At 44.6% G+C, this 57,671-nt stretch carries 52 protein-coding genes and 1 tRNA gene (1 of these 53 running past the window's edge); 28 read left to right on the top strand and 25 right to left on the bottom strand.

Features of this window, described 5'->3' with window-relative positions; genetic code table 11:
- From tamA to EXA13_RS08025, 6 genes are all read left to right on the top strand, one after another.
- Nucleotides 1-963 carry the 3' portion of an autotransporter assembly complex protein TamA gene (tamA, locus tag EXA13_RS08050; RefSeq protein WP_238132728.1) on the top strand. Its footprint begins 756 nt before the window's first position, so only the last 963 of its 1,719 coding nucleotides appear in the window; the start codon falls outside the window, past its left edge; it ends in the stop codon at nucleotides 961-963.
- Nucleotides 960-4,718, top strand: coding sequence for an autotransporter assembly complex protein TamB (gene tamB, locus EXA13_RS08045; protein ID WP_238132727.1), 3,759 nt, complete (start codon nucleotides 960-962; stop codon nucleotides 4,716-4,718). The genes tamA and tamB overlap by 4 nt, the downstream gene beginning before the upstream one ends.
- Before the next feature lie 11 nt (nucleotides 4,719-4,729).
- Nucleotides 4,730-5,074: a gamma-glutamylcyclotransferase family protein gene (locus tag EXA13_RS08040; protein ID WP_238132726.1), complete on the top strand. Its 345-nt coding sequence runs from the start codon at nucleotides 4,730-4,732 to the stop codon at nucleotides 5,072-5,074.
- A 350-nt stretch (nucleotides 5,075-5,424) separates the two neighbouring features.
- Complete coding sequence (locus EXA13_RS08035; RefSeq protein WP_238132725.1) at nucleotides 5,425-6,819, top strand: MFS transporter; 1,395 nt, start codon at nucleotides 5,425-5,427, stop codon at nucleotides 6,817-6,819.
- A gap of 10 nt (nucleotides 6,820-6,829) precedes the next feature.
- Nucleotides 6,830-7,768 (top strand): glycoside hydrolase family 43 protein, encoded by a 939-nt coding sequence (locus EXA13_RS08030; RefSeq protein ID WP_238132724.1) that lies wholly within the window; start codon nucleotides 6,830-6,832, stop codon nucleotides 7,766-7,768.
- A 67-nt stretch (nucleotides 7,769-7,835) separates the two neighbouring features.
- Nucleotides 7,836-8,411, top strand: a complete 576-nt coding sequence (locus EXA13_RS08025; RefSeq protein ID WP_275949662.1) for a sugar O-acetyltransferase — start codon at nucleotides 7,836-7,838, stop codon at nucleotides 8,409-8,411.
- Nucleotides 8,412-8,512: 101 nt separating this feature from the next.
- On the opposite strand, the gene ppa is transcribed toward EXA13_RS08025, so the two are convergent.
- Entirely contained in the window at nucleotides 8,513-9,043 is a 531-nt protein-coding gene (gene ppa / locus EXA13_RS08020; protein WP_238132723.1) for an inorganic diphosphatase, read from the bottom strand.
- A gap of 255 nt (nucleotides 9,044-9,298) precedes the next feature.
- Nucleotides 9,299-10,312, bottom strand: coding sequence for a class 1 fructose-bisphosphatase (gene fbp, locus EXA13_RS08015; protein ID WP_238132722.1), 1,014 nt, complete (start codon nucleotides 10,310-10,312; stop codon nucleotides 9,299-9,301).
- A 262-nt stretch (nucleotides 10,313-10,574) separates the two neighbouring features.
- On the opposite strand from fbp, the gene mpl reads away from it, so the two are divergent.
- The 5 genes from mpl to thiQ all read left to right on the top strand — a co-directional run bounded on the left by mpl (nucleotide 10,575) and on the right by thiQ (nucleotide 16,112).
- The gene (mpl, locus tag EXA13_RS08010) at nucleotides 10,575-11,942 is read left to right on the top strand and encodes a UDP-N-acetylmuramate:L-alanyl-gamma-D-glutamyl-meso-diaminopimelate ligase (RefSeq protein WP_238132721.1); all 1,368 of its coding nucleotides are present in this window, start codon (nucleotides 10,575-10,577) and stop codon (nucleotides 11,940-11,942) included.
- Nucleotides 11,943-11,956: 14 nt separating this feature from the next.
- Nucleotides 11,957-12,589 (top strand): flavin prenyltransferase UbiX, encoded by a 633-nt coding sequence (locus EXA13_RS08005; RefSeq protein WP_238132720.1) that lies wholly within the window; start codon nucleotides 11,957-11,959, stop codon nucleotides 12,587-12,589.
- 239 nt (nucleotides 12,590-12,828) lie between these two features.
- Nucleotides 12,829-13,809, top strand: a complete 981-nt coding sequence (gene thiB / locus EXA13_RS08000) for a thiamine ABC transporter substrate binding subunit (protein WP_430794480.1) — start codon at nucleotides 12,829-12,831, stop codon at nucleotides 13,807-13,809.
- Nucleotides 13,810-13,815: 6 nt separating this feature from the next.
- Nucleotides 13,816-15,414 (top strand): thiamine/thiamine pyrophosphate ABC transporter permease ThiP, encoded by a 1,599-nt coding sequence (gene thiP / locus EXA13_RS07995; RefSeq protein ID WP_238132718.1) that lies wholly within the window; start codon nucleotides 13,816-13,818, stop codon nucleotides 15,412-15,414.
- Complete coding sequence (thiQ, locus tag EXA13_RS07990) at nucleotides 15,408-16,112, top strand: thiamine ABC transporter ATP-binding protein (RefSeq protein ID WP_238132717.1); 705 nt, start codon at nucleotides 15,408-15,410, stop codon at nucleotides 16,110-16,112. Before thiP ends, thiQ begins: the two co-directional genes overlap by 7 nt.
- A 104-nt stretch (nucleotides 16,113-16,216) precedes the next feature.
- On the opposite strand, the gene yjgA is transcribed toward thiQ, so the two are convergent.
- Complete coding sequence (yjgA, locus tag EXA13_RS07985) at nucleotides 16,217-16,744, bottom strand: ribosome biogenesis factor YjgA (RefSeq protein ID WP_238132716.1); 528 nt, start codon at nucleotides 16,742-16,744, stop codon at nucleotides 16,217-16,219.
- A gap of 109 nt (nucleotides 16,745-16,853) precedes the next feature.
- Here yjgA and pmbA point away from each other — a divergent pair, with 109 nt between their 5' ends.
- Nucleotides 16,854-18,197 carry a metalloprotease PmbA gene (gene pmbA, locus EXA13_RS07980; protein ID WP_238132715.1) on the top strand — a complete coding sequence of 448 codons (1,344 nt, stop codon included), beginning with the start codon at nucleotides 16,854-16,856 and terminating at the stop codon, nucleotides 18,195-18,197.
- Nucleotides 18,198-18,273: 76 nt separating this feature from the next.
- Here the strand turns inward: pmbA and mgtE are convergent, their stop codons facing one another.
- The 12 genes from mgtE to EXA13_RS07920 form a co-directional block, all read right to left on the bottom strand.
- On the bottom strand, nucleotides 18,274-19,629 hold the full coding sequence (gene mgtE / locus EXA13_RS07975) for a magnesium transporter (RefSeq protein WP_238132714.1): 1,356 nt from the start codon (nucleotides 19,627-19,629) through the stop codon (nucleotides 18,274-18,276).
- Between the two features lie 190 nt (nucleotides 19,630-19,819).
- Nucleotides 19,820-20,098: an HPr family phosphocarrier protein gene (locus EXA13_RS07970; protein WP_238132713.1), complete on the bottom strand. Its 279-nt coding sequence runs from the start codon at nucleotides 20,096-20,098 to the stop codon at nucleotides 19,820-19,822.
- A gap of 7 nt (nucleotides 20,099-20,105) precedes the next feature.
- Nucleotides 20,106-20,963: an RNase adapter RapZ gene (gene rapZ, locus EXA13_RS07965; RefSeq protein ID WP_238132712.1), complete on the bottom strand. Its 858-nt coding sequence runs from the start codon at nucleotides 20,961-20,963 to the stop codon at nucleotides 20,106-20,108.
- An 8-nt stretch (nucleotides 20,964-20,971) separates the two neighbouring features.
- Nucleotides 20,972-21,424, bottom strand: a complete 453-nt coding sequence (gene ptsN / locus EXA13_RS07960) for a PTS IIA-like nitrogen regulatory protein PtsN (RefSeq protein WP_238132711.1) — start codon at nucleotides 21,422-21,424, stop codon at nucleotides 20,972-20,974.
- Nucleotide 21,425: 1 nt separating this feature from the next.
- On the bottom strand, nucleotides 21,426-21,713 hold the full coding sequence (gene hpf / locus EXA13_RS07955) for a ribosome hibernation promoting factor (RefSeq protein WP_238132710.1): 288 nt from the start codon (nucleotides 21,711-21,713) through the stop codon (nucleotides 21,426-21,428).
- Between the two features lie 23 nt (nucleotides 21,714-21,736).
- Nucleotides 21,737-23,200 (bottom strand): RNA polymerase factor sigma-54, encoded by a 1,464-nt coding sequence (locus tag EXA13_RS07950; RefSeq protein WP_238132709.1) that lies wholly within the window; start codon nucleotides 23,198-23,200, stop codon nucleotides 21,737-21,739.
- 160 nt (nucleotides 23,201-23,360) lie between these two features.
- On the bottom strand, nucleotides 23,361-24,086 hold the full coding sequence (gene lptB, locus EXA13_RS07945; protein WP_238132708.1) for an LPS export ABC transporter ATP-binding protein: 726 nt from the start codon (nucleotides 24,084-24,086) through the stop codon (nucleotides 23,361-23,363).
- Nucleotides 24,087-24,088: 2 nt separating this feature from the next.
- Entirely contained in the window at nucleotides 24,089-24,586 is a 498-nt protein-coding gene (gene lptA, locus EXA13_RS07940) for a lipopolysaccharide transport periplasmic protein LptA (RefSeq protein ID WP_238132707.1), read from the bottom strand.
- The gene (gene lptC / locus EXA13_RS07935) at nucleotides 24,567-25,130 is read right to left on the bottom strand and encodes an LPS export ABC transporter periplasmic protein LptC (RefSeq protein WP_238132706.1); all 564 of its coding nucleotides are present in this window, start codon (nucleotides 25,128-25,130) and stop codon (nucleotides 24,567-24,569) included. Before lptC ends, lptA begins: the two co-directional genes overlap by 20 nt.
- A complete protein-coding gene (gene kdsC, locus EXA13_RS07930) occupies nucleotides 25,127-25,684 on the bottom strand; it encodes a 3-deoxy-manno-octulosonate-8-phosphatase KdsC (RefSeq protein ID WP_238132705.1) in 558 nt (185 codons plus the stop codon). Before kdsC ends, lptC begins: the two co-directional genes overlap by 4 nt.
- Nucleotides 25,684-26,658 carry an arabinose-5-phosphate isomerase KdsD gene (gene kdsD / locus EXA13_RS07925; protein WP_238132704.1) on the bottom strand — a complete coding sequence of 325 codons (975 nt, stop codon included), beginning with the start codon at nucleotides 26,656-26,658 and terminating at the stop codon, nucleotides 25,684-25,686. The genes kdsC and kdsD overlap by 1 nt, the downstream gene beginning before the upstream one ends.
- 17 nt (nucleotides 26,659-26,675) lie before the next feature.
- A complete protein-coding gene (locus EXA13_RS07920; RefSeq protein WP_238132703.1) occupies nucleotides 26,676-27,641 on the bottom strand; it encodes a calcium/sodium antiporter in 966 nt (321 codons plus the stop codon).
- A gap of 355 nt (nucleotides 27,642-27,996) precedes the next feature.
- Between EXA13_RS07920 and mlaF the strand changes: the two genes are divergently transcribed.
- The 8 genes from mlaF to EXA13_RS07880 all read left to right on the top strand — a co-directional run bounded on the left by mlaF (nucleotide 27,997) and on the right by EXA13_RS07880 (nucleotide 33,385).
- Complete coding sequence (gene mlaF, locus EXA13_RS07915; RefSeq protein ID WP_238132875.1) at nucleotides 27,997-28,800, top strand: phospholipid ABC transporter ATP-binding protein MlaF; 804 nt, start codon at nucleotides 27,997-27,999, stop codon at nucleotides 28,798-28,800.
- Complete coding sequence (gene mlaE, locus EXA13_RS07910; protein ID WP_238132702.1) at nucleotides 28,790-29,581, top strand: lipid asymmetry maintenance ABC transporter permease subunit MlaE; 792 nt, start codon at nucleotides 28,790-28,792, stop codon at nucleotides 29,579-29,581. Before mlaF ends, mlaE begins: the two co-directional genes overlap by 11 nt.
- Before the next feature lie 2 nt (nucleotides 29,582-29,583).
- Nucleotides 29,584-30,078, top strand: coding sequence for an outer membrane lipid asymmetry maintenance protein MlaD (mlaD, locus tag EXA13_RS07905; RefSeq protein ID WP_238132701.1), 495 nt, complete (start codon nucleotides 29,584-29,586; stop codon nucleotides 30,076-30,078).
- Nucleotides 30,079-30,080: 2 nt separating this feature from the next.
- Nucleotides 30,081-30,722, top strand: coding sequence for an MlaC/ttg2D family ABC transporter substrate-binding protein (locus EXA13_RS07900; RefSeq protein WP_238132700.1), 642 nt, complete (start codon nucleotides 30,081-30,083; stop codon nucleotides 30,720-30,722).
- Nucleotides 30,719-31,036: an STAS domain-containing protein gene (locus EXA13_RS07895; RefSeq protein ID WP_238132699.1), complete on the top strand. Its 318-nt coding sequence runs from the start codon at nucleotides 30,719-30,721 to the stop codon at nucleotides 31,034-31,036. The genes EXA13_RS07900 and EXA13_RS07895 overlap by 4 nt, the downstream gene beginning before the upstream one ends.
- Before the next feature lie 3 nt (nucleotides 31,037-31,039).
- The gene (ibaG, locus tag EXA13_RS07890) at nucleotides 31,040-31,294 is read left to right on the top strand and encodes a BolA family iron metabolism protein IbaG (protein ID WP_238132698.1); all 255 of its coding nucleotides are present in this window, start codon (nucleotides 31,040-31,042) and stop codon (nucleotides 31,292-31,294) included.
- A gap of 9 nt (nucleotides 31,295-31,303) precedes the next feature.
- Entirely contained in the window at nucleotides 31,304-32,569 is a 1,266-nt protein-coding gene (gene murA, locus EXA13_RS07885; RefSeq protein ID WP_238132697.1) for a UDP-N-acetylglucosamine 1-carboxyvinyltransferase, read from the top strand.
- A 72-nt stretch (nucleotides 32,570-32,641) separates the two neighbouring features.
- Nucleotides 32,642-33,385 (top strand): 1-acylglycerol-3-phosphate O-acyltransferase, encoded by a 744-nt coding sequence (locus EXA13_RS07880; protein ID WP_238132696.1) that lies wholly within the window; start codon nucleotides 32,642-32,644, stop codon nucleotides 33,383-33,385.
- Nucleotides 33,386-33,434: 49 nt separating this feature from the next.
- On the opposite strand, the gene EXA13_RS07875 is transcribed toward EXA13_RS07880, so the two are convergent.
- The 5 genes from EXA13_RS07875 to EXA13_RS07855 form a co-directional block, all read right to left on the bottom strand.
- Complete coding sequence (locus EXA13_RS07875) at nucleotides 33,435-33,824, bottom strand: RidA family protein (protein ID WP_238132695.1); 390 nt, start codon at nucleotides 33,822-33,824, stop codon at nucleotides 33,435-33,437.
- Nucleotides 33,825-33,961: 137 nt separating this feature from the next.
- Nucleotides 33,962-34,429, bottom strand: coding sequence for an aspartate carbamoyltransferase regulatory subunit (pyrI, locus tag EXA13_RS07870; RefSeq protein WP_238132874.1), 468 nt, complete (start codon nucleotides 34,427-34,429; stop codon nucleotides 33,962-33,964).
- A 12-nt stretch (nucleotides 34,430-34,441) separates the two neighbouring features.
- Nucleotides 34,442-35,371 carry an aspartate carbamoyltransferase gene (gene pyrB / locus EXA13_RS07865; protein WP_238132694.1) on the bottom strand — a complete coding sequence of 310 codons (930 nt, stop codon included), beginning with the start codon at nucleotides 35,369-35,371 and terminating at the stop codon, nucleotides 34,442-34,444.
- A 252-nt stretch (nucleotides 35,372-35,623) separates the two neighbouring features.
- Nucleotides 35,624-36,628 (bottom strand): ornithine carbamoyltransferase, encoded by a 1,005-nt coding sequence (locus EXA13_RS07860; RefSeq protein ID WP_238132693.1) that lies wholly within the window; start codon nucleotides 36,626-36,628, stop codon nucleotides 35,624-35,626.
- Between the two features lie 117 nt (nucleotides 36,629-36,745).
- Complete coding sequence (locus EXA13_RS07855) at nucleotides 36,746-38,122, bottom strand: PhoH family protein (protein ID WP_238132692.1); 1,377 nt, start codon at nucleotides 38,120-38,122, stop codon at nucleotides 36,746-36,748.
- Nucleotides 38,123-38,537: 415 nt separating this feature from the next.
- Between EXA13_RS07855 and rapA the strand changes: the two genes are divergently transcribed.
- A complete protein-coding gene (gene rapA, locus EXA13_RS07850; protein WP_238132691.1) occupies nucleotides 38,538-41,447 on the top strand; it encodes an RNA polymerase-associated protein RapA in 2,910 nt (969 codons plus the stop codon).
- 67 nt (nucleotides 41,448-41,514) lie between these two features.
- Here the strand turns inward: rapA and EXA13_RS07845 are convergent, their stop codons facing one another.
- A complete protein-coding gene (locus tag EXA13_RS07845) occupies nucleotides 41,515-42,786 on the bottom strand; it encodes an Nramp family divalent metal transporter (RefSeq protein WP_238115749.1) in 1,272 nt (423 codons plus the stop codon).
- 369 nt (nucleotides 42,787-43,155) lie between these two features.
- On the opposite strand from EXA13_RS07845, the gene rluA reads away from it, so the two are divergent.
- Nucleotides 43,156-43,893, top strand: a complete 738-nt coding sequence (gene rluA / locus EXA13_RS07840) for a bifunctional tRNA pseudouridine(32) synthase/23S rRNA pseudouridine(746) synthase RluA (RefSeq protein WP_238132690.1) — start codon at nucleotides 43,156-43,158, stop codon at nucleotides 43,891-43,893.
- 29 nt (nucleotides 43,894-43,922) lie between these two features.
- Nucleotides 43,923-44,885, top strand: a complete 963-nt coding sequence (locus EXA13_RS07835) for a D-2-hydroxyacid dehydrogenase (protein ID WP_238132689.1) — start codon at nucleotides 43,923-43,925, stop codon at nucleotides 44,883-44,885.
- Nucleotides 44,886-44,952: 67 nt separating this feature from the next.
- On the opposite strand, the gene EXA13_RS07830 is transcribed toward EXA13_RS07835, so the two are convergent.
- The 3 genes from EXA13_RS07830 to pepA form a co-directional block, all read right to left on the bottom strand.
- The gene (locus EXA13_RS07830) at nucleotides 44,953-47,814 is read right to left on the bottom strand and encodes a valine--tRNA ligase (protein ID WP_238132688.1); all 2,862 of its coding nucleotides are present in this window, start codon (nucleotides 47,812-47,814) and stop codon (nucleotides 44,953-44,955) included.
- A 95-nt stretch (nucleotides 47,815-47,909) separates the two neighbouring features.
- Nucleotides 47,910-48,359 (bottom strand): DNA polymerase III subunit chi, encoded by a 450-nt coding sequence (locus tag EXA13_RS07825; RefSeq protein WP_238132687.1) that lies wholly within the window; start codon nucleotides 48,357-48,359, stop codon nucleotides 47,910-47,912.
- Between the two features lie 55 nt (nucleotides 48,360-48,414).
- Nucleotides 48,415-49,923 (bottom strand): leucyl aminopeptidase, encoded by a 1,509-nt coding sequence (gene pepA / locus EXA13_RS07820; protein ID WP_238132686.1) that lies wholly within the window; start codon nucleotides 49,921-49,923, stop codon nucleotides 48,415-48,417.
- 191 nt (nucleotides 49,924-50,114) lie between these two features.
- Here pepA and lptF point away from each other — a divergent pair, with 191 nt between their 5' ends.
- Together lptF and lptG are read left to right on the top strand one after the other, a co-directional pair.
- Nucleotides 50,115-51,218, top strand: coding sequence for an LPS export ABC transporter permease LptF (lptF, locus tag EXA13_RS07815; protein ID WP_238132685.1), 1,104 nt, complete (start codon nucleotides 50,115-50,117; stop codon nucleotides 51,216-51,218).
- 3 nt (nucleotides 51,219-51,221) lie between these two features.
- On the top strand, nucleotides 51,222-52,292 hold the full coding sequence (gene lptG, locus EXA13_RS07810) for an LPS export ABC transporter permease LptG (protein WP_238132684.1): 1,071 nt from the start codon (nucleotides 51,222-51,224) through the stop codon (nucleotides 52,290-52,292).
- Between the two features lie 109 nt (nucleotides 52,293-52,401).
- On the opposite strand, the gene EXA13_RS07805 is transcribed toward lptG, so the two are convergent.
- The gene (locus EXA13_RS07805; RefSeq protein ID WP_238132683.1) at nucleotides 52,402-52,875 is read right to left on the bottom strand and encodes an RDD family protein; all 474 of its coding nucleotides are present in this window, start codon (nucleotides 52,873-52,875) and stop codon (nucleotides 52,402-52,404) included.
- 191 nt (nucleotides 52,876-53,066) lie between these two features.
- Between EXA13_RS07805 and EXA13_RS07800 the strand changes: the two genes are divergently transcribed.
- From EXA13_RS07800 to EXA13_RS07790, 3 genes are all read left to right on the top strand, one after another.
- Nucleotides 53,067-53,151 (top strand) — tRNA-Leu (locus EXA13_RS07800).
- A gap of 192 nt (nucleotides 53,152-53,343) precedes the next feature.
- Nucleotides 53,344-55,794: an EAL domain-containing protein gene (locus EXA13_RS07795; RefSeq protein WP_238132682.1), complete on the top strand. Its 2,451-nt coding sequence runs from the start codon at nucleotides 53,344-53,346 to the stop codon at nucleotides 55,792-55,794.
- Nucleotides 55,795-55,878: 84 nt separating this feature from the next.
- Complete coding sequence (locus tag EXA13_RS07790; RefSeq protein ID WP_238132681.1) at nucleotides 55,879-57,141, top strand: DUF3391 domain-containing protein; 1,263 nt, start codon at nucleotides 55,879-55,881, stop codon at nucleotides 57,139-57,141.
- The last annotated feature ends 530 nt before the right edge of the window (nucleotides 57,142-57,671 follow it).

Genomic DNA, 57,671 nt, shown 5'->3' with positions numbered 1-57,671 from the left:
ATGGTGGTGTCTTTAGCGCCTAAAGCGCGCAATCAGTTGGAAACGGGGATTGGTTATTCCACGGATGTGGGGGTACGAGGTTCCTTGAAGTGGAAAAAACCGTGGGTCAATGATTTAGGGCACAGTTTTGATAGTAGCTTTTCCATCTCTGAGCCGGAGCAAAGCATTACGGCGGGTTATAAAATTCCGTTAGAAGATGTTTTGCATCAGTATTATCGTATTCAGTATGGGATGAAGCATGTCGATAAACGAGATACGAAAAGTTTGGAATCGAATTTATCGTTAGAGCGACATTGGATGCTTGATAGCGGTTGGCATCGCACGTTATTTATCCGTTATCTGATTGAAAACTATGAGCAAGGTTTGCTCGATGATACCGCCCACTTTGTGTTACCCGGCGTGACCTATACACGAACCCGTACTCGAATGAACCGCTCTTTACTGACATGGGGAGACAAACAAACCATTACGATCGAATATGGTGATCCTGCGTTTGTTTCTGAAACCCGTGTGACACGGGTTCAAGCAGGAACGTCTTGGCTAAGAAGTTTAGGTAACAACCACCGTGGGCTCGTTCGGGTTGATGGGGGAGCTAACTTTGCCGAAGAGTTTTCTAAACTTTCGCCTTCTTTGCGATTCTTTGCCGGGGGGGATAATAACTTACGAGGTTATGGTTATCAGTCTATCTCTCCCCGTGATGCCAGTGATTCATTAACTGGGGCAAAGTATATGGCAACCAGTTCTCTCGAATATCAATATCGCCTGACAGGAAACTGGTGGGGAGCTTTATTTGTGGATTATGGTGATGCTTTCAACGACAGTCCTGATTGGAAAACCGGGACAGGGTTTGGTATTCGTTGGATTTCACCAGTGGGGCCGTTACGACTTGATTTTGCCTGGGGATTAGATTCCGAGCCGGGTGATCAATTTAAAATCCACTTCACATTAGGGCCTGAACTATGATTAAGCGGGCGATGAAATGGACCAAGTGGTTATCTGCCAGCTTGGTGGGCATGCTGGTTGTGCTCCTGTTATTCGTGGCTGGAATATTGTTTACTCATCCTGGTTTAAATATCGTGCTGTGGGGAGCGCACAAAGCGTTACCTGAACTGTCGGTAAGCGATAGTGAAGGGGCTTTATTTCCTCGCTTTACCTTACACGGGGTAACGTTCAGTGATGAGGCTTTGTCATTGGATGTTAAACTGGAACAGTTAACGTTGGCGATAAATGCCAACTGTTTGCTTGAGCCTATGGTGTGTATTAATGAGGTCATTATTTCTGGTTTAGCGGTCGATTTACCTCAATTACCCGCGATGACAGAAGAAGAGGCGGCCGTACAACCGTCTGAGCCCATGACTCAGTTTTCCAGCCCGATCCCAATCAAACTTGGCCGCTTAACCCTGAATGATATTGAATTGAATTTGTTGGGTAACCATCTTGCTTGGCAACATTTTTCCACAGGGGGAGCATTACAAAATAATCGGTTAAGGATCGATCCTACACAGTGGAATGGCGTTCGTCTCGCATTGGCTGAGGTGTCTTCAGAACCTCAAACCGAGGCCTCCTCTTCTACCGATAATGCACCGATGACCTTGCCTGAGGTCATCATTCCTTTGCAAATTAAGCTAAGCCGTTTTGAACTAAAAGATTTTTTGTTACAGCAGGCAAACCCAATACAAATTCATCGTTTGGCGCTACAAGCTCGGGCATCTCAGTCTGAGGTGGAAGTAGAAAGTTTTGAGTTAGACATGCCGGAGTTAGAAGCCAGTTTATCCGCCAAAACGACGTTAAGCGGCGATTACCCACTGGATTTGAGCTTGAGTTCATTGCTGAAACTGGAAGACCTCAAAGGTCAAACGCTGCAACTGCATGCCAACGGTAGTGTTGCTCATCTCTCATTATCTGCTCAATTGGCGGGACGGGCGAAAGCCCAATTAGAGGCACACTTACAACCACTACAAACCGACTTACCCTTTGATGTGCGGGTGGAACAATTGGATGCCCAGTGGCCATTTAACGGTAAAGGTGAGTATTTTATTGTTGCTCCGCACATTGCGGCTCAAGGCTCATTAGCGCATTACCAACTGGAGTTACAAAGTGATTTTTCGGGGCTGGATCTCCCAGACTTGGCCGTGGCATTACAAGGTGAGGGCTCGCTAACACAAGTAACATTGCATCAGCTGCAATTGAAGACTTTAGGCGGAGAGGTTCAAGGGGAGGTCACCGCAGATTGGGCAGATCTTGCCCATTGGCAGGCAAAACTGAATTTGACTGATATTCAGCCGGCCATTCAATGGCCGGAAGCGCAAGGTATCATTAATGGCCAGCTAGCTACCTCCGGACAGTTAACCGCTCAAGGTGGATGGAAGGTTGATTTACCTCTCTTGGATATTCAAGGGGAGGTGCGTGGTTATCCATTGGACATTGAGGGAGCACTGAGTGCAGATGATAGAGCGGGTCGTGGTGAATTTCGAGTTGCAACATCCGGCTTAACCATGGCACATGGCCCCAACTCCGTGACAGTAAAAGGTCAGATGGATAAAGAATGGCGAATGAATGTCGGATTGCATTTGCCTGAGTTAGAGAAAACGGTGCCGGATCTTTTTGGTCAAGTTCAGGGAAATATCGCTCTGCAAGGGGCCATTAATGAGCCGAATATTCGTGTCGCGTTACAAGCCCATCAATTGGCTTGGCAAGACCAAGCCACCGTCCAGCGGGTTAGCTTAGTCGGTGATGTGGTTCCTATGCCTGTTCCCAAGGCGGATCTTCGCTTGACAGTGAAAGGTATTGGTTACCAAGAGCAAACCATTGATAGTGTGATGCTCACGGTGGCGGGGGGGCAGCAAGAACATCAAGTGACTTTAGCGGTGGAATCAGAATTGGCATCAACTCACCTTGCAATTCAAGGGATGCTGCAAGATGCCCCTCACCTGATTTGGCAAGGGCAACTGGAACGTATGGATCTGGTTTCAAAACAAGGGCGTTGGGTGCTCAACCAAGCCACCGACATTTATGCCGATATTGATCACCAGGCTGTGACGATTGCTCCCCATTGTTGGCAACAAGGTGATTCATCATTATGTTTAACCCAACAAGCTACGGTGGGTGAACAAGGTGAAGTAGATCTGTCGATCACGCAGTTTGCCTTCCAACAGATCGCTGATTTCCTTCCTCAAACCACGCAACTGAAAGGGGAATTGAATGCTCACCTTTGGGCAAAATGGTCTCCAGAATCTTCACCGCAAGCGAATATCGCGCTACAACTTCCCGCGGGGCAAGTGCAGCAAACATTAGATCAACCGATCATATTGGCTTGGGATAATATCGAGATGAATGCTCAGTTGGCTGACAACAGGCTAAAGGCGGATTGGCAACTGAATATAACCGATAATGGCGATCTTTCTGGGCAAATAACCATTCCTGATGTGACGAAGGAAGAAAAACAATTAGATGCTGCGATTAAGTTGACTCCATTTAACATTGATTTTCTGGCTCCATTGATTGGGGAGTATAGCCAAGTAAAATCGAGCATTACCGCGGATTTAACCGTTCAAGGTGACCTATTGCATCCACAAGCAATGGGGCAGCTAGCGGTTCGAGATATGACACTAACTGGCGATATTTCTCCCCTGGAGGTGAGCTCGGGTCAGCTCACAATCGATTTCTCTGGGTATCAAGCAGTATTGAATGCCGGTATCGATACCGCAGAAGGCACATTAAAGATTACTGGGGATGCCGATTGGTCTGATTTAACGGATTGGCGCGTTAACAGCCATGTGGCCGCAGAATCTTTGTTGGTTGATCTCCCGCCAATGGTGAAGATAAGAGTCGTGCCAGATCTCACCTTGGCGATGCAGCCTGAGAAGGCCAATATCACTGGGTCTATTTCTCTACCATGGGGAAGAATCACAGTAGAGGAACTGCCACCAAGCGCGGTTGAAGTCTCTAAAGATCAGGTGTTATTAACTCAAGATTTGATGCCGATTGATGAGCAAAATCCACTGCCGTTACAGATTGAAACGGATGTCACTATTATGATTGGTGATGATGTTCGACTCAGTGCCTTTGGTTTGCTTGGGGAACTGGTTGGTCAGCTCAATGTCACTCAGAAAGATAAAGGCCCATTTATTGTCGGGGAAGTGAATATCCTTAAGGGGCAATATCGTTCATTTGGACAAGATTTGTTGATTCAAGAAGGTAAAATCTTAATGAATGGTCCTGCAGACCAGCCTTATTTGTCGATTAAAGCCATCCGTAACCCAGACAATACGCAAGATGACGTTATCGCCGGGGTGCAAGTGACCGGCTCGGCGGATGAACCTGTCGTCTCCATCTTTTCTGATCCCGTCATGCCTCAAGCCAATGCGCTTTCTTACCTACTACGCGGCCAAGATATTGATGGCGAGGCGGGAGGAAATGCCATGACAACCACACTGATTGGGCTAAGCTTAGCTCAGAGTGGTAAGGTCGTTGGAAAAATTGGTGAAGGTCTGGGCGTGCAAGATTTACAACTGGATACTGCCGGTTCTGGTGACGATTCTCAGGTGACGGTGAGCGGATATATTTTGCCAGGCTTGCAGGTCAAATATGGAGTTGGGATCTTTAACTCGGTGGGGGAATTTACTGTACGTTACCGTTTGATGAGAGATCTTTATCTAGAAGCGGTTTCCGGCGTTGACAGTGCCATCGATCTACTTTATCGGTTTGAGTTCAATTAAGGAGAAAGGCCATGCATCTGGTTTTTGTTTATGGCACCTTGCGCCAAGGAGAGGCGAATCATCACTATTTAGCGGGAAGCCAACGGCTTGGCATGTGGGTAACACCCCCGAGCTATGCGCTGCATGATCTTGGCCCTTATCCTGGTTTGAGTGCTGGTCAACAGTCGATCCAAGGGGAAGTGTACCAAGTCGATGATTCCACCTTGGCTCAATTGGATATTTTAGAAGATGTCCCGGTAGAATATCGACGAGAAAACATCGACACTCTTTATGGCCTCGCGTGGATTTATATTTATCAAGATACCAGTCGGCTTAATAGCTTGATTGAATCAGGGGATTGGTGCCAGCGCGTGTAAGCTTACCCTTCATATAAAACAAAGCCAGCTTGTCTGTTGGCTTTGTTCTCCTATTCTTTATGGTCATTCATTTATTTCCATTGGCGCGTTAGATGACCGCTGACTGACTCAATATCGCCGCTGGTTTTTATTTATTAACCTTATTGTTATATCTTTTATTGCTAGCTTTATCGGAAAAAACTTGCTGAATTATTGTTCATATGATCGAGTTGGCGCTATTCCACATAACTTGTTTTGCTAAAGACATGTACAAAATGGCTGGATCTTTCATTGTATGAAATCTCTAACAGCCGAAAGATTCACTTCTCATTATTCTATTCATCAGTGACGAATTAATAGATGAGAAAACCATGTATAAATATAAGTTATCTGTATTGGAAAAAGTGGGTTTTGGTGCCGGAGATATGGCCGTTAATGTAGTCATCTCTTCGATGATGTTAATTATTACCTTCTTCTACACTGATATCTTTGGCATTAAGCCGCAAGATCTCGCCATGTTATTTATTGTCGTACGTTTGATTGATGCGGTCACTGACCCATTGATGGGGATTTTGACGGATAAAGTTAAAAGTCGTTGGGGGCGTTATCGTCCATATTTATTATTTTTGTCGGTCCCTTTTGGGCTTTCTGTTTATTTGGCCTTTAGTACTCCGGATGTGGATTATAACGCGAAACTGATTTATGCGTATTCTACTTATATTCTTGTTACCGTGATGTTTACCGCAGTGACAATTCCGTATATCTCATTGATTAGCGTACTGACTGATGACCCGAAAGAGCGGCTTTCTGCAAATGGCTACCGATTGTTTTTTGCCAAAATTGCAGCCTTCTTAGTAACCATTATTGTTCCACAACTTTCTGTTTACTGGGGGCAAGAAAATATTCAGCTAGGCTACCAATATTCAATGGGTTTGATGGGATTAATGGGCACGTTGTTATTCCTATTTTGTTTTGCAACCACCAAAGAGCGTATTGAACACAAGGTCGAAAAAAGTAGTTTTGGTCAGCAGGTCAAGCTATTGATGAAAAATGATCAATGGTTAATTCTTTGTGCCGTCTGTGTCACCGGCACTATTGGTTATGTGATTCGTGGTTCTGTGGCGGCTTATTATGCTAAATATTACCTTGGTGGTGATGCCGGAACTATTTCAGCCTTCCTTGCGACAGGGGTCGTTGCAGCAATTCTTGCTATGGTCGCTTCAACTTGGATAACAAAAATATATTGTAAGGTTAAACTCTTTCGCTATAGCCAGATAGCGGTACTCTTCCTTAGTGCTCTGCTGTATTTTATGGTTGGTCGGGGAGATTTCTTCTTGGCATTTGTTCTCTACTTTATGGTGTCATTCGTGGTTGATTTACATGCGCCTGTCTTCTGGTCAGCCATTGCTGAAGCGGTGGATTACGGAACATATAAAACAGGTCAACGTGTTTCAGGACTGGCGTTTGGTGGCATTTCGTTTTGTCAAAAATTCGGGATGGGAATTGCTGGTGCGATTGTCGGCTGGTTATTGACAATGTTTAATTATGAAGCGAACCAAGCTCAATCTGATTATACCTTAATGGGGATTGCATTAATGTTAACCGTTATTCCTGGATTATTTCATTTTCTCATGGGAGCTTTCATGTTTAAGTATAAAGTGACGGACCGTTATTATCATTCTATTACGGCGACCAATATTCTTGAACAAGATGAAAACCTCAGTACTGTTAAACCAAATAAACCGATAAAAGGTCTTGTAAATTAAGGTTCATTCAATGACAGAGTTAATTAATCCAATTATTAAACAACGCGCAGATCCTCATATCTATAAACATGTAGATGGGTATTATTATTTTACGGCTTCCGTCCCTGAATATGACCGAATTGAAATTCGTCGAGCAAAAACAATTCATGAATTGAACACAACGGATGAGGTGGTTAATGCATGGTATAAGCCCGACACGGGGCCATACAGTGATTTAGTCTGGGCACCTGAATTGCATTTTATTGATGGGGCTTGGTATGTCTATTTTGCGGCCGCCCCTTCACGAGAGATTGTGGACGGCTTGTTTCAGCATCGTATGTATGCCATTTCCAATAAAAATAGCAATCCAATTACGGATCACTGGACATTTGAAGGGCAGATTGAAACGGGAATGGATACTTTCTGTTTAGATGCGACCTCTTTTACTCACAAAGGAAGGCACTATTATGTGTGGGCGCAGAAAGACAACCGCATCCAAGGGAATTCCAACCTTTATATTGCTGAGTTAGCGACACCCGTTACGCTGAAAACACCACCTCAATGTCTTTCTATTCCTGAATTTGATTGGGAGCAACGTGGTTTTTGGGTCAATGAAGGGCCGTCGGTTATTCATCGACATGGAAAATTCTGGTTAACCTATTCAGCCAGTGCTACTGATGAAAACTATTGCATGGGGCTGTTGTATGCCGATGAAGGCAGCGATCTTCTGGATCCTCATAGTTGGCATAAATCGGCTCAGCCCGTCTTTCAGACGAACTGGGATAAAAAAGTGTATGGCCCTGGGCACAATAGTTTTACGCAGGATGAGCAAGGTCGAGATCTGCTGGTTTACCATGCTCGTGATTATACAGAAATCGAAGGTGATCCACTGTGGGATCCTAATCGCCACACTCGAGTCAAAGTGTTGCTTTGGCAAGAGGGGCTCCCGCAATTTGGCGAAGCCATTTAATAACTAAACAAGCGAGGTATTCACTAGTGGCTACCTCGTTTTTTATCTACGACACCGGACAACAAGAATGAATGCACTGCAAAAAATGCGCACTGGGGAGCGTTACTGGATTAATGATCCTGAGTTGGTTGAAATTCGAGATACGACTCGAGATTTAGTGGCTGAATACAATCAACTACCAAGACGTCATCGAGAGCAGCAGCGGGCCATTTTAACCCGCATATTTGCCCGTATTGGTGATGATGTCCATATGGAAAAAAATGTGAATATTGATTATGGCATCAACACCACGTTAGGCAGCCATGTGTTTATCAACTTTAACTTTACTTTGCTAGATTGTGCGCCCGTTTCCATTGGCGACCATGTTTTTATTGGACCGAATGTACAACTGTATACCGCTCATCATCCGTTAGATATTGCCACTCGTGATGAGCATATCGGTTGGGCGGAACCTATCACAATAGGTAACCATGTGTGGATTGGTGGAAATTGTGTGATTATGCCAGGAGTCACGATTGGTGATGGTGCCGTCATCGGAGCTGGGAGTTTAGTCACGAAAGATGTTCCCGCGCATACTATTGCCTTTGGCCATCCTTGCCAAGAATATAGAACCGTCGATGAAGCGCTTAGGATACAAGGCTGACACGTTCCAAGATAAAGAAAAAAGCTCAGTGTCATACTGAGCTTTGGTATTTGCAGCCTTACTCGACTGTTTTGGGGAAAATAGCGCGGTGAAAACTGCTCTTATTTTTGTTGAGCACGTTCGTAAGACGACAAAATTTCTGCACGAGCAGAGGCTACGTCTTCCCAACCATCTACTTTTACCCACTTACCGCTTTCTAATTCTTTGTAATGTTCAAAGAAGTGAGTAATTTGTGCTTTAAGCAGCTCTGGCACATCATTGATATCTTGGATGTGATCATACTCTTTTGACAATTTTGAGTGTGGAACCGCGATTACTTTCGCATCTTCACCCGATTCATCCGTCATTTTCAACACACCAACAGGGCGGCAACGAATGACTGAACCTGGCATCAGTGGGAATGGGGTTGGAACAAGGACATCCACAGGGTCACCATCTAACGATAGGGTATGGTTCACATAGCCGTAGTTGCATGGGTAAAACATAGGTGCTGACATGAAGCGGTCAACAAATACCGCGCCAGAGTCTTTATCGACTTCGTATTTGATAGGATCAGCATTGGCTGGGATTTCAATCACTACATAGATATCGTCAGGCAGTGATTTGCCTGCTGGCACATGATTTAAACTCATTAAGGTTTCCTTTTTGTTAACCTGACTTCAAAAAACGTCATTAATTATTATGCAAACTGAGTAAAGGTGCAAAACCGATACACAGTAAAGCATAAAGTTTACCTGTAAATATTCCGATTCCCAAGAGGATGTTGGCTGAGAGTGTGAGCGAGTATTTAAATGAGTGAGAGAGCAAGACATTCCCCTACGCTATCTGAGTGATAATGAAGGGGAATTTTTTAACAAGCGGACAGAATGAAAAAAGTGTAAATGACTTTATTCATCAGGATGATTGGCGAGGAAGCTTTCGACTTTTTCAACCATCTCTTTTGATCCGACAAAAAATGGTACTCGTTGGTGCAGTTCGGTCGGTTTGATATCAAGAATACGATGAATACCATCAGAGGCTAAACCACCGGCTTGTTCAATTAAAAATGCCATCGGGTTACATTCATACAGCAAGCGTAATTTCCCATTTGGGTGGCTTTGTGTACTTGGATAAAGGTAAATACCGCCTTTGAGTAAGTTACGATGAAAGTCAGCCACTAAAGAGCCAATATAGCGTGAGGTATAAGGACGGTTATCTTCAGGAACACTTTCTTGGCAGTATTTGATGTATTTTTTTACACCGGTTGGAAAGCGAATATAGTTTCCTTCGTTAATGGAGTAAATCTTCCCTTGTTTGGGGATACACATATTCTCATGGGATAAACAAAATGAACCGATAGAAGGGTCGTAAGTAAACCCATTCACACCATTCCCTGTTGTGTACACCAACATGGTGGACGAGCCGTAGATAACATACCCAGCCGCCACTTGTTTATGACCGGGTTGTAAAAAATCTTCGGCAGTAGGCGGGGCTCCTACGGGAGAAATTCGACGATAAATGGAAAAGATGGTGCCCACCGAGACATTTACATCAATGTTGGAGGAGCCATCTAACGGATCCATAAGGACCACATATTTTGCATTTTTGTTGAGATCTTTATTAAAGGCAACTGCTTCATCTTCTTCTTCACTCGCCACGCCACAGACTTGGTCTCGTGCTTCTAGTGCCGCTTTGAATTTTTCATTCGCGTAGAGGTCAAGTTTCTGCTGTTCTTCTCCTTGAATATTATCTTTACCTGAAGCTCCCGTAATATCCGCCAATCCTGCTTTATTGATTTCGCGGTTAACGATTTTTGCGGCCAAGCGAATAGAAGCAAGCAGAGAGGACAGTTCACCACTTGCATGGGGGAAGTCATGCTGTTTTTCAACGATAAACTCACCAAGGGTGCGCATCTTCGACATGTTATTTCCTTAACACTTATTGTTATGGGGGGATAATCAACGCGGTGATGGATGTAGGTTTTGTTTTGAAATTGTGTTCACTCGCGCCTAGTGAGGATTTTAGGGCTTAGATCTTTTTACGAGTAATAAACTAACCGACCGAGATCTCAATTTGGTTGTCGACTATTTTAAAATTACATTACGCTGATTTTCGATGCTCGCTTTTATGGCTTGAATCAGGATAATGACCAGCAGAGAACACAGCATTCATGAGGCTAGCTTGATGCACATTCATATTTTGGGTATTTGTGGCACATTTATGGGCGGCGTGGCGATGTTGGCCCGCCAGCTTGGTCATAAGGTGACAGGCAGCGATGCGAATGTTTATCCGCCGATGAGTACAATGTTACAAACACAAGGGATCGACATTATTGAAGGGTTTGACCCGGCGCAATTAGAACCCAAACCGGACTTAGTCGTGATAGGTAATGCGATGAGTCGCGGTAACCCTTGTGTGGAATATGTACTGAATCATAATCTTCGTTATACCTCTGGTCCTCAGTGGTTACATGATTTTTTACTTCAGGACCGGTGGGTACTGGCTGTGGCAGGTACTCATGGTAAAACCACCACATCCAGCATGTTGGCCTGGATTCTTGAGCATTGTGGCTACCAGCCAGGTTTTTTGGTGGGCGGCGTATTGGGGAATTTTGGTCTTTCAGCACGATTAGGTGAGAGTATGTTTTTCGTGGTGGAAGCCGACGAATATGACAGTGCTTTTTTTGATAAACGTTCCAAGTTTGTTCATTACCATCCTCGCACCTTGGTGATGAATAATTTAGAGTTTGACCATGCGGATATCTTTGATGATCTGGAAGCGATCAAGCGACAGTTTCACCATTTAGTCCGGACGGTACCGGGCAATGGGCGTTTATTGGTGCCTAAGCAAGATGCCGCTTTAGCCGATGTTTTAACCCGAGGTTGTTGGAGTGAAACCGAATTTACGGGTCAACATGGTGAATGGCAGGCCGAAAAGCATAATCCGGAAGGCTCTCGCTTTACGGTTTATTTTCATGGAGAAGTGGTCGGGGATGTCGATTGGGATCTGATTGGCGATCATAATGTCAATAATGCACTCATGGCGATTGCGGCAGCTCGACATGTGGGGGTAACCCCGGATTTAGCTTGCCAAGCACTAGCCAGCTTTATTAACACTAAACGCCGTTTAGAGCTGAAAGGCCAAGAAAATGGGGTCACCGTTTATGATGATTTTGCTCACCACCCAACGGCGATTGAGCTGACCCTAGGTGGGCTAAGAAACAAAGTCGGCAAGCAAAAAATTATCGCGGTGTTAGAGCCACGTTCTGCAACCATGAAATTAGGGGTACACAAAACCAGGTTAGCCGCTTCCTTACAGCAAGCCGACTCGGTTTACCTTTATCAACCGGACAATATTGAGTGGTCAGTGGCTGACGTGGCGAAACAATGCCAAGCCCCAGCTTATACTTCCGATCAATTGGACGAATTGGTGAGCAAGATTTGTGCAGAAGCGCAACCCGGCGACCATATTTTAGTGATGAGTAACGGTGGGTTTGGTGGTATTCATAGTAAGTTGTTGGCAACGCTGCGTGAGCACGCTCAACAAAAATAAAAGGTTGCAATTGAATGGCACAATTAACTAAACAAAAACAAGCCATCACATTAGCTTGGACAGGTGCGTCTGGTGCACCTTATGGTCTGCGTCTGTTAGAGTGTTTACTGGCTGCCGATTACACGGTTTACTTACTCATTTCCTCGGCGGCTCGTGTGGTTCTAGCGACTGAGCATGGTTTGCAGTTGGCAAGCCAGCCAGAAGCCGCCAAACAGCAATTAGTGGCACATTTTGATTGTGACCCTAATCAGTTAGTCGTTTGTGGTAAAGAAGAGTGGTTTTCCCCTGTGGCTTCAGGATCTGCTGCGCCAAAACAGATGGTGGTGTGTCCATGTTCGGCAGGGAGTGTCGCCGCCATCGCGCATGGCATGTCGGACAATTTGATTGAACGTGCTGCAGATGTGGTGATCAAAGAGCGGGGGCAACTCTTGCTGGTGGTACGTGAAACGCCATTCTCAACGCTGCATTTAGAAAATATGTATAAGTTGTCGCAGTTGGGGGTCACGATTATGCCTGCCGCGCCGGGATTTTATCATCAACCGACTTCAATTGAGGATTTGGTTGATTTTATGGTTGCGCGCATTTTGGATCACTTAGGTATTGAGCAAGGGCTTGTACCTCGCTGGGGTTATGACCAACGCCCGTAAGTAGCTTCTTTATCTATTTACGTTTACAATCTTTTTCACTCATCGGGGAGCTTACCATCGCGACAAGCAATGGCGCTGAGATCAAGCTAAGCTTGGGACCCGCATTAGTCACACCTTGTGTGGTTAAATACCTGAACCAGATAATGCTGGCGTAGGAATTGAGCAGAATGATGTACTTATCCATTCTCCCTCAAGCCTGTGCCGCTCACTAAGGAGCGCAAGCCTTGAATAACCGATTTATCTCTGCTGTTGTTACTAGTCTGTTTTGCTCATCACTCGCATGGGCAGGCAACGAAACCTTGACCGTTTATACCTATGACTCGTTTGTGGCAGATTGGGGGCCAGGTCCAGCCATTAAACAAGCTTTTGAAGCGCAATGTGATTGCCAGCTTAACTTTGTTGCATTGGATGATGGGGTATCTATTCTTAACCGCTTACGCCTTGAGGGGCGTAATAGCCAAGCTGATGTTGTGTTAGGGTTAGACAATAACTTAATGGCCGAAGCCAAACAAACGGGATTATTGGCTGAGCATCAAGTGAATACGTCAGCGATACAGCTACCCAACGGCTGGAGTGATAAGACGTTTATTCCTTATGACTATGGCTATTTTGCTTTTGTCTATAATCGGGAAAAATTGTTAAATCCACCCTCCAGCCTACGTGAATTAGTGGAAAAGCGTTCTGACATTAAGATTATTTATCAAGATCCACGCACTTCAACTCCGGGGCAGGGATTACTGCTGTGGATGAAATCTGTATATGATGATAAAGCCACTCAAGCGTGGAAACAGTTGGCGAACAAAACGGTCACCGTAACTAAGGGGTGGTCGGAATCTTACTCGATGTTTTTGAAAGGGGAAGCGGATATGGTGCTCTCGTATACCACTTCTCCGGCTTATCATGCGATAGCCGAAAATGATCAGCGCTATGCGACCGCTGATTTTTCGGAAGGACATTATATGCAGATTGAAGTGGCAGCCAAAGTCGCCAGTAGCCCTAATCCGACATTGGCGGATGCCTTTATGCAGTTTATTTTGAGCGATGATTTTCAGTTGGTGATTCCAACCACAAACTGGATGTATCCCGTAGCCGATGTTCCTCTTCCTGAAGGTTATGCAAATTTATCTATTCCGAGTAAAGCCCTCTCTTTTGCGGATCAAGAAGTCGCTAAACAGCGACGGAGTTGGATTCGTGAATGGCAACATGCTTTAACATTTTAACGGGATATGAAGACAGCAGTTCCAAAATGGGGAATTGTGCTGGCGAGCTTGGTCGCGCTGTTTATTGCTGGCACGCTTGGCGCTCTATTTTGGCATTCCCCATCACTAGCGTTTGGAGACCTCTGGCGGGATGCTTATTTTCGTCATGTCACCTGGTTTAGTTTCTATCAAGCATTACTCTCTACCTTACTCAGTGTTGGGCTGGCGCTCCCGGTTGCTCATGCTTTACATCGGCGGCGGTTTAAAGGGCGAGATCTGCTGCTCAAACTGTTTGCCATGACCTTAGTCTTACCCGTGTTGGTTGGGGTGTTTGGTCTATTGGCGATTTATGGTAATAGCGGATTATTAGCCAAGCTGCTTAGCCAGTGGCAGCAAGCGTTACCTTTCTCCATTTATGGTTTAAATGGCATTTTGCTGGCCCATGTATTTTTCAATTTACCTTATGCCAGTCGCCTTCTGTTGCAAAGCTTAGAAGGGATTCCGGTTGAGCAGCATAAGTTGTGCGCCCATTTGGGGATGAGCCAGTGGCAAAAATTTAAATGGGTCGAATGGCCTCGCTTACGCCAGCAGCTCCCTTCGGTGGGAAGTTTAGTCTTTATGCTTTGCTTTACCAGTTTTGCCACCGTCATGGCACTCGGGGGCGGTCCGAAATCAACCACGATTGAACTGGCTATCTATCAGGCAATTAAATTTGATTTTGATTTAGGCACTGGAGCTTTGCTGGCCATATGGCAGATGCTGTTGTGTGCTTTGCTGTATCTCACGATGCAGCGCTTCGCGCGTCCATTACCTGCCAGCCAAGGGCATGCAGGAGAATGGATCGGATTAGGTAAAGAGACGCTCGCAAATCGGCTTTGGGATGGGTTCTGGATTGTAATGGTGCTGTTGTTGGTTTTGCCCCCTTTACTGATGGTGATAGTTAGTGGGCTGAACGTTCAACTCTTTACCATATTGCGTCGCCAAGAATTTTGGTCGGCGGTGATGGCTTCATTACAAATTGCCAGCTTAGCGGGCACTATTGCGGTTGCTGTTGGCTGCGCTATTGTGCTTACCAGCCGTTATTGGCGAATACAGCATCAACCTAAAAAAGCCAATGGTATTGAACTGATTGGCGCTATTATTCTGGTGACACCGGGTTTAGTGATTAGTACAGGGCTTTTCTTATTGCTTCGCCAAATCATGGATGTATTTAGTATGGCCTATTGGTTAGTGGTGGCGGTGAATAGCTTAATGGCCCTCCCTTATGTCATTAAAACACTGGCTCAACCCATGCTGCATCTTGAGCAGCAGTACCAATTTTTATGTGCCAGCTTAGGTATACGGGGTTGGGCAAGGCTAAGACTCATTGAATGGCGGGCACTACAAAAACCGTTTGCTCATGCTTTATCGATCAGTTTCTTATTGTCGATGGGCGATCTGAGTGCCATCGCATTATTGGGTAGCCAGCAATTAACCACCTTGCCTCTTTATCTCTATCAGCTATTGGGCAGCTATCAGATGCCCGCTGCGGCGGTCGTTTCTTTAGCTTTGCTGGTGCTTAGCGTCGGTATTTATTACGGGGTTGAGTGTTTATTTCATCGGTATCACAAAGGGTCATCATGCTAGCGATCAATCAGCTTACTTATCAGTATCAACAAGCATGGTTCTCGTTTGATTTACAAGTTAAACGAGGCAGTATTACCGCCTTGATGGGACCGAGTGGGGCGGGGAAATCCACCCTGTTAAGCTTGTTGGCTGGATTTATCGCCCCTCATAACGGTGATATATTGGTTGACGGTCAATCCATATTAGCTAAAGCGCCTTATCAGCGGCCTTTCTCTATGTTATTTCAGGAACATAATTTATTTAGCCATTTGTCGGTGAGAGAAAACATTGCGCTGGGGCTGCATCCTGGGCTGAAGTTGAATGCTCAGCAGAAAACTCAAGTGCAATGGGCGGCTCAGCAAGTAGGCATTGAGCCATTTCTTGATCGGCTACCGGCACAGCTTTCAGGTGGACAGCGACAACGTGTAGCGTTGGCACGCTGCTTTGTTCAGTCTCATCTTATTTGGTTGTTGGATGAGCCTTTTTCTGCATTAGATCCGCTATTGAGAGAAGAAATGCTGCAATTGGTGAAATCGCTGGCTCAAGCACGAGATATTACGGTGTTGATGGTGACACATCATTTGAATGATGCCAAAACCATTGCCAGCCATTTTGCCTTTATGGATCAAGGAAAAGTGGAAGTGGTAGGGGAAGTTTCTGCTTTGCCTAAGCCACAAAACCATCCGGCTTTTGCCGAATTTATCCGGGCGGGCAGTTAGCTTGCTTTGTGTCTACAAGGAAGGAGCATAAGAAATATCTCACCAAGCGAGGTTGAGCACATCGCTTGGTGAGTATTTTTTCGAGCTTTGAACACCATGATGAATTAGATTGCTGCATCATTGAGTGTTTTGAGAATTTGGAAAATTTCTCGTGAGGCTTTTGGAGCTTTTTCCGCCTTTTTCTCTTTGTTTGCTTGACGGGCTAATTGACGTAGCCGTTGACGATCAGCTTCTGGATATTGTTGCATCAACTCTTCAATAGCACTGTCGCCGTCGGCCACAATACGATCACGCCACTGTTCTAGCTTATGCAGGACCGCCGTTGACTGCGAATGTTTATTACGCAGTTTATCTAATGCAGCTTGAATGGGTTCTGGATCAATATTACGCATGACTCGACCAATGTATTGCAATTGGCGGCGTCGAGCTTCATTTTTGAAACGCTGAGCATCTTTAATCGCGTCCAGCAAATCTTCCGGCATCGGGATTTTTTGTAGTGCGGATGGTTTTAAGTCAACCAGCTCTTCCCCGAGCTTTTGTAGCTCAATCATGTCGTTTTTCAACTCGGTTTTACTGACCCAGATGATCTCTTCTTCCTCTTCCCAAGGAGCTTTTTGGTTTTTACGCGCCATAGTCTTCACTAATAAGTTATTTATCTTAGCTATTTTAGCAAGAATCGTGGGGAGAAAGCGAAATTCTTGTTATCCTACTAACATAAAAGCTCAATTAGTTGGATGAGAGATGGATATAAGACAGCAAGTCGCGATGCAGCGCAGTGAATTGGAAGCGGCGGTAGCCAAAGCCCTTGATATGGCGTCAGCTCAAGCGGATGCCGCTGAAGTTGCCATTAGTAAAAGCACCGGACTCAGCGTATCAACCCGCATGTGCGAGGTTGAAAATGTCGAATTTAACAGTGATGGTGCGCTAGGCATCACCGTTTATCGAGGGCAGCGCAAAGGGAGCGCATCCACCTCGGATTTGAGTGAAAAAGCGATTCAGCAAACGGTGTTGGCCGCGTTAGATATTGCTCATTATACGTCGGAAGACCCTTATTCAGGCCCCGCTCCCAAAGCGTTGATGGTAGAAAATATTCCTGATTTGGATCTCTTTCATCCTGATGAGCCCAATCCAGATCGAGCCGCAAGGATTGCGATTGCTGCAGAACGAGAAGCGCTAAACTACAGCAGTAAAATTAAGCAAAGCGATGGAGCGAGTTATGACAGCCATTATGGCATCAAAGTGTATGGCAACAGTCACGGTTTACTAGCCAGTTATGCTTCTAGCCGCCATAGCATCAGTTGTTGTGTGATTGGTGAAGGACAAAATGGTGAGATGGAACGTGACTACAGTTATACCGTTGCGCGACATAGTGGTGACTTATGGACACCGGAACGAGTGGGACAACAAGCCGCAGAGAAAACCATTCAACGTTTAGACGCTCAGCAACTGAAAACGGGACAATACCCGGTTATGTTTGCTGCGGATGTGGCGACGGGATTGATGGGGCATTTAGTCATGGCGATCAGCGGCGGCAATTTATACCGAAAATCCTCTTTCTTACTTGATCATCTTGGGCAGAAAATTTTACCGGACTGGTTTAACATCAGTGAGCGTCCTCATATATTGAGAGGTTTGGCTTCCAGCCCATTTGATAGCGAAGGCGTGCAAACCGTAGATCGTGAAATTATTACCAACGGTGTACTAGAGACTTACTTACTGACCAGCTATGCCGCTCGTAAAATGAAGATGCAACCCACTGGCCACGCCGGAGGGATTCATAACTGGTTTGTGAAACACAGCGGGCAAAATTTTGAACAGTTACTAACAACGATGGATCGCGGATTATTGGTGACGGAAGTGATGGGACAAGGGGTCAATACCGTGACGGGAGATTACTCTCGTGGTGCTGCAGGGTTTTGGGTTGAAAATGGACAAATTCAGTATCCAGTCTCTGGGGTGACGATTGCTGGAAATTTGAAAACCATGTTTAGCCAAATCATCGCAGTGGGCAGTGATGTGGAAACTCGTTCTCAAATTCAAACCGGCTCCATGCTGATTGAATCGATGAAAGTGGCCGGAGAGTAACTTTCAATATAATCGTGTAAAAAAGCGCTGAATGGTTCAGCGCTTTTTTATTGGGGGGGATAGCAAAGCAGAAAAGTTAAATAAATAAGGTCGCTAAGCCTAAGAAAACCGATAGCCCGACCACATCGGTGACGGTGGTTAATGCCATCCCTCCAGCTAACGCGGGGTCGATATTCATTTTTTTCAGAATAATGGGGATCATGACGCCAGCCACTCCAGCAATAAAGAGGTTGGTCATCATTGCGGCGGAAATAATGCCACCTAATAGCCATTCCCCTTTCCAAACCACTACTATTGCACCAATAATCAATGCCCAAAGAATGCCATTGAGAAAGCCGATCGCTGCTTCTTTTAGCAGTAGTTCCCGCTTGTTACTGTCACCGATATGCCCAAGTGCTAAACCTCGAATGACCAAGGCAACAGTTTGATTTCCAGCTACCCCCCCCATTGAAGGTACGATAGTCATTAAGATTGCAATCGCAGCCATTTGTTCTAGTGTTGCCTCGAACATATTAGAAACTGAAGCAGCCGTTAAGGCGGCAAGAACATTGGCACCGAGCCAAACACTGCGTTTACGAGCTGATTTGACAACCGGGGCAAAGGTATCTTCATCATCATTCATCCCTGCCATACTCATCATCGAGTGTTCGGCATCTTCTCGAATGACGTCAACCACATCATCAATGGTAATGCGTCCGACAAGGTGTTGGTTTTCATCAACCACTGGAGCTGAAACCCAGTTACGCCGCTCAAACAGGCTAGCGACATCCGAGTCTTTGGCATCGACTTTGATCGCTTCATCTGCATCTTCCATCACTTCGCTGACTGGAATATCAGGTTGGGTGGTGATCAACGTGGATAAGGGTAAGTAGCCGATCAGCTTACTTTCGGCATCAATCACATATAAAGAGTCTGTGGCATAAGGCAACTGGCCTTTCATACGAAGGTAACGCAGTACTACATCAACATCGACATCACCACGAATCGTGATGACATCCGTATTCATTAATCCGCCCGCAGTGTCTTCTGGGTAGGAGAGTGCTGTTTCAACGCGTAACCGTTCTGCAGCGTCCATCTGGGCAAGTACTTCCCGAGATAAATCATCGGGTAAACTTCGCAAGACATAGGCGACATCATCACTGTCCATCCCCTCAGTGGCTTCGGCCAGTTTTTCGGGAGCCATTTTCGAAACGAGTGCATCTTTGACGTCTTCGTTCAGCTCTTCAAGGATTTCACCGTAATCTTCGGGGTCCGTCAGTTGCCATAATACATCACGGGCTTTGCGTGGAGAGGCTTCTAACAGATGAGCAATATCTTCTGGCTCCATATCCTGTAACTGGCGACGGACATGGACGAATCGGCCATTTTCTAAGGCTTCGGTAATTTCTTGGAGGGTGTGGTGAGCTTGGTCAAACTCAATTTGCTCGGCCATAGCTTCCTCCTAATGCGTGATTTCGGACAATGAGTTGAATAGTAACTTAATTTTAGAGTCAAGTAACCTGAAGATGCTTAGCTGAGCGAAGGTTGATTATTTATTGAACATGCTAATGCAGGCAGCTCTCGCCTCTGATTTTCCAAGTTAGCGTAACGTTGGATAACGAGAAAATAGAAAGAATCAGAGGTTAGTCGTCTTCATCAAATTTGGCTTCAACTAAATGGCAAACGGCATCGAGAGCAGGCTTGGCTTGAGAGCCTTGTGCGGAGATGGTGATCATTTGACCTTGAGCAGAATCGAGCATCAACAAGCCCATTACACTATCGGCCGTTGCTTGTTTCCCTTCTTGCCCTTGAATGGTAATTACCGCATCAAAGGATTGAGCAAGTTCAACGAGTTTGACCGCAGCCCTTGCGTGCAAACCAAGGCGATTTTGAATCAAGACCGTTCGGCTGATATATGACATAGGTGGCCTATAATTGTTTTTCTAAGGAGTGATGACGAATTTGTACTTGATGGCCTAACTGCGCAAAATATTCACCTATTTGTTGAGTCAGATAGACTGAGCGGTGTTTTCCACCAGTACAACCAATCGCAATGGTTAAATAACTGCGATTGTTTTTTTCTAGCATCGGTAGCCAGTATTCGATGAACTTTTGGATCTGTCGCTTTAGTTCCATCACTTCACTATGGCTTTCTAAGAAGGATTTGATCGGAGCATCCAAGCCAGTCAAAGGTCGTAAATCAGGCTCCCAGTGAGGGTTTGGGAGGAACCGAACATCAAAGACATAATCAGCATCACTCGGTAGGCCATATTTAAATCCAAACGATTGGAAGACCATGACGAGATCTTTACGTTCTCGACCTTCAACCCGCATCCGAACGGTTTCACTCAGTTCATGCAGTGATTGATGGCTACTATCTAGCAGTAAGTCAGCTTGCTCTTTTAATGGTTCTAATAAATGTTTTTCTCGTTCAATTGCTTGAGCGAGCGTCGGTTTATCTTCATTTAAAGAGAGTGGGTGAATCCGGCGAGTTTCACTGTAGCGTTTGAGTAATGTCTCTTTACTGGCATCTAAAAATAACACACTGACGTCGTTATTTTGTTTAAGCTGTGCCAGTACATCTTCGACTAAACTGGGCTCTTTTGGCAGGTTTCGGATATCAATACTGACCGCGACATTCTGTTTGCTGCCTTGTACAGATTGAATGAACGCTTCCAGTAGGCTTACCGGTAAGTTATCCACACAATAATAGCCTAAGTCTTCTAAGACTCGTAAGGCGACACTTTTGCCTGCGCCGGACTGACCACTGACTACAATTAAACGCATCGGAAGGCCTATTGAGGTGGGTTAACCATAATATCGTACAACTCTTGATCGCTTTGTGCACCGCGCAGTTGTTTGAGGGTTTGCTTATCGTTGAGGCGCTCGGCCATGCAAGATAAGGTTTTTAAGTGCTCTTTACACTGCTCTTCAGGAACCAGTAGGGCAAAGAGAAGATCGACAGGGCGGTTATCAATAGAGTCAAATTCAATCGGCTCTTCACATTGTACCAATACCGCAACGGCGTGGTCGCTTGATGTCATGCGTGCATGAGGAATTGCAATACCATTCCCTATGCCCGTGCTGCCCATTTTTTCTCGGCTGAGCATACATTCAAACAGTTCAGTGGCATTTTGCCCAGTATGTTGGGCGGCGATCTCACTGATAATTTCCAGCGCTCGTTTCTTGCTAGAACATTGGACTGCACTTTTGGTGCAGTCCAATGAAAGTACTTCGCTTAATTGCATGTTAGTGGCTACTTAGCTTTTCTTTATGCTTGTTGAGTTGACGAGTGAGTTTATCCACCAGGCCATCTATCGCTGCGTACATATTATCGTCGTCCGCAGTGGCGTGGATTTCTCCTTGATTAACGTGAAGCGTAGCTTCGGCGATCTGGCGTAATTTTTCAACACGTAAAATCACATGAATGGTATTAATATGGTCGAAAAAGCGCTCAAGCTTTTGAAACTTCGAGTGAACATAGTCTTGCATTGAATCGGTAAGATCAATGTGATGGCCTTGAATATTGATTTGCATAGACTTTCCTTCTCTGTTGGGCCTTATAACAGGCGTTTCCGCTGACTGGATGGCGCAATGGCCAACGACTCACGGTACTTGGCAATCGTCCGTCTTGCCACTTGAATCCCTTGATCAGCGAGTAGGGCCGCAATTTTACTATCACTTAATGGTTTTGCCGGATTTTCCGCTGCCACCAGTTTTTTGATCAGTGCACGAATTGCGGTTGATGAACATTCTCCACCATTGTCTGTACTGACATGGCTTGAGAAAAAGTACTTCAATTCAAAAATACCACGGGGAGTATGCATGTATTTCTGAGTGGTGACTCGAGAGATGGTTGATTCATGCATTTCTACCGCTTGCGCGACGTCATTTAGGACCATCGGCTTCATGGCTTCTTCACCATATTCGAAGAAATCGTGTTGATGTTCAACTATGCACTTGGCAACTTTGAGCAAAGTCTCGTTTCGACTTTCCAAACTCTTAATTAACCATTTTGCCTCTTGCAAATTAGAACGGATATAGTTGCTATCGGCATTGTTGCCGCGAGCAAGGCTGGCATATTGTTGATTGATCTTTAAGCGTGGAACGCTATCTGGATTAATTGTAACTTGCCATTTGCCTCGTTCTTTATAAACGGAGACATCTGGGACGACATATTCTGCGTGATCTTGAGAAATGCGGTTTCCAGGCCTTGGATCAAGTTGTTGTATCAATTGCAATATTTCACGCAGCTCTTCTTCTTTGAGCTTACTCTCTTTGACTATTTGCTTAAAATCGCGGTTGCCGAGTAAATCAATATAATCTCTGAGCAGCATTTTTGCTTCAGCAAGCCAAGGAGTGTTGTCTGGATAGGTCGCCAGTTGCAGTAATAGGCAGTCTTGTAAATTTAAAGAGGCAACACCAAGTGGGTCAAATTGTTGGATACGCTTCCTGACGGCTTCAATTTCATCCAGTTCCACCTCTTCCCCATTGAAGCTGTCTAACAGCTCTTCAAGCGGCGTTGTGAGGTAGCCGTAGTCATCAATGGCATCGATAATCGCATGAGCGATGGTGCGGTCTGTGTCACTAAATGGGGTTAAGCCGAGTTGCCATATTAGGTAGTCTTGCAGAGTTTGAGTGGTTTCCCCTTGGTATACGGGCATGTCATCATCCAGAGCAATACCTGTACTGCCGGTATTGGCACTGTAGACATCGTCCCAAGTGGTGTCGATCTCCAATTCTGCGCTGATCTCTGATTTTTCGATCAACGCTGAACTGTCTTGAGGTTCTGATTCGCTGATATCAGCACTGACCTCGGAGTCCTCATTGCGAGATGATGCATTGTCTAGCGTTGGTAACTCGTCAGTCGATTCTTCAACATCCAATAGTGGATTGGACTCTAATGCTTCTTGAATCTCTTGCTGAAGATCTAATGTAGACAGTTGCAGTAAGCGTATCGCCTGCTGCAACTGAGGAGTCATCGCTAACTGTTGACCAAGCTTAAGCTGTAATGAGGGTTTCATTCAGTATTAACTACCTTGTTTTAGTGATACCTTGTCTAACATTTATCGTACTGAAGTGATCATTCGGTTTTCTGTGGCCACGCATAGGTGGGACAGTTTTCAGGATTCCTCCATTTATCGCTTTGCTGTTAAGCGAACGATAAGTGATGAGTTACTTTAATCATAGACGGAATTGTTCGCCAAGATAAACCTGTTTTACCTGTTCGTTGTTAAGAACATCATGCGGTGTTCCTTCGGCAATCAGACGGCCTTGGCTAACGATGTAGGCTTTTTCACAGACGTCTAATGTTTCCCGTACGTTGTGGTCCGTAATCAATACACCTAATCCTCGATCACGCAGGTGTTCAATGATTTTTTTTATATCAATGACGGAGATAGGGTCAACGCCAGCAAACGGTTCATCTAGCAAAATAAACTGTGGGTTGGCAGCTAATGCGCGAGCGATTTCGACTCGGCGGCGTTCTCCACCAGACAGCGCCATTCCCGCACTGTGACGAATGTGCTGAATATGAAACTCTTCGAGGAGATCTTCGAGTTTGTCTTGTCGTTCTTCTCGAGTCATTTCTTCACGGGTTTGTAGGACGGCCATAATATTATCTTCAACGGATAACTTACGGAAGATAGATGCTTCTTGCGGCAGATAACCGATCCCCATTCGTGAGCGACTGTGCATGGGTAAGATGCTGATATCTTTACCATCGATACTGATGGTGCCTTCATCCCGTGCGACTAAGCCGACAATCATGTAGAAAGAGGTCGTTTTTCCCGCACCATTGGGGCCGAGTAGGCCAACAATTTGCCCTGATTCCACTTGTAAACTTACATCGGAAACGACTTTGCGTTTTTTATAGCTTTTGGCTAAATGTTCTGCTTTAAGTATGGCCATAGTTATTCTTGCTGTGCGGCTTGAGGTTGAAGAACCGTGGATACACGCCCACTGCCTTGACTGTCAGCGATCAATTTTTGTGAAGAGATCTTATAGCGAATTTTATTACCACGAATTTGGCTGTCATCTTGTGACAACATGGCTTGTTCAATCATGGTTAACTCATCTTCCGCCATCGCGTAGTGAAGTTGTTTGGCTTCACCGTACAAGGTTTTCCCTTCATCGGTAAGCTGAGAAAAGGTGGTGAGGTTACCATAACCTTCGATCTTTTCTATCTTCCCGTTTTGTGGGTTACGTATCACAATCAATTTATCGGCACTAATGTTAATACTGCCTTGCTTTAGCTTAACGTCACCAATGAAGGTGACGCGATTGCTTTTCATATCCAATTGTTGGCTATCCGAGTCAATATAGACTGGCTGTTGAGTGTCTGTTGAGAGCGCCAGTGCAGCCCCTGATGCGAACAAACAAGCAATAAGACTAAGGTGTGAGAGTTTCATATCTACCTTGTACATGGTTATACAGCACAGCCGAGTGATTGGATAAGTTCCCCTTCATCGCCTGCCCTAATGTTTTAAATTGTGAGCCAACCAGTTCAACTTGACTGTCTGCCCAAAAATCACGGCTCTCGAGTTGAATACTCAACTTTGTTGTGGTGAGTTGATCAAAACCTGAATCTTCTAATAGGTTGTTGGCCACCACTTCATCATAAAGGATTAAAACTTGATCCTTGGTGAGGATGCCGCGTTTTGCTGTGACTTCCCATTCTTGTTTGGTTCCTTCACGGAATACTTTGAGAACGGGGTATTCAAAGGTAGTGCTACCACTGTTCGCATAATAATCAAGATGTTGCGAGGTAATTACATAGCTGCGTACACCTTGTTGATTGTAAGAGACGTTATCGAGTGATTGGCCACTGAACATGGGTAACTCGAAATTCGGTGCAACTTGAATTGCCGTACTTTCGTTTTTGTCCAATAGATAGTAGCCAGACCAAGCGGCAATAAAGAAAAGGCAGAGATAAAGAACACGAGTCAAACTCATATACTCAAGCCTTTATGCTGATCCAGTTCATTACGTGCTTGTAAAATTAAATCACACACTTCTCGTACCGCGCCATGACCTCCTTTAATTCGGGTCACATAGTTAGCTCGCTGAGCTAACAGAGGATGGCCATCGGCGACACAGACTTTGAGCGCGACTTTTTCCATCACAGGCCAATCTATTAAATCATCTCCAATATAACCTGTATTTTCTGGTTTGATCGTCAGTTTTTGACAAATATCGTAATAAGCGCTTAATTTGTCATCTTGCCCTTGATAAATCAGTGAAATGCCCAACGCTTTCATTCTATTTTCGACAATTTGTGATTGGCGTCCAGTAATGATAGCGATCTGGATACCGGCATTCATCAGTGATTTTACTCCATACCCATCACGAGTATGGAAGGTTTTGAGTTCTTCACCTTGGTTGCCCATATAGACAAGGCCGTCGGAAAAAACTCCATCCACATCACAGACTAACAATTGGATCTGCTGCGCAATTTCAAGGATGGAGGCTTCAACTGGGCCATAAAGTGTGTTGACCTGTTGGGACATTACATGACTCCTGCTTTTAGCAAGTCATGCATATTTAACGCTCCGACTAACTTGTGGTTGTCAACCAGCATCAAGCCACTAATACGCTTCTCTTGCATTAAGTTTAATCCTTCGACAGCGAGAATATGAGGAGAGGCAACCACAGGGTGCTGTGTCATGACCTCTTGGATCTTCGCCGTATGGATATCAATCCGCTTATCTAAGATACGGCGTAAATCACCATCGGTAAAAATACCCAATAATTGATCATGTTCATCGACGACAGCGGTCATACCGAGGCCTTTTTGGCTGATTTCCAGTAGCGCATCGCGGATCAATGTTGTGGGCGACACTTTGGGTAAATCGTCTCCCTGATGCATGATGTCCGAGAGTTTTAATAGCAGTTTACGCCCGAGTGCTCCACCGGGATGTGAGAGTGCAAAATCTTCTGCGGTGAATCCTCTTGCTTGGAGTAAGGCGACCGCCAAAGCATCCCCCATGACTAGCGTCGCGGTGGTGCTGGTTGTGGGAGCCAAGCCAAGAGGGCACGCTTCTTTAGGTACAGTGATTTGCAGGTGAAGATCTGCCAATTTAGCCATATTGGATTGTGGGTTGCCCGTCATACTGATGATGCGATTATTCAGTCGCTTAAGTACGGGGAAGAGGGCAAGGATTTCAGATGACTCACCAGAGTTGGAGATCGCTAAAACGATGTCTCCTGTATCGATCATACCTAAATCACCGTGGGAGGCTTCGCCAGGGTGAACAAAAAAGGCGGAGGTGCCTGTACTGGCTAAGGTGGCGGCAATTTTTTTTCCGATGTGCCCTGATTTACCAATGCCCATTACCACGACTTTGCCCGTTTGGTTGGACAAAATCATTTGGCAAGCTTGGCAGAAGTCATCGTTAAAATATTGGTCTAATTGTTGTAATCCGGCGATCTCGGTAGCCAGCACTTGTTGAGCAGCACCTCGATAGTCAAAGTTCTCAAACATCTTTAACTCCTAAATAATTAAGCGGCCATATTCATCAGTAAATATCCTTGATAACCGAGGAACACGATAAATAAGATGGCACCTTCTAGGCGGTTAATACTTCGAGATTTACCTAATGCCATAACAACCAACAGTAATGAGACGCCTAGCATGACCCAAAAATCCCGACCCATTGCATTTTCACTGAGCATGGAAGGGTTCAATATACCTGGTAGCCCCATCACCGCTAAGATGTTGAAGACGTTGGAACCGATAATATTGCCGACTGCCATATCATCTTCCCCCTTTAAAACGCCAGCTAAGGAAGCGGCGAGCTCAGGAAGGCTGGTGCCGACCGCAATAATGGTTAAACCGATCACTAAGTCGCTCATGCCAAAGTGTTTGGCAATAATAACTGAATTATTCACCAACATATTGGCAGCAAAAGGCAGTAAAACTAGCCCGAATACCACCCACATAACGGCTTTTGCGTTGCTGACATCTTGAGGGATTTCAGACTCTCTTTCTGCTAATAAAATATCGCCTTTCTTCTGTTCTTTGCGGCTAATATGCAACATAGCAATCAGAAAAAGAGCAAATAGGGCAAACAGTAAAGCCCCTTCATAAAAGCCAAGATGGTTATTCCACAGCAGTGCACCTGCAATCAGTGTCACGATAATCATCAAAGGAAGTTCACGGCGTAATACTGTTGAGCTGATCGATAAAGGCTTAATTAACGCGGTTATACCTAAGATCAAAGCAATGTTGGCGATGTTGGATCCCAGCACATTGCCGACAGCTGTATCGGTTTTTCCACTCAAAGCGGCTGTCGCCGAGACCATCATCTCTGGTGCAGAAGAGCCCATCGCGAGAATGGTCATCCCTATTACTAAAGGGGAGATGCCAACATTTCTCGCAATCGCCGCTGATCCAAAAACCAGTTTATCTGCACTCCAAACGAGTAAAATGAGGCCGACAATGAGTAACGCAACAGCTTCGAGCATGACAATTCCTAGTTTGATGAAAAAACCGAATAAGTAACCGCTAATTTTGACGTGTTGATCACTAAAAGGGAAGTCGAAGATAGCATTTATTGTCTCATTTTCATGCATCCTTTGGCGTGATGGAGAAAATTCAGTGCCTTACACCTTATCTTACACTTTGTTACGGATTTTTTGAGTCATATCATTGGAAGTCAAACGTTGTTTGGCTTTAAGCGCAGAGAGTGATTGAGGGTTAGGAGTCACTGGGTGAGCGGGGATTTACAGATAAGTAATTGAACAGTGCTTTTAATTTGGCACCAATCTGCTTATGATTGCTCATCTTCTAGATGGAAATCGACAACAGCGAACGGTGAGTATGCCTGAAACCAATCTAGTTACCATCAATAATCTGACCTTTTCTCGATCAAACCGAGTCATTTTCGATGATATAAGTTTGCATATGCCGAAAGGGAAAATTACCGCCATTATGGGCCCTTCTGGGATAGGTAAAACGACCTTGCTGCGCCTGATTGGTGGGCAATTATTACCCGAGCAAGGTGAGATTTGGTTTGATGGTGAAAACATTCCTCGTCTAAGTCGACGTCAGTTATATCAAGCACGTAAAAAAATGAGCATGCTTTTCCAATCTGGCGCGCTTTTTACTGATCTTAATGTGTTTGATAACGTTGCCTTTCCTCTGCGTGAGCACACGCAACTTAATGATGCCTTTATTAAAACCTTGGTTATGCTGAAGTTGGAAGCGGTCGGGCTACGTGGTGCAGCACATTTAATGCCAAGTGAACTCTCGGGTGGAATGGCGCGTCGAGCCGCTCTGGCTCGTGCGATAGCGCTGGATCCTGAGTTGATCATGTACGATGAACCTTTTGTGGGACAAGATCCTATTACTATGGGCGTTTTGGTTGAGTTAATTCGTAATCTTAATCAGGCCTTGGGAGTGACTTCTGTCGTGGTTTCCCATGATGTACCGGAAGTGATGAGTATTGCAGACTGGGTGTATTTATTGGCCGACGGTAAAGTGATTGCTTTTGGTACACCGCAAGAGTTGGAGCAAAATCGCGATCCGCGAGTGCAACAATTTTTATGTGGTGAAGCTGACGGGCCTGTTCCTTTCCGTTTTCCATCTCAGTCAATAGAAAAGGATCTGTTTGATGTTGAATAATGGAAAGCAGTGGGTCACTGATTTTGGACGGCGATGCCTTGGTGTCAGTGAATCGTTTGGCCGAGCCAGCTTAATGTTGCTAGGGGCAATGACGGGACAACCTCGGCCTATTCAGCATTTACCTTTATTGATTAAGCAGCTATACAGTGTGGGTGTGCAATCGTTAGCGATTATTGTGGTGTCAGGCCTGTTCATTGGTATGGTATTAAGCCTGCAAGGGTATGTGATTTTAGTTGATTATGGCGCAGAAACTAGCCTTGGTCAGATGGTCGCCTTGTCGTTACTGCGCGAGTTGGGACCAGTTGTTACCGCTTTATTATTTGCAGGGCGTGCTGGATCTGCGCTGACGGCTGAAATTGGTTTAATGAAAGCGACGGAGCAAATTTCTAGCTTAGAAATGATGGCGGTGGATCCGTTGAAACGTATCATTGCCCCTCGTCTTTGGGCTGGGCTTATTTCAATGCCGCTGTTAGCGATGATATTTATGGCGGTCGGTATTTGGGGCGGCCAGTTGGTTGGCGTTGAATGGAAGGGCATTGATTATGGTAGCTTCTGGTCAACTATGCAGGCTTCCGTTGAGCTGGGCGCGGATATTGGTAACAGCTTAATCAAGTGTGTGGTGTTCGCTATCACCGTCACTTGGATTGCGCTCTTTAATGGCTATGATGCTATTCCAACGTCGGAAGGCATTAGCCGAGCAACCACTCGTACCGTGGTTCATTCTTCTCTGGCAGTATTAGCGCTGGATTTTGTACTGACCGCACTGATGTTTGGGAACTAAACATGCAACAAACACGTAAACTAGAATTTTGGGTAGGCAGTTTTGTGCTAGCAGGAATTTGCGCAATTCTGGTGATGATTTTTCAAGTCGCTGACGTGAAAGGGCTTGGAGCCAACGATACTTATTCACTCACTGCAGAATTTGACAATATTGGTAATTTGAAAGTGCGTTCTCCGGTGAAAGTGGGGGGCGTTGTCGTTGGGCGAGTTGCTGCAATTAATTTAGACAGGCAACGTCTGTTACCTCAAGTGACCTTAGCGATTGATAGCCGTTATGATCAATTTCCTGAAACATCGAGTGTTCAGATTTTGACGTCTGGGTTGATTGGTGAGCAATATATTGGGTTAGTGCCTGGATTTGTCTTTGAGGATGAGCAGATGCTACAAGACGGAGATCGAATTGAAGATACCAAGTCAGCTTTGGTCTTGGAAGATTTGATTGGTCAGATTTTGTACAGTGTTGGCGGTGGTTCAAGTAACGATAAAGATGGGGAATAACCATGTTGAAACGTTCAATAATTCTATTCATGATGCTGCTGTACTCTTGGACAGCCATGGCGAAAGCGGGGATTGATCAGACGGATCCGTATTTAATGATGAAAGAAGTCGCTCAAGTTTCCTTTGATCGTCTTAAAGCTGATCAAACACGCATCCATGATAACCCTGAGCATTTGAAAGTGATCGTGGAAGAGGAACTCATGCCTTATGTCAATGAACAATATGCGGCATTAAAGCTACTGGGGCCTCATCTTAAAGGTGCAAAGCGAGAAGATGTGGGCACTTTTATCCATGCTTTTAGAGCCTATTTAGTGACCAGTTATGCTCAAGTACTGACTCAGTATAGTGATCAAGAGATTGTTTTTGGGCCTGAAACACCGATTCCAGATGATCGTAGAATTGCCAGTATAAAAGTTGAAATTATTGATACCCCTCGGCCTAATATCAACTTGGAGTTTAAGCTGCGTAAAGAAAAAGATGGGCAGTGGAAAGCTTTTGATATGATTGCCGAAGGCATCAGTTTATTGTCAAGTAAACAGTCGGAGTGGAGTGGAAAAATCCGTCAAGAAGGGATTTTAGCTGTTGCAAAAGAGCTTCAGGCTCTGGCTGATCACCCCATTCGTTTTGAGAGCAATACCCAATGAGTCATCCTCAGTGGCAGGTCATTAACGCTGAATCAGTTGTATTACGCGGCGCGTTAGACCGAGATACGGTTCCTCAATTATGGCCAGTGATTCAATCATGGCAAGCCAGTGCTCCTCAATGTGGTGTTTCTTTAGCCGAGGTCGAACGTATCGATTCGGCAGGCATGGTGATGTTAATTCACTTAATAGAGCATGCAAAAACACAAAATTGTCATATAATGCTGAATTTTGTGCCCCAACAACTGCGCACATTATTTCAGTTGAGCAACATCGAAACCATGATGGCTCAACATATTAACCATCAGCAGGAGTGAATTGTGGATAGCACACAAGTACAACAAATATTAGAACAAGCACTCAACCTTCAAGAGCTTCACGTAAAAGGTGAAGGAAGCCATTATGAAGTCATCGCCATTGATGAAAGCTTCGAAAGTATGAGCCGTGTGAAGAAACAACAGCTGATCTATGCCCCTCTGATGGAGTATATCCAGCGTAATGATATTCATGCTGTTTCGATCAAAACATTTACCCCCCAAGAGTGGGCGCGCAATAAGAAGTTGATGTCGCTGTAAGGTTTTTTAATGGAAAAATTTCGTGTTATTGGGTCTGATTCACCGCTACAAGGTGAAGTGACCATTTCTGGTGCAAAAAATGCTGCACTGCCTATTTTATTTGCTTCTATTTTGGCGGAAGAGCCTGTCGAAGTGGCCAATGTTCCGCACCTTCGAGACATCAATACAACGATGGAACTGCTTAAGCGCTTAGGTGCAAAAGTAGAACGTAATGGTTCAGTTCATGTTGATGCCAGCCAAATTGATCAATATTGTGCACCTTATGATTTAGTGAAAACCATGCGTGCTTCTATTTGGGCATTAGGTCCTTTGGTGGCTCGTTTTGGACAAGGGCAAGTTTCTTTACCTGGCGGCTGTGCGATTGGCGCTCGTCCGGTTGATTTGCACATTCATGGGTTAGAGCAATTAGGCGCGACGATTACTCTTGAAGATGGCTATGTGAAAGCACAAGTGAATGGCCGCTTAAAAGGTGCTCATATCGTCATGGATAAAGTCAGTGTAGGGGCCACCATTACCGTTATGTGTGCTGCGACCTTAGCTGAAGGAAAAACCACGTTAGATAATGCCGCTCGTGAACCTGAAATTGTTGATACTGCGAATTTTTTAAATACGTTAGGGGCAAAGATTTCAGGCGCAGGTACAGATACCATTACCATTGAAGGGGTTGAACGTCTTGCTGGTGGGCGACATGCAGTCGTGGCCGATCGCATTGAAACGGGAACCTTTTTAGTCGCTGCAGCGGTTTCTCACGGCAAAGTCGTTTGTCGTAATACAAAAGCCAGTTTACTTGAAGCGGTGCTGGCCAAACTTGAAGAAGCGGGCGCGGCGATCGAAACCGGTGATGACTGGATAAGCTTAGATATGACTGGGCGAGAACTGAAAGCTGTCTCGATTCGTACGGCACCTCACCCGGGTTTCCCCACTGATATGCAGGCTCAATTTACCTTATTGAACATGATGGCTAAAGGTGGTGGTGTGATCACCGAAACCATCTTCGAAAATCGTTTTATGCACGTGCCTGAGTTAATGCGCATGGGAGCAAAAGCCGAGATTGAAGGTAACACTGTGATTTGTGGGGATGTGGAATCACTCAGTGGTGCGCAAGTGATGGCTACCGACTTACGCGCTTCAGCTAGTTTAGTGATTGCAGGCTGTATCGCTAAAGGTGAAACCATTGTGGATCGTATTTATCATATCGATCGTGGTTATGAACGTATCGAAGATAAGCTATCTGCTTTAGGGGCTCATATTGAGCGAGTTCACGAGTCAAGCTAAACCGTTTGTCTCTTAATGGGCCGGAATCTAAGGGTTTCGGCTTTTTTATTCAAGCTCCTTTGGAGAATCTGGATGATTGCTTTATTGCGAATTGTAGCCGTAGCTCTGTTTGCGGTTTGTATGTTTATATTTGGGTGTGGGTATTGTTTATTTAGCCCTCGTAATCCTAAACATGTGTTTACCTTTGGCCGCATGTTTGCCGCCATGTCGAAAGTTTTTGGTATTACGTTGGAACTGCGCATTCCAGAAAATGCTTATCAGCGTGGTCAAGCGATTTATATTGCGAACCACCAAAATACTTGGGACCTTTTTACCGTATCTGCAGCGGTAACGCCGAAAGTTGTGACTGTGGGTAAGAAAAGCCTAGCTTGGATGCCATTGTTTGGTCAGCTGTATTGGTTAACAGGAAATATCTTGATTGATCGAGCGAATAAGTCCAAAGCGAAAGGGACGATTGATCAAGTGGTGGATAGCATGAACAACAGTGATGTTTCCGTTTGGATGTTTCCTGAAGGTACTCGCTCACGTGGCCGAGGGTTATTGCCTTTTAAAGCCGGAGCTTTTCATGCGGCTATTGGTGCCCAAGTTCCAATTATTCCTATTGTGTGCAGTTCAACCGATCAACTAAAACTTAACCGATGGAATAACGGGCATGTGATTGTGGAAATGCTTCCTCCTGTTAGTACGGAAGGTTTAGGCAAAGAGCACGTTCGTACGCTTTCTCAGCAGTGCCATCAAGATATGTTAGAGAAATTGACCGAGTTAGATGCTGAAGTCTCTATGCTTAATGGACCGAATGTTCATTCACATCAATAAATAAAAAAGGTTGCTTAAACGCAACCTTTTTTGTGCGCTATTGGGATTACTACTTACGTGCCGCAATGGCTTCGATTTCAATACCCACATCTTTTGGTAAACGTGCAACTTCAACACAAGATCGGGCAGGGTAATGAGCAACATTATGCTCATCGAAAAACTGTCCATAAACTTGGTTCACGGTTGAGAAATCATTTAAGTCCTTCACAAAGACTGTCATTTTGACAATATCACTTACCGTTAAACCGGATGATTCAACCACAGCTTTGACATTCTCTAAAGATTGGCGCGCTTGAGCAGCAATACCAGTAGGAATGTCGCCTGTCTCTGGGTTGACGGGGATCTGGCCTGAAGTCAGAACCATATTACCTAAATCGACACCTTGAACGTAAGGACCTATTGCGGCAGGCGCCGAGTCAGTATGCAGAACTTTTGTCATGCTGGTGATTCCATCTTGGTGATTAAAAAGAAGTTTTAGTGTGCCCTTAAAGGGGCATGAGGTAAAGGGACAAAGAGGCAGAATCGGTGCAAACTTGTCACTCCCGATGCGAGATCACATCGGGAGTGACGTTGAGTTTAGGCTTCGCGTTCAGTGACTACTTCGCGTGAAAACACCTTCTCACAATATTTACACTTCAAGCGAATATCGTGGTTTTTTTCAACGATGCGAAAGCTGCTTTCAACGGGTTCATTATGAGAAATACAGTTGCTGTTAGGGCAAGCAAATACATTATTGATCTTTTCAGGTAACTCAAGGGCAAGCTTTTTAACGACTTGATAATCTTCAATTTGATTGACCGTCGCATGGGGAGCATACAAAGCTAATTTGTTGGCTTGATCTTCACTGATAAAGACATTTTCGATTTTTAGTAAATCCTTATGCCCAAGAGCGGAAGAAGGAAGGTTTAAGCCAATAGTTACCCGCTGGTTAGTATTATGCATATCAAACAGTCTAAGCACTTTAATTCCGACTTTAGCGGGAATGTGGTCAATAACCGTGCCGTTTTTGATCGCTTCAACTTGCAGTTTGGTTTCTTTGTTCATCATAGGCTCCAATTACAGTGACTCATTTAACACAAGGGCGAGTAAGGCTTCACGAGCATAGACGCCATTTTCTGCTTGTTGAAAGAAGTACGCATGTGGCGTTTTATCGACATCGGTGGTGATTTCATCGACACGAGGAAGTGGGTGCAGCACTTTCATATTGTCACGCGCCCCTTCCAACAGTGATGCTGTTAACACATAGGCAGATTTGATATGTGCATATTCTGATTCATCAAAACGCTCTTTCTGAACTCGAGTCATATACAGAATATCGAGTTCGGGAATCACACTTTCCATATCATTATGGAAGCTGTATTGCAGGCCTGCTTCATCGAGTTCTTCACAAATATAATCAGGCATAGCCAGCGCTTCAGGTGCGATGAAGAAGAAACGGTTATTATCAAATTTTGCTAAGGCTTGGGTTAAAGAGTGAACCGTACGGCCATATTTAAGATCGCCTACAAAGGCGATATTGAGATTATCTAAACGACCTTGGGTTTCAAATAAGGTAAAGAGATCAAGCAAGGTTTGTGTGGGGTGCTGGTTTGAGCCATCGCCGGCATTAATCACGGGAACACCATTGGAAAATTCGGAAGCTAAACGAGCCGCTCCTTCTTGTGGATGACGAATTACAAAGGCATCCACATAAGCGGTGATCACTTGAACTGAGTCAGCAAGCGTTTCCCCTTTTTTGGCGAGTGAAGTATTGCCTGCACTATCAAAGCCAATCACACTGCCGCCAATGCGTTGAATTGCGGTTTCAAAAGAGAGGCGAGTACGGGTGGATGGTTCAAAGAAGCAGCTTGCGACGACTTTATTCTTTATCAATTCCGGCTTTGGTTCCGCTTTCAATTGGCTTGCGGTTTTGACTATTAATTCCAGCTCTGCTCGTGAAAGCTCAGAAATGGAGATAATGTGCTTTTGGTAAAGCGAATTCGCCATGATCTTCTTCCCTATCTTTTTTCTTTAAGCCATAAAAAAGCCTCCCGATCTGGGAGGCTATTCAATCTCTGGTAAGAGGAAATAACGCCACACAAAGTAAGCAGACTTGCTCACTAAAATGAATGTTAGCAACATGATGAATGTGGCTGGTTTCCATTGGCTACCCCTCAGACAAATTGCTGCGCATTATACGCCGAACTTTGGCTAAGGCAAGCGTTTGCTTTGGCTGTTTTTTGTGCGTAAATAAAGTGATTAGGCACCCAATGTGGCCACCATGACGGCTTTAATGGTATGCAGCCGATTTTCCGCTTGATCAAAAACAATCGAGTAGTCTGATTCAAAGACATCCTCCGTGACTTCTAAGCCGTTCATGCCATATTTCTCTGCGACCTGTTTGCCCACAGTGGTTTCATCATTATGAAAAGCGGGTAAGCAGTGCATAAATTTAACTTGAGGATTGCCTGTTGCTTGGATCACGTCCATATTAATTTGATAAGGTTTCATCAGGGCGACGCGTTCATCCCAAGCCGCTGCTGCTTCTCCCATTGAAACCCAAACATCAGTATAAAGAAAATCACAGCCATCAACGCCTTGTGCAACGTCTTCGGTCAGGGTGATGGTTGCGCCAGTGCTCTGTGCTATGGTTTGACAGGTCGTCACTAATGCTTCTTCAGGCCAAAAAGCTTTTGGGGCGACTAAACGAATATCCATCCCCATTTTTGCAGCGCCCACCATGAGTGAATTTCCCATATTGTTACGAGCATCACCGAGATAAGCAAAGCTAATTTGATGAAGTGGCCTTCCATGTGCGTGCTCTTGCATGGTGAGAAAATCGGCCAGAATTTGAGTAGGATGAAATTCATCGGTTAGCCCATTCCATACAGGGACGCCGGCGTATTGTCCTAATTCTTCAACAATTTTTTGCCCATAGCCGCGATATTGAATGCCATCATACATACGGCCAAGGACTCGGGCGGTATCTTTCATGGACTCTTTATGACCGATTTGTGAGCCAGAGGGGCCGAGATACGTGACTTGAGCCCCTTGGTCAAAGGCGGCAACTTCAAATGCGCAGCGAGTTCGTGTAGAGGATTTTTCAAAAATTAGGGCGATATTTTTACCGAGTAAGGTTTTTTGCTCGGTGCCAGCGTATTTTGCCTGTTTCAATTCAGCTGAAAGGTTTAATAGAAACTGGATTTCTTTAGGGGTGAAATCAAGCAGTTTGAGAAAATTACGATGACGTAAATTAAAAGCCATACCCAGTCCTTAGTTGTCGAACAATAGTGGCACTAGTAAAGCATGAAAATACACGAAAAGTGAATAATTATTTTTAAGTATCCATGGCGAACAACTTTAGTTGTTCGCCATGGATGATTATAAATTCTCTTCCGCAAATTCGGCTAAACGGCTACGTACCACTCCATTAAGGTGGATGTTAGCACTGCCTTCAAAGTTTTTAAATCGCTCTACCATGTAGGTGAGCCCTGAGGTGACAGGAGTGAGATAGTGGGAGTCAATTTGCGCTAAGTTTCCAGAGCAGACAATTTTTGTGCCTTCGCCACAGCGAGTAATGATGGTTTTAATTTGTGAAGCGGTGAGATTTTGACATTCATCGAGCAATACAAAGGCATTTTGAATGGATCGGCCTCGCATAAAGTTAATGGATTTAAATTGAATGTTGGCTTTATCACAGATGTATTTGAGTGACCCCTCCGTACAGTGATCGTGTTTATGTAAGGCTTCTAAGGTATCGGTAATGGCGGCAAGCCAAGGCATCATTTTTTCTTCTTCACTACCGGGTAAGAAACCGATGGATTCACCAATGTCAGGGGTATTACGAGTCACGATAATTTTGTCGAACATTTTCCGTTCGATGGTTTGCTCTAAAGCCGCCGCCATGGCCAATAAGGTTTTGCCACTGCCCGCCGCACCGGTGAGAATCACTAAATCAATGTCAGGATCCAGCAAGGCATCGAATGCCATCGCTTGATAAATATTTTTCGGAGTGATGTCCCAGACCTGACGGTGCATCATGCGTTCTCGGCTTAAATCTCGCAGAGTGACAGACTCTGGCGTCAAACTTTCTACCCGAGCAGCAAAATCACTCTCTTCATCCAGAACGTATTGGTTTAAGTAAGTGGGTTCGAAAGGTTGTCGATCCAGTTTGTGAAATGTTTTGCCTGATAAGGTATAGCTTTCGACATTTTCCACGTTCTCCCAGAAATTTCCCGTACGGGTTTGAAAACCTTTAGTTAGATATTGCACGTCATCTATGAGCTGATCGGTACGGTAATCTTCAACAAACCGTACCCCTGCTCCTTTGGCTCGTAAGCGCATATTAATGTCTTTAGTGACTAATACCACCGCGCGGGGAGCCCGCTTATTTTGCAGGTGTAAGACGGCATTGAGAATTCGGTTATCCCCTTCTTTATCCGTGAAGGCTTTTACGGTTTCATGCACATCGTAGTCCGCTAAGATGGCAATCGTTCCTCCGCGTGTCCCTTGCTGCACCAGTGGAATTCCGGCAGAAATTTCATCGGGAGTGGCATCATGAAAGACGGTTTCTAAAGCTCGGATGGCAACACGGGCATCTCGGGCGACGTCGCGCTTGCTGTCTTTGATTCGATCAAGTTCTTCGAGGACGCTCATCGGAATGACCACATCGTGTTCTTGGAAGGAGTAAATAGCGAGTGGTTCATGGAGTAGGATGTTGGTATCCAGAACAAACAGTTTCCGGTCGGTATCGCCCATAAGCGTCTCCTTGCTACTGAGTAGCCTTGTGCAATGGATGTTTGTATTCACTTGCCAACAATCACCGTATGCTGGAGTCAGACTTTCGATCACTGTGGCCTGAAAACAAACCTGTGTTGATACTCTGCTTGAACTTACCTCCTTAGCGTAGCAGGTTACTCGCTTTCAAGGTGTGCTATCTGGCAAAGTATCGCAAAGTATTGATTCACCAATGACATGGAAATATGACCATTTAATGTCAGAGGGAAGATTGGGGAAAAAAAGCCGGGAATGGACGTGACCTGCTTCATACCTTCAAGTAAGATTAGCGGTCTTTTTCTGCACTGGAATAATAGAGCGATTAGACTTTTCTTTTAAATGTGTAGAGTTCTCAATAACTTTTATGTCTAATCCACATTGATGAGGTAGTCGATTAATGACTTTTGCTTTGGGGCAACGCTGGATAAGTGATACGGAAAGCGATTTAGGTTTAGGCACCGTAGTGGGTATGGATGCTCGCACGGTGACATTAATGTTCGCCGCATCAGAAGAAAACCGAGTTTATGCTCGTCATGATGCACCGGTGACACGAGTGACATTTAATGTGGGGGATAGCATTGATAGCCAAGAAGGTTGGTCACTCCATGTTGAGCAAGTCGTTGAAGATCAAGGTGTATTCACTTATCTGGGAACTCGTGAAGATACGGAAGAGTCGGGCGTAGCACTTCGGGAAATTTTCCTCAGTAATCAAATTCGTTTTAACAAACCTCAAGATAAATTGTTTGCTGGTCAAATTGATCGTATGGACAATTTTGTGCTGCGTTATCGGGCGCTGAGTAACCAATATCAACAACATAGAAGCCCGATGCGGGGGTTATGTGGTATGCGTGCCGGCTTGATTCCTCATCAGTTATACATTGCTCATGAAGTGGGGCGTCGTTATGCCCCTCGAGTGCTTTTAGCCGATGAAGTTGGGCTAGGTAAAACCATTGAAGCCGGCATGATCATTCATCAACAAGTGCTTTCTGGGCGGGCCGAACGCATTTTAATTGTGGTACCAGAAACGCTTCAGCACCAATGGTTGGTGGAGATGCTGCGCCGTTTTAACTTGCATTTTTCTGTGTTTGATGAAGAACGTTGTGTAGAAGCTTTTAGTGAAGCAGATAACCCTTTTGATACTCAGCAATACGTTCTTTGTTCACTCGATTTTCTACGTAAGAGCCGCCAACGCTTTGAGCAAGCATTAGAAGCCGAATGGGATTTGTTGGTGGTGGATGAAGCGCACCATTTGCAGTGGAGCCAAGAAAAACCCAGTCGTGAATATCAAGTCATAGAAGCGTTGGCTGAGCGAACGCCGGCGGTATTGTTGTTAACGGCAACGCCAGAGCAGCTCGGGCGTGAAAGTCACTTTGCTCGTTTACGGTTACTCGATTCAGATCGATTCTACGATTATGATGCTTTCGTTAAAGAGGAAGAGCAGTATGCCCCAGTCGCTGATGCTGTAAGTGCCTTACTTTCTGGTGCTGCACTCAGTAATGAGGCGAAGAACCAAATTGGTGAACTGCTGAGTGAGCAGGATGTAGAGCCATTACTGAAGGTATTAGAAAGCCAAGCAGATGAGCAGGAAAAAGTAACAGCCCGTGATGAGTTGATCAGTAATTTGATGGATCGTCATGGAACGGGACGAGTGTTGTTTAGAAACACTCGTGCGGCTATTAAAGGTTTCCCTGTACGTAATGTACATTTACTGCCGATGGTTATTCCTGAGCAGTACAGTACCTCTATGCGAGTGTCAGGGATGATTGGTGGCAAGCTAAGCCCTGAAGCTCGGGCGATGAAAATGCTCTATCCCGAAGAGATTTTCCAAGAGTTTGAAGGTGATGATGCGAGTTGGTGGCAATTTGATTCTCGCGTTAACTGGTTGATTGAGAAAGTTAAAGCCAAGCGTAGTGAAAAGATTTTAGTGATTGCCTCAAGAGCGAGCACCGCATTGCAGTTAGAACAAGCGCTGCGTGAACGGGAAGGCATTCGAGCGACCGTTTTTCATGAAGGGATGTCGATTTTAGAGCGGGACAAAGCAGCGGCTTATTTTGCTCAGGAAGAAGGCGGTGCGCAGGTTCTGATTTGTAGTGAAATTGGATCCGAAGGACGTAACTTCCAATTTGCTCATCAGTTGGTGATGTTTGATTTGCCATTTAACCCAGATCTGCTAGAGCAACGTATTGGTCGTTTGGATCGAATAGGCCAACAAAATGATATCGACATTTATGTGCCTTATTTACAAGGGACATCTCAGGCGATTTTGGCTCGCTGGTATGATGAAGGTTTGAATGCTTTTGCTGAAACGTGCCCAACCGGTCGAGCGGTGTACGATCAATTCTCTGAACGTTTGATCCCCATGCTCGCCGCAGGAGAAAGCAGTGAGCTCGATGCCGTTATTGAGGAATCAGCGAAGCTGAATAAGTCGTTGAAAAGTCAATTAGAGCAAGGGCGTGATCGATTGTTGGAAATGCACTCCAATGGGGGTGAAAAAGCGCAGCAAATTGCTCAGTCGATTGCAGAGACAGATGGGGATACCAACTTAGTGACGTTTGCGCTGAGTTTATTTGATACCGTTGGCCTTAACCAAGATGATCGTGGTGAAAATGCACTAGTCGTGACACCTTCTGAGCATATGATGGTGCCTAGTTATCCCGGTCTGCCTTATGAAGGGGCAACGATTACCTTTGATCGTGATACGGCTCTTTCTCGAGAAGATATGCACTTGATCAGTTGGGAGCACCCAATGATCCAAGGGGGCATCGATTTACTGATGAGTGAAGGGGTTGGGGTTTGTGCTGTTTCGTTACTAAAAAATAAAGCGCTGCCCGTGGGAACGATTTTGTTAGAGATGGTTTATCTTGTTGATGCTCAAGCGCCAAAAAGTAGTGGTATCAGCCGCTTTTTACCCCCAACGCCGATTCGTATTTTACTTGATGCTCGTGGTAATGATCTTTCTGCACAAGTGGATTTTGAAGCATTTAATCGTCAATTAAGCCCTGTAAATCGTCATTTAGCCAGCAAGCTCGTTAGCTCTGTTCAGGCTGAAATTCATCGTTTGATCACAGAAAGTGACACATTGGTGAGCGATAAAGTGATAGCGATTCGAGAGCAGGCTGAAAAAGAGATGCAACATAGCCTGAATGCGGAGCTTGAGCGTTTATTAGCGTTGAAGGCGGTGAATCCTAACATTCGAGATGAGGAAATTCGGGTGTTGGAAGAACAAATTGCTGCACTGACTGGGTATATATCACAAGCTCAATATCAATTAGATTCCTTGCGGTTAATTGTCGTCACACATAACTAATGGATGATTCTTAGCAATAAAGGCCTTCGAAATGAAGGCCTTTATTTTTTCTAGAGTAGAGCAATGATTACATTAACCACTTCCACCAAATAAATAGTGCAAGAAAGCCAAATAAATAGATAAGACCAACAAGGGATAGAGCTTTCAGCTTTGGCCCAACTTGTAGCGCTTTAGGCAGTGGGGTTCGGGTGACCAGAACATAATTTAACAGGGCAAAAACAGGAGTGGTCATAAAGGCCATCACCATTGCAAAGTCTAGCATAGGCATTAATGCGGAAGCCCAAAAGACAATAATTGCTAATGCCAATGCTGAAACAACAAACATCCATGACTGGAAAATACGTGGAGATTGCTGTGCTTGATTGTTCAGTAGTCGTTGAGATTCCGCAATGACTCGTGAATAGCCATCAATCACCGTAATCGTACTGCCAAAAATACAGAAAAAAGCGATGACAGCAATCAAGTATCTTGACCACTCACCAATGGTAGAGGCATACAGGCCAACCAATTGATGAGAAAAGCCCACTCCGGATTTAGATAATTCGATGCCAGTGCCATGAAGCACTAAGCTGCCCAATGCAAGAAAGACGATGGCTAAAATGGCCGTACCGATGTAGCCGACATTGAAATCAAATAAGGCGGATTGAGGGGTAACGGATTGCTGCTTGCGCTGACTTTTTAACCACATCGAGGTTAGGCTGGAAATTTCAATGGGGGCAGGCATCCATCCCATGGTTACGACAATAAAACCGATGGCGGCAATATTCCAAGGGGAAGGAGCTTGTGTTGCGATAGTGGCAGGTGCAGGATTGGTTGCCGCAATGAATACGGCGGTTAATGTGGCAAGAGTAAGCACCGCCATAATGGTTTTGGATAACACATCTAATGCTCGATAGTGTCCCGCCAATAGAATAACCAGACAAGTAATAAGAATCAGTGTACTTAACGTCGTCATGGATAGCTCAAAAGGAATAAAGTACCCCAGTAAACTGGCACTGAACATCAGCAATGCCGCCGTATTTACGATGCCAGAAAAGACACTGAGAATGGCAAAGATCCACAAGTATGGTTTGCCTAATTTAGCATACCCTTCGACTAAGCTGTCGCCAGTTCCCATGGTGTACTGTACGCTGGCTTTAAAGAAAGGGTACTTAAAGAGATTGACCAATAAGATTAAAGCGGCTAATTGCCAGCCATAAATAGCCCCCGCTTTGGTTGAAGCTACCAGATGCGAGCCCCCGACAGCGGCTGCGGCCATCATAATACCGGGGCCTAGCGAACGAATCAGTTGAGCGAAAGAGAGCTGGGTATTTGATGAATAAGGGACGGTATTTTCCATTCTTGTTCCTTATATACATTGGCTATTGCATGAGGTGATATGTCCATTGCCTCTGTGGTAAGCAGGCAAACACATGATGCGGTGTGTTGCTGCTAGCCTTAATAGCTGAGTATAAATTATGGTTGTGTTTGTTGGCGTTATTCCCCGAACGGTGCGATGCTGTTGGGTTGTTTTTATTGTCAATATGTCCTACCAATATCATACTTTGCTAAAGTGTCAATTTGTATTTACGTTGTTTGTTATACACTCCACCAGTCCAATTGTTCATGAGAAGAGGAAGTACTAAGCGGGGGTGGGGTGTTTCTGTAGCTGCAACGTTATCGTCTTTACGTATATAATGCAGCGTTTTGAGCAAATGAGATGTAATTGATGGCAATGATTGAGTACCATCCACCGACTGAACCGTGGATTGATGTGGTATACGAAGATGACCATATTCTGGCCGTCAATAAGCCATCAGGGCTACTTTCTGTTCCAGGTAAGCATGCTGAGCATTATGACAGTATGTGGAGTCGGTTGGTTGAGCGCTACCCTGAGATACAGGTAGTGCATCGGCTTGATATGTCGACATCAGGGCTAATGCTGTTTGCTAAAAATAAATACATGGAAGCGGCATTAAAAAAACAGTTTCAATATCGCTTAACCCATAAAGTGTATTACGCTCGGGTATGGGGGCAAGTAGAACAGACGCAAGGGGAGATAGATCTTCCGTTGATTTGTGATTGGCCCAATCGTCCGAAGCAAAAAGTCTGTTTTGAACATGGTAAAGCTTCAAAAACCCTCTATCAGGTAGTTAAACAAGAAGAGAAAACGGCCATTGTGCGTCTTTTTCCGATCACAGGACGCTCACATCAACTTCGTGTTCATTTGCTTGCGATTGGTCATCCAATTGTAGGAGACGAGTTTTATGCTTCTCCTGAAGCGTTAGCGTTTGCAAACCGTTTGGAATTGCATGCTGCTGAACTGAGTTTTTATCATCCGCGCAGTCATTGGTTACGAACCCTGTTCGTACCTTGTGATTTTTACCCTGAAGCTCAGGAAGAAATTTTAAGCCACTTTGATCCTGAGCGGAAATTACCCGACTACAAAACGCTGCCGCGACCATAATATGGGGGGGGATAGCGTAAGGAGAAGCTATGTCATTACCTAAGGTGGTTTTTTTAGATCGCGCGACGATTCCACGTCATATCTCGCTTCCTTCGCTCAGTTTCGCTCACCATTGGCAAGAGTATGAATTTACCTCACCAGAGCAAGTGGTTGAGCGCTTGGCGGGAGCAGATATTGCCATTACCAATAAGGTGGTGCTAACCGCGGATGTGTTGGTTCAATTACCTCAGTTACGCTTAATTGCGGTTTCGGCAACCGGCGTTAATAATATTGATATGGACTATTGTCGGTTACACAAAATTGCGGTGTGTAATGTGCAGGGGTATGCGGTTCAATCGGTTCCTGAACATGTGATCGGCATGCTGTTTGCTCTGCGACGTAATTTATTGGGTTACCATCAAGATATTGCGGCGGGTGAGTGGCAGCGCAATAAGCAGTTCTGCTTTTTTACTCATCCTATTGGTGATATCGCGGGCAGTACTATGGGAATCATTGGCACTGGAACGTTAGGCAAAGCAACGGCACAACTGGCGACAGCATTAGGAATGCAAGTGTTATTGGCTGAACATAAAGGCGCACAGCATTGCCGGGATGGATATACGCCTTTTGAGCAAGTCGTGGCGAATGCTGATGTGCTCTCCTTGCATTGCCCTTTAACGGAGTTGACTCACCATTTACTCAGTACTAAAGAATTTGCGTTGATGAAACCGAATGCTATTCTCATTAATACTGGGCGAGGTGGGCTAGTGGATGAACTGGCCTTAGTGGATGCGTTAAAACAGCGCCGTATTGCTGGTGCGGGGGTTGATGTGTTTACTCAAGAGCCTGCCGATAGAAACAACCCTTTATTGGCGAATATGGAATTACCCAACTTATTGCTGACGCCGCATGTGGCGTGGGGAAGTGACAGTGCTATCGAGCGGTTAGTGGCGATCTTAATCGATAACATTGAAGGGTTTGTCTCTGGTGAGTCTCGTAACCGTTTAGTCTAATCTAGCATAAACAATAAGGCAGCGAATTCGCTGCCTTATCATCATTTCATCAGTGAAAAGAGATGGATTAAAGCGCGGCAATCGTCGCTTTTTGTTCAACTAATTTCACTAGTGCTTCTTGGTAACCTTCGAGTTTTTCACGCTCTTTGGCAACGACCGCTTCAGGGGCTTTAGCAACGAAGCCTTGGTTACCCAATTTGCCTTCAATGCGTTTAATTTCCCCTTCCGTTTTCGCAATTTCTTTACTCAAACGTTCCAGTTCAGCTTCTTTATCAATCAGGCCAGCCATTGGGATCATCAGCTCTGATTTACCCACTAAGGCCGTCGCACATGCTGGAACAGTTTCTCCTGCCGCCAGCACACGAACGCTTTCTAACTTAGCGAGAGCCATCAGCACGGGTTGATTGGTGACAAGGCGATCCGCATCTTGTTCATTTGCGGCTTTAAGCATCACTTCCAGTGGTTTACCCGGATTAATGTCATACTCAGCGCGTAAGTTTCGGATGCTGGTGATAAAGGCTTTTACCCATTCAATATCATTCAGAGCTTCTTGATGGAAATTCGCCTCATCATATTGTGGTAGTGCCTGTAGCATAATGGTATCGCCTTCAACGCCTTCTACCAGTGGTTTCACATTTTGCCAAATGGTTTCGGTAATGTATGGCAAAACTGGGTGAGCCAAGCGCAACGTTTTCTCGAGTACCGTAATCAATGTTCGGCGAGTCGCTCGTTGTTGGGCTTCACTGCCTTTCCAAAGTACAGGTTTGGTTAGTTCTAAATACCAGTCGCAGAATTGGTTCCAGATAAACTCATACAGCGTATTGGCAGCCATATCCAGACGGTAGTTATCAATGTGGTTGTTGAACTCTTTCGCGGCTAATTCAAATTGTGACTCGATCCACTTATCGGCCAATGAATATTCAAGCTCAGTACTAGCTGCAAAACCGCAATCTTGCTCTTGAGTGTTCATCAAAACATAGCGGCTTGCGTTCCACAGTTTATTGCAGAAATTACGGTAGCCTTCTAAGCGTTTCATATCCCAGTTGATATCACGGCCAGTGGACGCCATCGCGGCTAGCGTGAAACGTAGTGCATCTGTACCGTAAGCTTCGATACCATTTTCAAAGGTTTTCCGTGTATTTTTCTCGATTTTCGCGGCCAGTTGTGGCTGCATCATATTACCGGTACGCTTTTCAACCAGAGATTCAAGATCGATACCATCGATCATATCGATAGGATCAAGCACGTTCCCTTTAGATTTTGACATTTTATCGCCATTTTCATCACGAATAAGGCCTGTCACATAAACGGTTTTGAATGGAACTTGAGGTTGACCATTCTCATCTTTGACAAAGTGCATGGTCATCATGATCATCCGGGCAACCCAGAAGAAAATGATATCAAACCCAGTAACGAGAACATCGGTTGGGTGGAAAACGTTGAGTTCTTTGGTCTGTTCCGGCCAGCCAAGTGTGCCGAATGTCCATAGCGCTGAAGAGAACCAAGTATCTAAAACGTCATCGTCTTGGCATAATGCGATATCATCAGCAAGGTTATTTTCGCTGCGCACTTCGCTCTCATTACGACCTACGTAAACATTGCCCTGATCATCATACCAAGCGGGAATTCGGTGACCCCACCAAAGCTGGCGAGAAATACACCAATCTTGAATATCACGCATCCATGAGAAGTACATATTTTCGTACTGCTTAGGCACGAACTGAATATCCCCATTTTCAACTGCTTCAACCGCTGGCTTGGCAAGAATACCCGCGCGAACATACCATTGGTCAGTCAGCATCGGTTCAATGACTACGCCACCACGATCGCCATAAGGAATGGTTAGATCGTGATCTTTAACTTCTTCTAGTAATCCTAGAGCATCAAATTCTGCTACGATCGCTTTACGAGCCGCAAAGCGTTCAATGCCTTGATATTGAGCGGGAATCTCTGAGCTATAAGCCTCTGATGGTTCACCATTAGTATTAAAGACTTCGGCAACATCACGTACGTTGGCATCAAAGGTGAAGATGTTGATCATCGGTAGGCGATGGCGTTTACCTACTTCATAGTCATTAAAATCATGCGCCGGGGTGATTTTTACACAACCGGTCCCTTTTTCCATATCCGCATGTTCATCACCGACAATCGGAATTCGGCGGTTAACTACAGGCAGTATGACCTGTTGACCAATCAGATCTTTATAGCGAGGATCTTCTGGGTTTACCGCTACACCGGTATCACCAAGCATGGTTTCTGGGCGAGTGGTAGCAACCACGATATAATCTTTGCCTTCTGCGGTTTTTGCACCATCGGCTAATGGATAGCGGAAGTGCCACATATGACCTTTGGTTTCTTTGTTTTCCACTTCAAGATCAGAAATGGCCGTATGCAGTTTAGGATCCCAGTTTACTAATCGTTTACCGCGATAGATCAAATCGTCTTTGTAGAGGCGAACAAAGACTTCTTGTACGGCTTTATAGAAACCATCATCCATTGTGAAACGTTCACGATCCCAGTCAACAGATGCACCAAGACGACGTAACTGTTTGGTGATCGTTCCACCCGATTCTTTTTTCCATTCCCAAATTTTATCGATAAAGGCATCACGGCCGTAATCGTGCTTGGTTTTGTCTTCTTCTGCGGCAATTTTTCGTTCAACGACCATTTGAGTCGCAATACCAGCATGGTCAGTACCGACTTGCCATAAGGTATTTTTACCTTTCATACGCTGACAGCGGATCAAGGTATCCATAATGGTGTCTTGGAATGCGTGACCCATATGTAAGCTACCAGTGACGTTTGGCGGCGGGATCATGATGCTATATGCGTCTTTGCTTGTGTCGCCATGAGGCTTAAAGTAGCCTTGCTCTTCCCAAGTCTTATATAGATCTTGTTCGATGGATGTTGGGTTGTATGTCTTTTCCATAGTGCTCTTAAATGGATACTTTGATGGTTAATTCGGGTTATCACTATAAGTGAGTTCTCTCTGGGTAAGAGAGCTTAACTATAAGGATAAAGGATTCAAGGGTAATTTATCTCGATGGTTTGCAGTTGATATCCTGCTTGACGGTACTGCTTATACCGCTCTCGAGCTTGTTGCTTGGCCTTTTCTTCACTGGGAACGAAGTCTACCACCTCTGCGAAGGCGTTCGCAAAGGTTGTATGATTATCGGCCACATTTATTACCAGTTGTCGGTTCCGAGAAGGGGTAACTTCTGGGTAACCAATTTCAATATGAGTCCCATATCTGGGGCCTTCGCCGACCAAGTTGTGAGCAAGAAAATTCTCAGGCTCCACTTGCCAAAACCGTTCAGCAAGCCTTTCTGCATGGGGCTTGTCATGGCCTTGCACATAGACTTTTGCACCTTGCCGTGCAAAATATTGCGCGAGATAAACCACATATTGCTCAAGCCCAGTTGGGGTTGCTTGTGGACTATCTGCAGAAACGAGATAGAAGGTTGCTGTTGCCATAATGACTTACTCAGATTGAATAAAAAAGGGCCGTTTGGCCCTTTTCGTATGAGGCTTACTCCTCAGTCTCTTGGCCACTGCGATTGAGCAGGAACTGGACTAAAAGGGAAACTGGACGCCCTGTGGAACCTTTTGCTGCGCCTGACTTCCAAGCGGTGCCAGCAATATCAAGATGGGCCCAGTTATATTTCTTAGTAAATTTTGACAAGAAACAGCCCGCAGTAATTGCACCACCAGGGCGGCCACCAATGTTCGCCATATCAGCAAAGGGGCTTTTCAACTGTTCATGGTATTCATCCGCTAGCGGTAAACGCCATGCACGATCGCTGGCTTGTTCAGAAGCATTGACCAATTCATGAGCTAATGGGTTGTGATTGGCCATTACAGCACTGATATGATGACCAAGCGCAATGACACAAGCCCCCGTTAAGGTTGCGATATCAACCACGCAGTCAGGTTCAAAGCGCTCCACATAGGTGAGTGCATCGCATAACACAAGGCGACCTTCTGCATCGGTGTTGAGTACTTCGACCGTTTGGCCTGACATCGTTGTCAGGATATCACCGGGACGATAAGCATGGCTACCTGGCATGTTTTCACATCCCGCCAGCACCCCAACCACATTCAGTGGAAGGTTCAATTTTGCTAATGCTTTCATGGCTCCAAACACAGAAGCGGCTCCGCACATGTCGTATTTCATTTCATCCATCCCTTCGCCGGGTTTTAATGAAATACCACCCGAGTCGAAAGTCAGCCCTTTACCGACTAAGACGATGGGTTTAGCATCTGGGTCTGGATGGCCTTTGTACTCAATGACGGACATCATCGACTCATTTTTGGAGCCTCGACCGACGGCAAGGTAAGAGGTCATACCCAGTTTTTCCATCTCTTCTTCACCAATAATTTTGGTGGTCACGGTCGAGTAGTCATCAGCTAAGCGACGAGCTTGAGAGGCAAGATAAGCTGGGTTAGCAATGTTAGGTGGCATATTGCCTAGGTCTTTACAGGCTTTAACACCGGAAGCGATCGCTAAACCATGATTAATGGCGCGCTCTCCTAAGCTGAGTTCTCGTCGAGTTGGCACGTTGAACACCAGTTTTCGTAGCGGACGGCGAGTTTCTGGCTTGACGCTTTTGAACTGATCAAAGGTGTATAAACCATCTTTGGTGGCTTCTACAGCTTGGCGAACTTTCCAATAAGTATCACGTCCTTTAACATGCAACTCGGTTAAAAAACAGACGGCTTCCATTGATCCAGTTTCATTAAGTGTGCTAATGGTTTTTTGGATGATCTCTTTGTATTGACGTTCACCCAATTCTCGCTCTTTACCGCAACCAACGAGCAACACTCGTTCTGAAAGTACACCAGGTACTTGATGCAGCAGTAGCATCTGTCCGGGTTTTCCTTCCAGATCACCACGACGAAGTAGTGAACTGATGTAGCCATCACTGATTTTATCAAGTTGTTCTGCTACTGGAGAAAGGCGGCGTGGTTCAAAAACTCCGACAACGATACATGCGCTACGTTGTTTTTCAGGGCTACCACTTTTAACACTGAACTCCATGCGTACTCCTACATCTTAAAGACAAATAGAACTAAATGTTAGATAATGCATTCTTACTTGATGAATCCTTTTGGGAATCGACCTTGAGTCTAGGTGTTCTAACAGATAGTGAAAATTTAAAAAACAAACGGTTCAACAGGAAATTATAGTGATTCAATCAAAAAAACAAGTTTTGCATAGGTTATTTCAGCGTGATTATTGTTAGATATTTGATCCGAGAGACACTAAAAAGCCAATTTGCGATTTTTTTCGTCCTTTTTTTGGTGTTTTTAAGCCAAAAATTTATCCGTGTTTTGGCTGACGCTTCTGACGGTGAAATTCCTGCGCGGATGATTTTATCTATTGTCGGTTTGAATATGCCAGCCATGGGGTTATTAATGTTACCCCTAAGTCTGTATATCGGCATTTTATTAACCTTTGGTCGTCTATATGCGGAAAGTGAAATTACCGTAATGAATGCCACTGGTATTGGTAATAAATTTCTTATTAGAGCGGCCCTTTATTTGGCCATTATTACAGCCAGTGTGGCGGCATTTAATGCATTTTGGTTATCACCTTGGAGCCAAAATAAAGAAGCACAATTGATTGAACAACTCGCGGCTGAAAACAGTGTCGACTTATTGCAAAAAGGTCAATTTCAACGCTCTCCTGATGGTTCTTCTGTGGTGTTTATCGACAACATAGAGAATAAGAAGCTGAGCAATGTTTTTGTTGCTCAGCTTTCGCCTCGTGAATCCATTTTACCTAGTGTGATGTTTTCTGATTCAGGTGATGTTCAAGAGCTCAGTGATGGTCGACAAGTGATCACGATGCACCATGGTATTCGTTATGAAGGTGTTCCGACTCGAGTGGATTATATGATCACACGCTTTGATCAATATGAAGGGTTAATTGGCCAACGTGAAGTGAAAAGCAAAGGGCGAGATTGGGAAGAAACGCCCACTTTAGATTTAATTCGTAACTCCGATCGGCGAGCTCAAGCGGAACTGCAATGGCGAATTTCTTTGGTGGTTTGTATTCCGTTACTGACCATGCTGGTGGTTCCTTTGTCAGCGGTAAACCCAAGGCAGGGGCGATTTGCTAAAATGGGGCCCGCTATTCTTATTTATTTAACCTATTTCTTAGCGATCAGTGCGACGAAGTCCGCCCTAGAAGATGGTTCTATTCCGGTGGTGGTTGGCATGTGGCCAATTAATGCAGCTTTGTTAATGGCAGCTATCGTAGCGAACACATTAGATAGTGTTGCTGTGAGACGAATAAAAGATAGATTTAAACAAAAGAAAAAGGTGGCTTAAGTCGTGTTTAATATATTGGATTGGTATATCGGCAGAACCATTATTGCTACCACGACATTGGTATTGGTCACTTTTGTTGGCTTGTCCGGCATTATTAAATATGTCGAGCAACTAAGAAAAGTCGGTGATGGAACCTACGATCTTTTGCAAGCCTTGTTGTTTGTTTTGCTGAGCGTGCCAAGAGATGTGGAAATGTTTTTCCCAATGGCGGCTCTGCTGGGGGCCCTTATTGGATTAGGAGCGTTAGCAGCAAGTTCAGAATTGGTGGTGATGCAGGCTGCTGGGTTTTCTAAGTTAGATATTGGTCTTTCTGTGCTGAAAACTGCGGTGCCTTTGATGATCATTGTGACTTTGTTAGGCGAGTGGGGGGCTCCTCAGGCCCAGAAAATAGCCCGTGATATGCGAGCTTTTGCTACCTCTGGCGGAAACATTATGTCGGTGAGAACGGGGGTCTGGGCAAGAGATATTAATGACTTTATCTTTGTCGGTAAGGTGGATAATGAACGCCTGTATGGATTAAACATGTGGCGTTTCGATGAACACAAAAAGTTGCGTCATGTTGTATTTGCTGAACAAGTCGATTACCTCGGTGATAATCAATGGCTTATGAAGAAGGTAGAGTTGACCGATTTTCAAAACGATATCGTGATAATGAAACAGTCATTAGATGAATACCCGTGGAAAACGGCCTTAGCTCCAGATAAATTAGCCGTGGTTACGGTAAAGCCAGAAGAACTCGCATTAAGCGGCTTGTATGATTATGTTCATTACCTAAAAGCTTCAGAACAAGATGCTTCTCGTTATGAACTGGCCTTGTGGCGCAAGGTGACGCAACCTTTCTCGATTGCCGTGATGATGTTAATGGCCTTGTCGTTTATTTTTGGTCCGTTACGGAGTGTCACCATGGGGGCGAGAATTTTATCTGGTGTGATCGCTGGTTTTACTTTTTATATTTCCAGCGAGTTTTTTGGCCCCCTGAGTTTGGTTTATGGCATTCCTCCAGTGTTTGGTGCGGTAGCCCCCAGTTTGGTTTTCTTGACGATTGCTGTCATGCTATTACGCAGAAAACTATAAAAGCTTGAAATAGTGACCGTATGCTAGAGGAAGGGAGGCGTGACGCCTCCCTATTCATTTTCTTGTGCCACTCATCGCAATGGAATGAATGTTGTGTGGTGTAAAAAGATCAACGAATCTTATCGAGTTTCACCACTTCCGTTTTAGCCCACATATCTTGAAAACTTCGTTTTTGTGGATCAATCGGAACCGTCAAATTCCCCAAGCCAAATACCGAGGTCGCCAAACGAATCAGAGCTTGGGTCGGAGTGATCTGTGATCCATTAGTATTACGAACCATGATTTTCCATGCTCTCATTCCAAGAGTTTGCCCTGCTCTCGTCCAGAAGAAAACAAAGAAGTAGATCCAAGTGGTAGCAAGATAAAGTGTATAGACTGGGCTCCAAATTGGATGGCGGCTAAGTAACTCACCTGCATCTTGGTAGGGAGCGTAGCTCATTGCGTTAAGTGCGACCAGCGCTTCTAAAATGGCAATGACAATACCGCCAGCCACCATTAAAATGGCCATCACAATCAACGAATCATATAAAAGAGCGCCTAAACGCCGAAATAGCCCTGCTGGTGGCAAATGTGAAGTGTTCATAGGAGACCAAAATTAATCATTAATGACCGTCAGCATATCGGGACTTTCTCTTGCTGAAAAGAGAGCAAGAGCACAGCATGTAATTTTATGGCGAAATATTCAGCAAACGATTTGTTTTTCAATATTTTGTTATTGCGCCGCTCTCTTTCTTACGTATAATGCCAACCATCAAAGGGCAATAGCCTAAAGATGCCGATGTGGTGAAATTGGTAGACACGACGGATTCAAAATCCGTTTCCTTCGGGAGTGGCGGTTCAAGTCCGCCCATCGGTACCATGATTTATACAACAAAGCCTCGACAATCGTCGGGGCTTTGTTGTTTTCATCCTGCTTTATTTTACGTGACTAAACTCTCTATTTTATCTTTCTTTCCAGAAAAGTTGTCTCTTTTTTCTCGCTCTATTTGTTAGTCTAAACTTAAAGAGAAGGCTTTCATTAGCTGCGATCTCTGTCGCTTAAGGTGAACGAATGCAAGATAGCCATAATATGCCTCGCGCCCGCGAGCTGGATCCGTCGTCGTCAAGATCATTTGCTCCTGTTCACTGGACTTTAGATATTGATAGTCAAACTTTTACTTGCACGAGTCATGACTCACCGGCAAGTAAGCCGATTTCCCCTTTCTGTTTTCAAACATTGGAAGAGTGGCTGTCTCTAATGAACGAGACAACTCAACAAAAGGTTGAGCAGTTGCTAGAAGCCTCACTCACCAGTGGAGATAAACTTTCTATTAATGTCTTACTCATGACTTCGGAACGTTTTTGCTATGCGATATTTTCGGTAGAAAAACTCTCTAAGTACATTTTACAAGGCGAGATCCAGCCGATGTTTGAGTTAACCCAAGCGTATCAGCAAGGGTTATGGCTGGATAACTTATTGAGTTTTGCTCCGTGGGGAGTGTTAATTTCTGATCAAAGCAATAAAATTTTGGGCTGTAACCGTACCTTTGAGCAATTTACGGGCTTTCATTCGATTGATCTTCTTGGGTTAAATAGTGCGTTTTTATTTGCGGATGAAGCTCTTTCTTTAAATGCTTACGCAGATAGCTTGCCACAAAAAGTGATCATGACTTGTGCGAGTGGTCAAGAGCGTCATTATCATTGCACTGTAGTACAGATGCCGGCTGAAAGGCAGGCTGTTTATGTGAGTTTTTACTCCCCACAAGTTGAAGAACATGCGCAAAGAGTCAATGGCTCCATTGCCAATAAACAGTGGTTCCTTGAGCAGTTTGAAACTTTATATCAACAGCGCCTGGTAGATGAACTTTATATTGTGATGACGCTAAGTATTGAGCAACCCATTTCCTCCGCTCAACAGGCTTCATTAAATGAGGTGATGGTACGCTTGAAAGAAAGCCGTTTGTTCGGGCAGATAAAAAAGGGGTTGTATTTAGTTTGTGTTACTTGCCCTTTACCTTCTTCTGGAGAGCCATATCGTTATGTCCATGCAAGAATTCGGACGTTTTTTCATGAGCTACGTAAGGTGGATAGTTATTTACATAAACTTTGTACCTCTGGAAAGATAGGCGTCTCGATTCTCGGCTTGGATGCTCGCAGTACTAAAATGGCGGTGACACATTCCGTCCAAGCGATTTTAGAACAACAGTCTGAATCTGGTTTGCAGAAGATTCGTTTTTTTGATTCACAGCTTCATCGACAGATCAAAAAGCGGCGGTTATTAGAAGAATTAGTGAATGAGGCGATCAAAAATCAAACCTTATCGGTTCGCTATCAACCGATTGTGGAAACGCAAACGTGGCAGGTCATCAGTTATGAAGCATTGTGTCGCTTTTTATTGCCTACATCACTAAACGTTCGCAATAGTGAGCTAGTGGCAATTGCTGAAGATCTTGATTTAGTTTCTGACTTAGATATACAAGTTTTACACTCAGCTTTAGAACAATTATCTGAATTACAAGAATTACATGATTATCCAATTCGCTTAACGTTGAATCTCTCTGCGAATACGAAGCAAGGTTTTCCTGAATTACTTGGCTATTTAATTGCGTTGATTGATAACCGCTCAGTGCGTGCTGATCAGATCATCCTTGATTTAATTCAAGCTAATACGCACACCGCTAGCATTGTTCAGTCCGCTGAATTGAAAGTATTACGTGCCAAGGGTGTACAAGTGGCGATTGATGATATGGGGCTTGATTACTCGTTACTTGAACATCTTCCTTTATCTGAGTTTGATTATTTAAAAATTAGCCGACGGTGTTTGGATGCTATAAAAAGTAAAACTAATCGATATAAAGTCATTAAAATGCTGGTTGAGCTATGCCACTCCTTAGGCGTGCAAGTGATAGCCGATGGTGTGGAATCGTTAGAAGATGCTTCTTTGTTGTCTTATAGCGGAGTTGATTTCATGCAAGGTTTCTTATTTTCTCCTCCTTCTGTGGCGGCAAATTTAAAAACGGTGAACAGCCAAATTGCCGAGAAAGTGAAACCATTGCTGAGTGATAGTGAAGATAAGCAGCCGGCTCGTTTAGTAGCCCTTCATCATGCCCACACACCTCGACTTGATCCCGGTGATCCTATTTCACTAGCTTTTCAATATTTTCAATCCCCTGATATAGAAGTCTTACCCGTCATTAATGATCATGAATGTGTGGGAATTGTTGACCGAGAAACTTTAAACCTTCACTTGACTCCAAGTATGGGGACTGAGTTAGAAACAATGAAAGAAGCAGGGCGTTGGCATCGACCTGTTAATCAAATTATGACGCTTTCATTTACCAAACTAGATGCAAATACAGATACTGAGCAAATTACTCATCTAGTTTGTGAGCATAATTTAGCGTTTCCTTGGATATTGGTTGATGGTAAACAGTTTAAAGGCATTCTTACTCAACAAATTATTGTCAATCACCTTGCTCAATTACAAAAGGCTTCTATGTCAGAGGCGGAGTTGAGCATTTAACGGGAAAGCTGAATTGCGAGGGAAGAGGATCTTGCGAGAATTCATCTAAAATCATGGAATAACGAACGAGATATCGAGCGAACCGTGACAAGAATTAAGATCACCGTAGATAGGTTGCAACCGGGATTACACATTCGATTACCCGTTAAATGGAATGAACATCCTTTTTTGTTTAACAGTTTTAAGATCAAATCTAGTACCCAGATTCAGTTGATTAAACATCTGGGTATTCAGCATGTTTTTCTTAATCCAGCTCAAAGTGATGCTGCGCCTTTACCCACAACTCCAACCGGTGATAAAGAGATGAGGGCGCCTACCGATTCTCAGCAATTGGATGAGGAAATCGGTAAACTTTGGCAAGAAAAACAAGATCGAATTGAAAAGCTTAATCGCTATCGGCGGCGAGTCATCCAGTGTGAAAAAGAGTTTGAACGATCCTTAGCACGTATGAGAGCGGTGATGAATAAAATTCGTAATCGTCCAATAGAGGCTATTGAAGAAGCTCTACAACTGGTTGATGATGTTGTTGAAAAATTAATGAGTAACGAAAGCGTCACTCTGCATTTAATTAATAGTAAGAGCGAATATGAGGACGTTTATTTTCATTCTTTGAATGTTTCTGTACTTGCAATGATGATAGCTAAAGCAAAAGGACTAACTGAGCAGCAGATTAAAGAGCTCGCTTTTGCTTCACTGTTCCATGATATCGGCAAGATGCGAGTCCCGAGTGCGATTGTGCGCAAAGTGACTCCACTGACTGAACCAGAGCACAATTATCTCAAATTACACACTCGTTATGGCAGCGATCTCGTTAATGGGATTGACGGTTTTCCTGAAAAAGCAAAAACGGTAATTGAGCAACATCATGAACTGAATGATGGAACCGGTTACCCGCAGGGTTTGAAAGAGCAAGACATTGATGAAATTACTCAAGTCATTTCTGTTGCTAATGCTTTTGATAACTTATGCCATCCTGCGATAGTGACCGAACAAAAAATACCGTACATTGCGCTTTCGCATCTTTATAAGAATTGCAAACATCTTTATAACCATCAAAACCTGAGTATTTTAGTTAAGTTCATGGGGGTGTTTCCTCCGGGTACTGTGGTTCAGCTTTCTAATCACACGGTTGGGTTAGTGGTTTCCGTGAATGCTAAACATTTATTATCTCCGAATGTACTTATCTACGATCCTTCTGTACCCAGAACACAAGCCCCTATTATTGATCTTGCTAATAAAGAGATAAAAATTATTAACGCCATCCTCCCTAACAAGTTACCGGATAAAGTTCGAGACTATCTTAATCCTAGAGCAAGAATTACCTATTTTTTTGATAGCGATGATTAGTTATCCACAGCGTTTTGTGAGTAATCTGTTAGTTAGCTAATGAAAAGCTATGGGTAAAATAAGGCTTGTTGGTAATTTGTTCTAACGAACTATTTTTTTAAGAAAAAAAGCAAATTCGACTTGCTAAGTGAGCTTAACTCCCTATAATGCGCCCTCACTGACACGGCAGACGCCGCAAGGCTTCAGGCAGTGTTAGGCGAGGAAATGCTTCTAAAAAAAGAAAATTGAAAAAGTGTTTGACACGCTCAGTTATCTCGCTAGAATGCACCTCCGCTTCGAAGCTCTCATGAGCCAGCGAAGCACCGCTCTTTAACAATTTAAACCAATCAATCTGTGTGGGCACTCGTTGATGATAATCAAAAAGATTTATCGATGAACTGAGTGACCAAATCAAATTGGTCGACAGCCTTGAGCTGTTTTGTTTCACTTTTTCAAAAGTGAAAACCAATAAGAGCACAGTCAATTCATTATCGTTCTGTTGGAACGATAATAGCTTTAATTTACTAAGGTAAGTTGAAGTCAGTATTCAT

Source organism: Vibrio cincinnatiensis (assembly GCF_022113815.1).
GTDB lineage: Bacteria > Pseudomonadota > Gammaproteobacteria > Enterobacterales > Vibrionaceae > Vibrio > Vibrio cincinnatiensis_A.
This window is presented reverse-complemented; position numbering and strand designations above follow the sequence as displayed.

Excerpts from the sequence above, each read along its gene's own strand:
- tamB (WP_238132727.1), top strand. The coding sequence starts at position 960 with ATGATTAAGCGGGCGATGAAATGGACCAAGTGGTTATCTGCCAGCTTG.
- EXA13_RS08040 (WP_238132726.1), top strand. The coding sequence starts at position 4,730 with ATGCATCTGGTTTTTGTTTATGGCACCTTGCGCCAAGGAGAGGCGAAT.
- EXA13_RS08035 (WP_238132725.1), top strand. The coding sequence starts at position 5,425 with ATGTATAAATATAAGTTATCTGTATTGGAAAAAGTGGGTTTTGGTGCC.
- EXA13_RS08030 (WP_238132724.1), top strand. The coding sequence starts at position 6,830 with ATGACAGAGTTAATTAATCCAATTATTAAACAACGCGCAGATCCTCAT.
- EXA13_RS08025 (WP_275949662.1), top strand. The coding sequence starts at position 7,836 with ATGAATGCACTGCAAAAAATGCGCACTGGGGAGCGTTACTGGATTAAT.
- ppa (WP_238132723.1), bottom strand. The coding sequence starts at position 9,043 with ATGAGTTTAAATCATGTGCCAGCAGGCAAATCACTGCCTGACGATATC.
- fbp (WP_238132722.1), bottom strand. The coding sequence starts at position 10,312 with ATGTCGAAGATGCGCACCCTTGGTGAGTTTATCGTTGAAAAACAGCAT.
- mpl (WP_238132721.1), top strand. The coding sequence starts at position 10,575 with ATGCACATTCATATTTTGGGTATTTGTGGCACATTTATGGGCGGCGTG.
- EXA13_RS08005 (WP_238132720.1), top strand. The coding sequence starts at position 11,957 with ATGGCACAATTAACTAAACAAAAACAAGCCATCACATTAGCTTGGACA.
- thiP (WP_238132718.1), top strand. The coding sequence starts at position 13,816 with ATGAAGACAGCAGTTCCAAAATGGGGAATTGTGCTGGCGAGCTTGGTC.
- thiQ (WP_238132717.1), top strand. The coding sequence starts at position 15,408 with ATGCTAGCGATCAATCAGCTTACTTATCAGTATCAACAAGCATGGTTC.
- yjgA (WP_238132716.1), bottom strand. The coding sequence starts at position 16,744 with ATGGCGCGTAAAAACCAAAAAGCTCCTTGGGAAGAGGAAGAAGAGATC.
- pmbA (WP_238132715.1), top strand. The coding sequence starts at position 16,854 with ATGGATATAAGACAGCAAGTCGCGATGCAGCGCAGTGAATTGGAAGCG.
- mgtE (WP_238132714.1), bottom strand. The coding sequence starts at position 19,629 with ATGGCCGAGCAAATTGAGTTTGACCAAGCTCACCACACCCTCCAAGAA.
- EXA13_RS07970 (WP_238132713.1), bottom strand. The coding sequence starts at position 20,098 with ATGTCATATATCAGCCGAACGGTCTTGATTCAAAATCGCCTTGGTTTG.
- rapZ (WP_238132712.1), bottom strand. The coding sequence starts at position 20,963 with ATGCGTTTAATTGTAGTCAGTGGTCAGTCCGGCGCAGGCAAAAGTGTC.
- ptsN (WP_238132711.1), bottom strand. The coding sequence starts at position 21,424 with ATGCAATTAAGCGAAGTACTTTCATTGGACTGCACCAAAAGTGCAGTC.
- hpf (WP_238132710.1), bottom strand. The coding sequence starts at position 21,713 with ATGCAAATCAATATTCAAGGCCATCACATTGATCTTACCGATTCAATG.
- EXA13_RS07950 (WP_238132709.1), bottom strand. The coding sequence starts at position 23,200 with ATGAAACCCTCATTACAGCTTAAGCTTGGTCAACAGTTAGCGATGACT.
- lptB (WP_238132708.1), bottom strand. The coding sequence starts at position 24,086 with ATGGCCATACTTAAAGCAGAACATTTAGCCAAAAGCTATAAAAAACGC.
- lptA (WP_238132707.1), bottom strand. The coding sequence starts at position 24,586 with ATGAAACTCTCACACCTTAGTCTTATTGCTTGTTTGTTCGCATCAGGG.
- lptC (WP_238132706.1), bottom strand. The coding sequence starts at position 25,130 with ATGAGTTTGACTCGTGTTCTTTATCTCTGCCTTTTCTTTATTGCCGCT.
- kdsC (WP_238132705.1), bottom strand. The coding sequence starts at position 25,684 with ATGTCCCAACAGGTCAACACACTTTATGGCCCAGTTGAAGCCTCCATC.
- kdsD (WP_238132704.1), bottom strand. The coding sequence starts at position 26,658 with ATGTTTGAGAACTTTGACTATCGAGGTGCTGCTCAACAAGTGCTGGCT.
- EXA13_RS07920 (WP_238132703.1), bottom strand. The coding sequence starts at position 27,641 with ATGCTCGAAGCTGTTGCGTTACTCATTGTCGGCCTCATTTTACTCGTT.
- mlaF (WP_238132875.1), top strand. The coding sequence starts at position 27,997 with ATGCCTGAAACCAATCTAGTTACCATCAATAATCTGACCTTTTCTCGA.
- mlaE (WP_238132702.1), top strand. The coding sequence starts at position 28,790 with ATGTTGAATAATGGAAAGCAGTGGGTCACTGATTTTGGACGGCGATGC.
- mlaD (WP_238132701.1), top strand. The coding sequence starts at position 29,584 with ATGCAACAAACACGTAAACTAGAATTTTGGGTAGGCAGTTTTGTGCTA.
- EXA13_RS07900 (WP_238132700.1), top strand. The coding sequence starts at position 30,081 with ATGTTGAAACGTTCAATAATTCTATTCATGATGCTGCTGTACTCTTGG.
- EXA13_RS07895 (WP_238132699.1), top strand. The coding sequence starts at position 30,719 with ATGAGTCATCCTCAGTGGCAGGTCATTAACGCTGAATCAGTTGTATTA.
- murA (WP_238132697.1), top strand. The coding sequence starts at position 31,304 with ATGGAAAAATTTCGTGTTATTGGGTCTGATTCACCGCTACAAGGTGAA.
- EXA13_RS07880 (WP_238132696.1), top strand. The coding sequence starts at position 32,642 with ATGATTGCTTTATTGCGAATTGTAGCCGTAGCTCTGTTTGCGGTTTGT.
- EXA13_RS07875 (WP_238132695.1), bottom strand. The coding sequence starts at position 33,824 with ATGACAAAAGTTCTGCATACTGACTCGGCGCCTGCCGCAATAGGTCCT.
- pyrI (WP_238132874.1), bottom strand. The coding sequence starts at position 34,429 with ATGAACAAAGAAACCAAACTGCAAGTTGAAGCGATCAAAAACGGCACG.
- pyrB (WP_238132694.1), bottom strand. The coding sequence starts at position 35,371 with ATGGCGAATTCGCTTTACCAAAAGCACATTATCTCCATTTCTGAGCTT.
- EXA13_RS07860 (WP_238132693.1), bottom strand. The coding sequence starts at position 36,628 with ATGGCTTTTAATTTACGTCATCGTAATTTTCTCAAACTGCTTGATTTC.
- EXA13_RS07855 (WP_238132692.1), bottom strand. The coding sequence starts at position 38,122 with ATGGGCGATACCGACCGGAAACTGTTTGTTCTGGATACCAACATCCTA.
- rapA (WP_238132691.1), top strand. The coding sequence starts at position 38,538 with ATGACTTTTGCTTTGGGGCAACGCTGGATAAGTGATACGGAAAGCGAT.
- EXA13_RS07845 (WP_238115749.1), bottom strand. The coding sequence starts at position 42,786 with ATGGAAAATACCGTCCCTTATTCATCAAATACCCAGCTCTCTTTCGCT.
- rluA (WP_238132690.1), top strand. The coding sequence starts at position 43,156 with ATGGCAATGATTGAGTACCATCCACCGACTGAACCGTGGATTGATGTG.
- EXA13_RS07835 (WP_238132689.1), top strand. The coding sequence starts at position 43,923 with ATGTCATTACCTAAGGTGGTTTTTTTAGATCGCGCGACGATTCCACGT.
- EXA13_RS07830 (WP_238132688.1), bottom strand. The coding sequence starts at position 47,814 with ATGGAAAAGACATACAACCCAACATCCATCGAACAAGATCTATATAAG.
- EXA13_RS07825 (WP_238132687.1), bottom strand. The coding sequence starts at position 48,359 with ATGGCAACAGCAACCTTCTATCTCGTTTCTGCAGATAGTCCACAAGCA.
- pepA (WP_238132686.1), bottom strand. The coding sequence starts at position 49,923 with ATGGAGTTCAGTGTTAAAAGTGGTAGCCCTGAAAAACAACGTAGCGCA.
- EXA13_RS07805 (WP_238132683.1), bottom strand. The coding sequence starts at position 52,875 with ATGAACACTTCACATTTGCCACCAGCAGGGCTATTTCGGCGTTTAGGC.
- EXA13_RS07795 (WP_238132682.1), top strand. The coding sequence starts at position 53,344 with ATGCAAGATAGCCATAATATGCCTCGCGCCCGCGAGCTGGATCCGTCG.